The organism is Erythrobacter sp. W36, from assembly GCF_057364935.1.
This window is the reverse complement of sequence record NZ_CP200281.1, coordinates 3191074-3247153: the sequence shown is the minus strand read 5'-3', so window position 1 is coordinate 3247153 and position 56080 is coordinate 3191074. Positions and strand designations below refer to the sequence as shown.

Below are 56080 nucleotides of genomic sequence, written 5' to 3'. Positions count from 1 at the left end.
AGCGGGCTTCACCGGCGCTGCGCAATGACATTTCATCAGCCTGGCTCAAGACCAGATCAATGATGCCCGGCTTGCGCCCTTTTGGCAGGGAAGCGGCATTTTCTGGATCGCTGATACGCAGCCGCGATTTTTGCCAGCTGTGCGCCAAAAGCGGCAAACTTTGATCCAGCAAAGCCGAATGAGCCGCGCTGACTTGCGGATTTATTTCCGTCTGGTTGTCAAAATTCAGTGATGAGCCACTGTCTGAATGCATCATGTTAAGCACCTGTCCCCACGCTGGTGAGGAGGCAATGGCACTGAGGCGTCCAAGATAGAGCAAATTTAAGCCCTAGTATTCATACCTATATCTAAAATTCGGTCGATTGCGCGCTGGCCCTTAAACATCTCAGCGGATGGTCGCTCTTAGCTTCAGCAGCTGCGGAATACTTCGCACTTGCCTGGAATATCAGGAGTTTGAACATGTCAGTAATCAACACCAATATCGGCGCACTTCGCGCACAAAACTCAAGCATGATGGCCAACAAGATGCTCGGCGGCGCAATGGAACGCCTTTCCAGCGGCCAGCGCATTAATGGCGCGAACGACGACGCAGCAGGCCTCGCGATTTCGACCAAATTCTCAGCGGAAATTCGCGGCATCAACCAAGGCATCCGGAACGCGAACGACGGTATCGCGCTTGCCCAAACCGCAGAAGGCGCATTGGACGAAGTTTCCAACATGCTCCAGCGCGTTCGTGAACTGGCCGTGCAGTCAAGCACCGGCACTTATGACGCGGAAAGCCGCGGGTTCATGGACACAGAAGTTGACGAGCTTCGCGCTCAAATCAGCGACATTCTCGCAAACACCGACTTCAACGGCGTGACTTTGTTCTCGACGACCAGCGGCAGCGACGTATCGGTAGACATCGCAGTCGATGCATCACAAACCATCACGCTGAACAGCACCGCAATTGATGGCGACAACATCTCAGCAACCGCACTGGACGTGACCAGCACAACAGCGGCCGCCACCACCATCACCAACGTGGACGCAGCCCTTAGCGATGTGAACGGAACGCGGGCGTCGCTGGGTGCGGGTCAAAACCGACTTGAATCGGCGATCAGCAACTTGACGAGCAACGCCACCAACCTGACCGACGCCCGATCGCGGATCATGGATGCTGATTATGCATCGGAATCCACCGCCTTGGCCAAGGCTCAGATCCTAAGTCAGGCCTCAACAGCCATGCTGGCTCAGGCAAACCAGTCGCAGCAAAACGTATTGTCGCTGCTCCGATAAGATTAAACATAGCCCTTTTCTGGGGGGCATGAGGAAGGCCCGGGGTTCAACACTCCGGGCCTTTTTGCGTTTCAATTCCCGATGCGTGATAGGAGCAAGCCCGCGCGCGCTGGGCCTAAGCCTCGGCAGTGCGATCCTGCCAATCAATGACGGCCAAGTAATTGCGCAGCCGGTTTTCCTCCAAGCTAGCAAGCAGAGGATTGGCATGAAAAGGCAACAGGAATTGCGCTACCTCTTCTGACCAATCCTCGCTCGCATCAAAGATCACACCCAGGCCAAATACGGCGGGCACATGAACATAGTAGAGCGGACGCACATCGCTATCCGCCTCAGCAATGAAATCCTCAACGGCGGTCAACACGCCGTTGCGCGGACCGCCAGCTTCAAGCGCAAAGGCGAATTCTCCATTGCCTTTGAGGCCGCGCTGAAACACCGCTTCATTACCTTCAAGAATGACACCATGATCATAGCTATAATCGTGCCGCTCATCTTCAGGAATTCGGTCAGGAGCGTAATACATGTCCCGCCGCGCGCAGGGCCAAGAGACATCATGCATGAAGGCAATGAGCGGTTTGTTATCCCGCTGGCACACTGCATCAATCGCGCTTAGCTCGCGCAGCACGGTGAAATAATTGTGGTCGCCATCGACAAACCAGGCATCGATGCTCTCAAGTTCGTCGATCTTCTCAAGGCTAGGTGCGGGATGGTGGATCGCAGCCTCACTGCTGGCGACCCATTCGGCAAAGCCTTCGCGCGGCTCAGGATCCACGCAATGCAGTGTGCCCTGCTTGCTCCCGCAATAATCGGCGAGCACTTGCGACATGCCGCCAAATTCGCTGCCAATTTCAGCGATATTGCGGACATTGGCCTTGTCCAGGCTGGGCAGGATAAGCGAGGAAAACTCGCTCATCGAGTGAATGAGAAGGTTCGTCATGCGGCTTGCTCCGTATGGGTCATGGTGTGTTGATCATGCGGTTTGGGCAGCGCTGAATGCTCGCCGCCGCGACGCACCAAAGGCCGAAACACGACTTCGATCATCTCCGGTTCTGTGCTCGGCTTCGCGGCAGGGGAGATCAGGATCAGGCCGGTTTCAGATGTGCATTCGTAAATGCCCGGCGCGTGCTCGCGCAGGCAATCGAATTGAGCCTCAGCGGCCGTGGGCGCAGCATCATTCATCGCGCCGCCGCCAAGCGCGCTGAGCGGCGAGCGGGTTAATTCGGCGATTTCTATCCATTGGCAAACCGCGCCAAGTTGCAATGCAACGGAATAGCCTTTGTCGCCCATTGGAATACGCGCCGTGTAATAGCCGTCATGGGTTGGAACAGCTGACACAGATGACTGCGCTGAACTTTCTGCATTGATATAGATCGCCGGTATCTCAAGCGAACTGGGGGCGTGATCTATATAGGATAGGCCCAATCCAAAGCGGTTTTGGACCATCAGCGACAAGCGCGTGCTCATATCTTCACTCGCCAGCTCAGCGGGCAGATACATCCGGCTTGTGCCTTTCATGTAGAACAGGCCGCGCCGCCGCATTCCGGCCTTGGCATGATCGGTGTCAAACAGCGGCACCATTCGCTCGCTGCCCAAGTTCACGTCATGCTCAAAGCTCTTGACCACCTCCAGCTCGCTCGCTTGCGGCAAGAACATGAACCGCATCAGCGCCGAGCTTGCGCAATTGCGCCAGGCATCTTCGCGGTGAACATCATGCTTACGAATGACCGGCGGATTGAGCGCCTCGCGGCAGAACGCGAGACAGCCCTCTTGTACACGTTCGCGCACAGCGCTTTGACGGCCTTTGACCGCGCTTTCCTTGCGGATTGGTTCGCCGGTCTTTGAGTAGTCCGCGACCGAGCCCATGGCGGTTGTCGCCAATTGTTCGAGCACCGCAACGTTCGCGCACATTGCCTCGAGCAACTCAGCATCAAAGTGGCGCTGATCGATCAGGCCCCGCTTATCAAAACCGCTCGCCGTCATCTCACGCAGTAGCAAATACCGGCCCGCCACTTGCACATCGAAGGCTTCACTCAGCAAGGCGTCGACCCGGTTCTGCGCCGAGCCATTATATCCCAGATCAACCAGCATCAGCGTGTCCCCAGCGGCCGGATTGACGGCCTGGCGGACATGTTCGACCAGCCGGTCGGCATATTCGCGCGAACGCCTGCGGATCAGCTTTTTGCGCTAAGCCGCTGCGCAATTCTGCGAGCAGTTTCGTGCTCGCTTCCGCCATCAATTCTTCAGCGTTCGGTGCCTTTTGATCGACCACGAAAGGAGCGATCTCCTCTTCGGTAAACAGCACCTGCCGAGCGAGCGTTGATGGATTGAGGCCATGTTCGAGCGCTACATGTTCCTCGATCGCCTCGTTGCTGGTGAGCGATGCGGAGACCGCCGCAAACCGGCTGATCTCGACGCATTTTGCGCTCTCCACCGCGCCTCCCTCAGCGTGGACCACGTAAGGCAAATGCCCATCGCGCAGCATAAACAGCCAGTGGATTTGCCCGCCGCGCTCCCGCTCCAGCATCTCGGCTTCCCGGCGCAGCCACTTTTCATAGGCGTGAAAAACTGGGCCGAGCACGCTGAACCCCAGCCTCTGTGCCATATCTGAGATCATTGGTTCTGAGCGGGCCATCAGCGCACGGTGCGGCTGAAGGCCGCGAATGGCCTCTGCCGTTTCGCCGGAGAGCTGCTGACAGGTTCGCTCCAGCCGCAGGCGCTGGCGCACGGTCTCGTCAAACTGCTTCAGATGCAGTGCCGGAATGCCAAGCGCACGGGCGCTGTCATGGTCGGCGGCGCGATTGTCCCCGATATGCAGAATGTCGGAGGGTTTGCACTTCATGGCCTTCATGGCGCGAGCGAGCAGGCCTTGCCCCTTTGAGACGCCGTGGGTTGAGGACGCAAAGACCCGGTCGATCAACGCGGCGACCTCCTCGCCTGCTGATTGCTGGATTAACGACAGCAGTTCGCGCTCGTCCAAATAGGTGTCAGAGACGATGATCACCGTAAGCCCTTGCGCTTTCGCAGCCTTCATCAGCTCGACCGCCGGGGCAAAGGCAAAGCAAGCCTGAGCTTCCGCGCTTAGCTCACTAGCGATTGCCGCGCTGTGGGACGCTGGATCAGCCTTTGGCATGACCTGATCGTAAATCTGAGCCAGGGAAACCTCGCTGCTGCCGCGCCGCGTAATTTGCGCCTTTCGAGCGTTAGCTTCGCCCGCTCCGCGCTGGCGCGGGGTGATGTCAGGCAGCGCGCTAAAGACGTCGCTCGGCGCATGGGTGTCGCGCCAAAGCAAGGTATCAAAGCAATCGAGCGACAAAATCTTCGGCGCATTGGCGCGCTCCAGAGCATTCGAAAGTTCGTGCGGCAGTATCGTCTCGGTCATATTTCGCTCCACCCTGGATGCCGCGCCATATGCAGCGGCTTAATCAGATGGAGTGAACAGCTAAGACCTTATGGTTTATGGAGCCTCGGCCTCAGCCTCAGGGTTTACACCTAAGGGAGCGCGGGCAATTCGGCGCGAGGCGGCGGCCTGATCGTTCAGCAACAAAACCGAGATCCTGCGGTTGCGCGGATCGCCCGGATCAGCCGCATTGAGCGGCTCTCTGTCGGCGACCCCTTCGATCCTCGCAAAGCTATCCTCCGACAGCCCTTGCCGCATCAAAGCCTGGCGAGTTGCCTCAGCACGCCCGGTCGATAGCGACCAATTGTTGGCCGTCACGCCGTCGCGCCAGGGCAGGGAATCGGTATGTCCGCGCACAATCAAAGGCGAGGTGTTTTCCGCCAACGCACCAGAGATGATATCGAGCAATTCGCGCGCTTCGGCAGTGAGCACCGTTGTGCCCAAAGCAAACATCGAAAAATCGGCATCGTCCACCAGATCGATCCGAATGCCTTCAGGCGATCGCAGCACTTTCACTTGCTTGGCCAGATGGCGGATTTTCTGCTTCGCCCTCAGACGCTCCTCGATATCTTCGCGCAGTTTCCGCATCTGCTCGGCTTCCACATCTCGCTTGCCAGAGCCTTCAACCGGCCCGCCCGTTGCATCGCGCGGAATGGTGATCGCTTGGGTGCCCGTTTGGCCCATCGAATTGGGGTAATTGTCGACGTCGGTGATCGAGCTGCCGCCAAGCATGCCGTCGGCGCCCGCGCTTTGCTGGCGCATTTTGACCAGGGTGGGCGTGAAGTAGTCTGCGATGCCTTTGCGCTGGTCTTCCTCCGTAGCGCCAAGCAGCCACAGCAATAGAAAAAACGCCATCATCGCGGTCACGAAATCGGCATAGGCCACTTTCCAAGCGCCGCCATGATGGCCGCCCTCTTCGATCGTGATCTTCTTGACGATGATCGGTGCCGGAATTGCTTCGGCAGCAGACCCATTTGCATCACCATCCGCCATGTTAGCGACCGCGCATCATGTCGAGCAGGTCAGTCAGCTTTGGCCGGTGCGCCGGTGGCAGACCAGACCGCGCTGCTTCCAAAACCATAGGCTGAGGATAGCCATGCAGCGAGGCAACGATCACCTGCTTGATCGAGTAAAAGATCGTCTGGTCGTGGGTGTTCACCTGTTTCAGACGTGATGCCATCGGCCCGGCAAAGCCATAAGCGAGCAACACGCCAAGGAAGGTCCCTACCAAAGCTCCGCCAATCATCTTACCCAGAATTTCAGGCGGCTCATTGATGGAGGCCATGGTTTTGATCACGCCCAGAACCGCCGCAACGATGCCTAGCGCAGGAAACGCATCAGCCAAGGATTGAATGGCATGCTGCGGCTCTTCAAGCTCATGAAGCTGAGTTTTGATCGCATTGTCGATCACATCTTCAACTGCATGGGTATCCAATGTGCCGCTCGACACCACCATCAAAGTGAGCGGGTCACAGATAAGATCGCGCACCGCCGTGTCTTTGAGCAGATTGGGATATTCGGCAAAAATCGCCGAATTTTCAGGGTCTGTCACATGGCTTTCCAGTGCAACCGCACCCTCAGCCCGCAGCATTTTCATCAGCTTGCTGGTCAGCGCTATCGCATCGATATGATCCTGATCAGAATACTTAGGCCCTTTGAAGACCTTGCCAATCCCGCCGCCGAGCAGCTTGAGCTCGTGCATAGTGTTGCCGATCAAGGTTGCCCCGATCGCAGCGCCGCCGATCATCATCATTTCAAGCGGCAAAGCGGCCAGGATCGGGCCCATAGAACCACCCGCCAGCGTGTAGCCGCCAAACACCATGACGATCAGCACAACGATCCCGATTGCAGCAAACACGGTCTATTCTCCTAAAATCGGGTCGGTCAGATTGCGTCGAACAGGCTGAGTGAACTCAGCCGTCCAAAGCTGGCTTGGGTGGCTTCGAGCACTGTCAAAGTCTGCTGCAACTGAGCGATCGCTTCGGTCAGCTCCACGCCGCCCACATCGGCCTGTTCCTCGGCTCGGGTGAGTGAGCGATCCAGCTGGCTTTGCTGCAAAGTCTCGACCCATGCGATCCGTGCACCCAAGATCGTTTGGCCGCGATTGGCGCTTTCCAAAGATGCATCAAAACCGCTGATCGCATCGCGCGCTGCCGCGCCAGGATCGGCGGCTCCGCCCTGCAGGGCCGCTGCCAAGCCAAAGATCAATGCGAAGGCATCGCTCGGCCCGCTGCCATCATCAAACTCCAGAAACTCTGGGCCGGTGATACCGCGCTCCAGCGTTACCCCGTCGGCAATCGTCAGCGAGCCGGTTTGGTTGCTCCCATTGTAGACCACCGCCCCGCTGGCATCGCGAACATAGGCTGCGCCGCCGACTTCGCCGGAAAAGAGGGATTCGCTCGGCCAAGGACACGCCGTTGGCTCTGGTCAGCAACTCCTCGCCAAGCTGCTCAAGCTCGGTCGCAATCGCGCCGTAGTCACTCTCATCCAAGGTGTCATTGCCCGCTGCGATGGCGAGCTCGCGGGCACGCGACAGAAGGTTAGTGATCCCGGAGATTTCATCCGATGCTGCGCCAAGATCGAGCTCCACCCGGTCGGCGTTTTCCGTGCTGATCGCTTGCAAACGGTCGGTGCGTTCCAGCGAGCGCAAGCGCGAGGCAGCCACCGGATCTTGCGAAGACCGTTCGAACCGGCGCCCGGTTGCAACCTGGCCTTGCAGATCCTCCAATTGCGCGCGCAGCCCGCCCAATTGCGAGAGCGAGCGTTGGTAGAAACCGCTAAGAGTGTTGATCGGCGTGCTCATCTTAACGGATCGCTAGAATGCTATCGAAGATCTCATTGGCGACCTGCATCACCCGGCTCGACGCCTGAAAGGCCTGTTGGAAGCGCACCAGATTGGCTGCCTCTGCGTCCAGATCGACGCCGGTTTCTGCCGCCAGCGCGGTCGCGGCGCTTTCAGCAATGGTCGACAGCGCGGTTTGCGTCGTCTCTTGGCCGGAAATCCGGCTCGAGAGGACCAGCAGAATATCGTCAGTGCGCGCCGCCGGGCCATCATTAGCGAGCGCGCCGCGCAGAGCCTCAAGGTTTGAAACATCGCGGCTTTGCGCGGGTGATCCCGCAGGAGCGGTCGCTATGCCAGCGCCAGAGGCCAGGGAAATGGCAATGTCGCCCGCGCCGCTGCCGGAGAAGATTGGCTGACCGCCTGATCCGTCTGGCGCCGTACCATTGGCCTGCGCGCCATTGACGATGGTCATCGTGTAAAGCGCCAGATCATCGAGATCGGTTTGCAAATCGCCATGCGCTTGCAACGCCGCCGAATGCCCCGCGAGCGCTCCGGTGGCCGGGCTCACTGCCGAGCCGCCAATGTCAAAGCTTAGCGTCCCATCGGCTGCCGTCGTCATATTGAGGGTTTCAACCAATGTGCCTTGGACCAGCGAAGGCCCCGAGGCATCGCCCAAGCGGACGCTGGCCGTCCCATTGGTCTGGAGCTCCACAGAGACGCCAAACTGCTCAGAAATCTGCGATAGCGCTGCATCACGCTGATCGAACAGGGCCGCTTGGCCAGCGGTGCCGGGCAGTGCGCGAATGATCGAGGCGTTTATACGGCCAAGCTCTTCGGCCTGCTGGTTGAGCGTGTCGAGGCCAGCGCCCGCGTCGGCTTGAACGGCGCTGCGAAACTGGCCCAAGGATCGGTTAGCGAATTGGAAAGTTTCAGCCACGGCGCGGGCGCTTTCCAGCGCCGCTGCGCGCAAAGACGGATCGAGCGGATCGCCTTGGAGGCGCGCCAAAGACGCCTCGAAGTCAGTCATCACCTCGAATATTTGCGCTTGCTCAACGGCCGTCTCTGCACCGCGCAAACCAGCGATTTCTGCATTGGATCGGGCCAGATCACTCGCGCTGGAGCGGGCCTGGGCTTGCAGCAGGAAATTGTCGGAGCGGCTGATACCATCAAGGCGCACTCCGCTCAGCGCGGTGCTGGTGAACAGGCCGACAGTGGCCGTGCTGACCACCTCGGTTTGGTTCAAAGTGCGGCGCGCGTATGTCGGGTTGCTGGCATTGGCAATATTCTGCGCCGTCAGCTCTAGCGCTGATCGCGCCGCTGAGGCCCCGCTGCGGCCAATATTGATGAGAACGCTCGACATTACTCGCCCCTATTGCCAGCGAGGTGCTGCGAAAGCTGTTCTTCAATACTGCGTGCAATCCCTAGGCCGCCCGACTGTGAGGCGGTCTCGGCGAAATGCTCATCGCGCATGGTTTCAAACTGTTTGAGCCCGCCGCCGGTCAGCGGCGTCTCCTCCGCAAAGCTGCCCGCACGCGCGCTTTCGAGCATGCGTCTCAGCATGATCGCCTCAAAGCCCTCAGCGGCCTTGCGCAAAGCTGCGCGCTCTGCGCTGAGCGGTTCTGGCGCGCTAGGCGCTGCTTTAGCGAGAGGTAGGCCAGGCAATGGCGAGGTGTCAGGCAGAGCGATCATAGCACCACCATTTCCGCCTTCAGTGCGCCAGCTTGCTTGAGCGATTCCAGGATCACCACCAGATCAGCAGCGCCCACACCCAGCAGATTAAGCGCATCCACCAGCTCATTGAGCGAAGCGGTACCAGGCACAGTGCCTATCGTGCTGGATTGCTGCTCAACCTCGATATCCGTTGCGGGCTCGATTGCCGTCTGACCATCGGTAAAGGGCTCTGGCTGGACCACGCGAGGGTCTTCATTGATGCGAATGATCAACTTGCCGTGGCTGATCGCGGCGGGCGCAAGCCGAACAGCCTCGTTGATCACCACGGTCCCGGTGCGGCTGTTGATGATCACTCGCGCGCGCTGCGCCGCAGGGGTCACTTCCAGCATTTCGATATTCGCCAGCATGGCTGAACGCGCATCATTGCCCGCGGGCAAGGTCAGTTCGATGCTGACGCCATCGGTAATCTGAGCAATCCCGGGGAAGACATCGTTGATCGCATCGCGGACGCGCGCTGCGGTGAGGAAATCGGCGCTGTGCAGGTTGAAGCGCATAGTTTGACCATTGGCAAATCCGGTCGAGACCGCGCGCTCAATCGTCGCGCCATCTGGGATGCGGCCAACAGTCGGAACATTGACGATCAGCTGCGAGCCATCCGCGCCAGACACCCCAAGACCGCCCACAGCGATATTGCCCTGAGCCATCGCGTAAATCTGGCCATCCGCGCCATATAGAGGCGTCATGATCAAGGCCCCGCCGCGCAGGCTTTCGGCATTGCCCATGGTCGATACCGTGATGTCGATCCGCTGGCCTGGCTTTGCAAAAACGGGCAGCTCAGCGGTGATGATCACGGCGGCCGCGTTCTCAAGACTGGGGTTCACACCCGGCGGCAATTGCAGGCCCAATCGGCCCGACACGCCGCGCATTGCCTCGGTCAGATATTCCAGATTGCCATCACCTGTTCCAGGCAGGCCAACGACAATGCCATAACCGGTGATCTGGTTCGTGCGCAGGCCTTCGAACGCGCCAATATCGCGGATCCGCTCAGCCGAGGCGCTCGTGCGGCATTAACGCGGCAAGCATCGCCAAACATAGCGCGATCAGACGAGGAAAGTGTGCAAGCATTGCTCTGTCCCTTCCCATCAAAACGGCGTGATCATGCTGAAGAACCGCGACAACCAGCCCGGCTTGCTGGCGCGCTGGACCGAACCCTTGCCCGAATAGATGATCCGGGCATTGGCGACCTGCGAGGAAGAGAGCTGATTTTGTGCATTGATGTCGATCAGGCGAATGCGGCCAGCGAACTGGATCCACTCATCTCCTTGGCTTAGCGACATCTGCTTTTCTCCAACCACTTCGGCGGTTCCATTGGGGTAGATCGCGGCGATTGTGACCGCGACGGCTCCGTTCAACTGGCTCTGCTGCGAGGCATCGCCTTGACCTGAAAACGACCCTTGGCCCGCAGCTTTAAGGGCATCGGGATTGAGAAAATCGAGCGGACCGGCGATCGGTGGGGTTAGTGAGAACCCGCCATCACGCTGTGTATTAGAGGATGCGCTTTTGGTCGTGCGTGTGCTTTCAGTCAGCACAATGGTGACCATATCGCCAAGACTGCGGGCGCGCGTGCCGACATACAGCCCGGCATAGCCCTGCGAGGCTTGGAAGATCGCGCCATTGCTGGCCTGCACATAGCCCGAAGGGATAGGCGAAGGCGCAGCATAGGCAGCCTGCGCCTCCATTGGCGGCGGCGGAGCGGTAAAACCGGGCGCGCGCTGTCCGCCGCCCATGCAGCCAGCCAGCAGCAGCGCGGATCCAGCGGCACACATTAGACGAAAGGTCATAGCTGCGCGCTCCATCACAAGGTCTGGTTGGCGTTGCGCAGCATCTCGTCGACGGCGCTCACCATTTTGGAATTGATCTCATAAGCTCTTTGGGCCTCGATCATCTCGACCAGCTCTTCGACGACATTTACGTTTGATGCCTCAAGCATGCCTTGGCGCACTTGGCCCCGGCCATCCTGGCCTCCGGGCCCAGTTTCCGCCGCTCCGCTGGCAGCGGTTTCGGTAAGGAAGTTATCGCCGCGCGGCGCGAGCCCAGCGGGGTTGATAAAGCTTGCGATGGTCAGCTGACCAATCTGTACGGGCGCTGCATTGTCCGCGACCGTCGCGCTAACGGTGCCATCAGGCGCAACCGAGATCGACTGCGTGCCCTGCGGAACTGACAAGCCCGGCTGCACCGCATAGCCTTGCCCAGTGACAATCTCACCGTCAGCCGACAGCGAGAACGACCCAGAGCGGGTGTAGCCCAATTGTCCGCTGGGCAGTTCAACCTCGAAGAAGCCGGGCCCATCGAGCGCCATATCAAGGCTGTTGCCGGTGGTGTTGAGCGTGCCTTGAGTCTCGATCCGGCTCGTGCCCATTACCTGAACACCTGTCCCGAGATTAAGGCCGATTGCATAGGCAGTGTCACCATTGGATTGCTGACCCGCCACCCGCTGCTGCTGATAGGCAAGGGTCGCAAAATCGGCGCGGTCGCGCTTGAACCCAGTGGTGCCGACATTGGCCAGATTGTTGGCGATAACGCGCATCCGCGCATCTTGAGCCTCTAGCCCGGTGCGGGCGACGTGAAGGGCAGAATTGGGCATGATCTAATCCTTAGGTTTGACTGGTGGTGGCCTACTTCGCGCAGACGCTATCGCATCGACATCAGGCGGGCGCCGGCTTCGTCGAGTTCGCTGGCAGTGGAGATGACCTTCGCGCGCTGCTCAAAGGATCGCTGAGCCTCGATCATCTCAACGAGGGTAGACGCGGTTTCGACATTGGAGGCTTCGAGCGCGCCGGGTGTGATCTCTGCCGTTGGGTCAGCGGGCAAAACGCCGCCCCCGGGGACGCGCAGGAAACTATCGATGCCCTTGGCTATCGCGCTGCCTTCGGGCGAGGCGAGTTTGATCCGGTCGAGCACTTGCGGCTCGCCCGCTGGATCAGCTGGATCGCTGACCAGGACGCTGCCGTCATTGCCAAGCGCGACCTTTGTGCCAGCGGGCACGGTGATCGGTCCCGCTTGCCCGATGACCGGCAGGCCCTCGCCGTTTTCAAGCAGGCCAGAGGGTGCGATCCGCAAATCACCTCGGCGCGAATAGATCTCGCCGCCATCTGGCGCTTGGAAGGCGATAAGCGCGTTGCCGCGAACGGCCATATCGAGCGGTTGGCCCGTCGTAACCACACGGCCCTGCGTCATATCCACCCCGCGCACCACGCCCTGCGCCATAGCGCGCGCCTCCAGTGACCCGTCCCGCAGTGTGGCCGGGGTTACAGCGAAGGCCTCTTGCCGGAAACCAGGCGTGGAGGAATTGGCGAGATTGTTCGCCACAACGCGCTGCCGGTCCATGGCGGCGTTCATGCCGGTTAAGGCGGTGTAGATCAGACGGTCCATTGCAGATTATCCGATTACGAACGCAGGTTGATGATGGTCTGAGTGATCTGCGTCGAGGTATCGATGGCCCGCGCATTCGCCTGGAAATTGCGCTGAGCGGTGATTAAAGCGACCATTTCCTCGGCCAAATCGACATTGGATCGCTCCAGCGCGCCGCTGAGGATGCCGCCGCGATTGCCTGCCTCTGCACTGTCATATTCGGGAGCACCAGAGATACCGGTCGCCTCCCAATTGGTCTGTCCGACCGCGCGCAGGCCGTCAGGTGCGGCAAAGGTGGCAATCGCCAAGCGCCCGACCGGCTCGGTTGAGCCATCAGAATAGGACGCCCTGATCACGCCATTTCCCGCGATCGTCACGCTGGAGAGGGCAAATCCGCCGGCGTTGACTACAGGCGCAACTGCATCGCCGGGCACCGTACTGGTCGGAGCGCCGGTCGCATCAACTGGAAAAGCCTGCACCCGCTGACCCGGCGCATCTTGGATGTTGCCATTGCCATCAATTTGCAGATTGCCGTTGCGGGTAAACTTGGTCTCATTGGTTTCAACATTACGGATGGCAAAGAAGCCATCGCCATCAATCGCCAGGTCCAGGCTGCGCCCGGTTTGCTCGATTGAACCCAATGAAAAATCCTGGTTGATCGCCGAGACTGTTGCGCCAATCCCGACCGAAAGTCTGGGATCAGAGCTGGCGCCGCTGGAGACGATATCGGCAAATTGGGCGGAAGATTTCTTAAATCCAGCCGTTTCCGCATTGGCGATATTGTTGGCGACAACCGCGAGATCGGTCTCAGCGTTTCTAAGGCCGTTCAGAGAGGTGTAAAATGCAGTCATGGGAGAGGTTTCCTAGTGAGAGTTCAGGAGAGTGTGGTGACGGGCGCGGCAGTTTGAGCGGAGGGTGCTGAGTTCGCTGCACTAGCGGCGCTGGCCGCAGCACTTGCGGCTGCTTGAGCCGCCGCATTGGCCGCCTCCAGCGCGGCTTCCTGCGCTTCAATCAGCGCATCGAGCTTGGCAGAGATATCGGTCAGCGTAGCGCTCGATTCCGTGCTCGCAGCAAGGCTGGAAAACTGCGCCATTTGCGCCAGCATTTCTTCGTTGTCCGTTGGCTCCAGCGGGTCTTGCAAAGTGAGCTGGGTGGTCAGCAGGCGCAGAAAATCGCCCTGATCAAGTGATGCCATGGCATTTTGCCTTGGCAGCGCCGACGGCGCATTCAATTGGTCAATCGCGTTCTGGGCTGAGCCTTGGCCCCCGGCGTTGGAAATCGTGTTCATTGTCAATTGCTCCTTAGAGTTTCGAGCATCAGCTGCTTTGCCGTCTGCAGCGCCTGCACCATGTTTTGATATTGGCGGGCGCTCTCCATGATCTCGACCATCTCGGCGGTCTCATCGACGGGGCTTTCCCACACATGGCCTTCATCATCGGCCAGGGGGTGGTTTGGGTCGTATCGCTTGATCGGCGCGCTATCATCACCCACCAGGCCTTCGCTGCGGACGGTTGCGAGACCTGACGCGCGGTCGAGCTCAGTTTGAAACACCGGGCGTAGAGGGCGATAGGCCTCTTCCTCGCTGCGCGCGACGGACCCGGCATTGGCCAGGTTCGATGTGGCGGCATTCATCCGCACCAATTGCGCGGACATCGCGCGCTGCGTCATCGAAAACAGGGTCAGGCGATCACCATCGGCCATGCCTATTCCCCTTTCAACGCGCGAGTGATCGTGTTCACTTTGCCTTGCACGAAGGACAAAGTGGCGCTGTAGGCGACGGCATTCTCGGCAAAGGCGATCTGCTCATTGCCGAGCTCAACCGTATTGCCATCCAGTGACGGCATAACGGATTGGCGAAACAGGGTGTTTGCATTGGCACTGGCATCCGCGCCCATCCCGCCCAGCCGCGCATCAAGCGCAGCGGCAAAATCGAGATCGCGCGCCTTATAGCCCGGCGTCGCTGCGTTCGCGATGTTCGATGCCAGCACTCCCATGCGCTGAGAGCGCAATTCCAGCGCTGCTCCATGGATGCCGAAAATCTGCTCGTTCAAAGCGCTTCTCCTGTGCATTGGCGAGGGAGGTCCTCGAGTGAACACACAAGAATGCAGAGGTCGTGCCAAAAGCCGCGCGCTAGGTATTCACACGTAAAAGCAAGGGGTTTCACAGATGAGCCTGTGATCAGCGGCAAGCCCTTGCCGCTATGCAGGCAGAGCGCTGCACCCACCATGGTTTCCGCATAGTTACACCGTGCCCCTCGGTCTGAGCGTAGCGGCTTAAGCGCGGCGCTTAGCTACCGTTCTCTGTTTCACCCCCGCTGTTTGAGGACGCCGAAGCAAACCATGCTGACCGATATCGCCATGTTGTTTGACCCGGCCGCCTTAGCTCTGGTGGTGGCGGGCACTCTACTTGCGACAGCCGCGCGCAGCGGATGGCATGACGTGCGCGAGACCCTGCGGGCGCTTGGCCGTCTCAATCGCAGCCGCTTTGATCAGGCCGCCAATCGCGCTGTATTGGCGCAGAGTATATTGGCGATCCAGCGCGATGGGCCACTGCGCGCCGAGGTACCAATGCCGCCAGACCCAGCCGTCGCTCGGCTGATTGACACCTATATTCGCCAGCGTTCGCTGTCGGCGGTTCACAGCGTGCAGCGCGGCGCCAAGGCAGCGCGCGACATTGCCCGCATGCAAGCGGTGCGCACGATGGAGCATGCCGGCGAACTCGGTCCAGTGTTCGGACTGGTCGGAACTCTATTTGCCATAACTCAATTGTCACCCGGCGATGCCGGAGCGCTTGAAAACACCATGAACTCTATCGCCGCCGCCGCGGTCTCCACTCTATACGGCGTGCTGACCGCCCATATGATTTTCATCCCGCTTGCCCGCGCGATCGAACGGCAGGGCGAGCGCGAAGAAATGCAGCGCGAGGACCTGCTCGAGTGGTTGGACAGCCAGCTTGCCGATCCTGCGCCGCCGCGCGCTGCTGCGCTTAGGGGGATCGCATGACTATGCGGCATGCTCTGCCATGGCAGCTGATCTTGGCCGACCTCGCTCTGATCCTGTTCCTCGTGGCTTTGTCAGCCCTGGCTGGCCTTAAAAACGAGGCCGGACTGCGACCTGATTTGGTGCCGATGCGTGAACGCGACATCGCCGTCGCCCCGGCGCAGGCTTTGTTCCGGCCGACCCAGGACACCTCTGACATTGGGCAGTGGCTAAGCGAGCTGAACGTTGATCCAAGAGCGACGTTGACTGTCTTCGCCCGATATCGCGGCGATGACCCCTCTGCCAGCTGGCAGGAAGCACAAGATATGGCAGAGGCTGCGCGCAAATTGGATGTGCCCGTGCGAGTGGTCCTGACCCCGGCAGAGCAAGATGACGTCTATGCCAGCCTTGCTTTCGACGAGCTCAGGTAAGCGCTCGTACCCTCTCCGCTTCACTAATTCGCGATAATCTGGTTTCGCCCCTGAGCCTTTGCATCGTACAGTGCTTTATCGGCGCGGGCCAAGGCGCTGCGCGGATCGCTATCCTCGGTCACTTCGGCGATCCCGCCAGAGAAAGTCACCTTGCCAAACGGCTTGCCGGTTTCGCGGTTGAGCAATTGGCGCGCCGCCATCATCCGCCGGACTCCATCGAGCTTGCGCCAAGCTTCGTCTTTGTCTTGGCCATAGAACAACAGCACAAATTCTTCGCCGCCATGGCGGGCAATGAAGCATTCGTCATTGGCGATCTCGCTTAGCGTGTTAGCAATCGCGCACAGGATCCGATCGCCTGCCTCGTGTCCATGCTTGTCGTTGACTTGCTTAAAGTGATCAACATCGCAAAACGCGACGCACAGCTTTTGCTTCGTGCTGCGGGCTTCATCATTGGCGGATTTAAGACGCCTCTCAAACGCGCGGCGATTGGGCAGCCGTGTCAGATGGTCAACATCCGCTTCCTGCCGTGCCTCAGCCAAGGAACTGCGCAGCTCGAGCGTTTCCGCCTGGCTGCGCTCCATCGCCCCCTCAACCTGTTCCAACCGGTCGATCATAGCATTGGATAGCTCGATGACACGGTCGACGCTCGGGCCGGCTTCATCATTAGCCGCGCCGCGTTCAAACTCTTCGATTTGTAGGCCTATCGCCCCGCGCTGTTCGCTGCTTTCGTCCTTTGCTGACTTGGCCGTTTGAGCAAACCGCAGGAGCGAGTACTCCAGCTTGTCCATCAGCTTTTCAAGTTCAGCGATCCGTTCATTGGTGCCCGGATCCAGCCGGGTGATGGTATCAAGCCAGCGCTGATCGATCGGCTCTTGATTGATTTCCCTGCTGGTGAATTCTTCTGCGAGCTGAGGATTGGAGCCGGACAGGGCTTCGCAAACCACAGAGAGATTTTGGCCCGTCACATTGAGATCATGCTTGATCATGAATTGGTTGATATCGCCGAGCAGCTCATGACGAGCCAGCCGCGACGTGGTGAGCGGCAGGGGCTCGTTCCCCGCTTGTGAGGAACTGGCTTTGGGTTTGCTGCTGCTGCGCTTCAACGGGTACGGCATTGTCTCATTCTTTTGCGGTGCAGGCCTGCGAGCGGGCAGCCAGCACATGTCGGTGTGAGCTATGGGACTAGCGCGATGCTCTAAACAGGGACGCCCCGCCGACCCTCGGCAAAACCCCTAAGGCTTTGGCACGCGCCTTGCTTCTGTCTGGGCAGTGCATTCACTTTGGACGAAGGAATTTCAACATGCGCAAGATGACCAATCTATTGTGCTTCTCGCCAGTAGCTGCCTTAATGTTCACACCGCTATTCGCCCCCGCCCTAGGCGCGGGATCAGAACCGCCAGGCTTCACCAATCCGGCCGATATCGACCGTGCGGTGCAGCAGTTTACTGGTGCCAATATTGGCCAGATTGGCGGTGCTCGAACCCCGACCGACAGGCGCCTAAGGCTTGCGCATTGTGCCAGCCCGCTGATGACATCATGGCATGGCCGCGCAGGTCAAACCGTGCGGGTGGAATGCCCGGAGGTGAATGGCTGGCGCATCTTTGTTTCCACCCGGCCTCAGCCCGCTGCCCAACCCGCCCAGCGTGTCGTCAAACGCGGTGATCCGATCACGGTGGCTGTGCGCGGACGCGGGTTCAGCGTTCAGCAGTCAGGCGAAGCACTCGACAGCGGGGCAATTGGTGATTGGATCGCCGTGCGCACCGCGCGCAAAAGCGAGCCGGTGCGGGCCAGAATTGAGCGCCCCGGCTTCGCGATCATACCCGCGAGCTAAAAAATCTGACCCGCCCCCTTAAACGCAGATGGCCCCCGCCGTTCTGGTACATGAAGAAAGCTATCGGGAGCTGAGCAATGCCTTCTTTCGAATTGAGTAAACTACAGGGCGTTACCCCGCCTCGCGCGCTCGGTGAGAGCGAACGGACACAACTCCAGGCGCGGCAAAGCGATTTGCCCACGCCCCCTGCGCCGCGCCCTTCCGCCGAAAAGCCGGGCGTGTCGGTTGAAGTCAGTGAGCCAGCCAGTGCCGGTTCGCCGCCAGTCAACAGCGAGCGTGTCAGCGAGATTCGCGATGCGCTGAAAAATGGCAGCTATCCTCTGGTGCCGACACAAATCGCCGATGCGATGATCGCGGCGCGGGTTAGCTTCACCATTCCTGGCGGCGAAGAGTCGTGAGCGCTGTCTCCGAGCTTGATCCGCGCCGCCCCGGTGAATTGAGCGATGCTCTGCGGCAGATGATTGCCGTTTTGGAGCGCGAGCGGCAAGCGCTTGCCTCGCTTGATCGTGATGAGCTGATCGGTGCAACCCGCGAAAAGGAGGCTCTGTGCGAAGTGCTGGCCCCGGTTGGGCCAGAAATGCTGAACGCGGATACCCGGGCTCTGGCGACCACAGCGAGGCAACTCAACGAGGTAAACCGCCGGGTTCGCAACCTTCTGGCGGCCAATGTCGCCGCGCGCCTTGATGCGTTGGGCGGACCGCGTGCGACCTATCAACCGGCCAATGTGGCCCACGCCTAACCTCGAATAACCTCGCCGCTGCAGCGTTCTGGCACGGCAATTGCTTATCCTTGATTTGAACGGGTGCGTCTTCGCGCATCGACGATCAAAACGAGGGTTAAGTGAACGACATCACTTCCAGTGCAAACGCGGGCGTGCGGCCAGGGACAGAGCGGATCGCCGCCTCTGGCCGCCGAGGCGATGTTGGCGCGGCCATCGCTGGCGCAGCCCAGCGGTCGCAAGTGGATTTCGACTATCTGCTTGCCCAGGCGCAGGTGGAATCCTCGATGAACCCCCGCGCAAAGGCGCGCACTTCCAGCGCCACCGGCCTCTACCAATTTATTGAGAGCACCTGGCTCTCCACCGTCAAAAAGCATGGACCCCGATTTGGTCTTGGCGATGTCGCGGCGCAAATCGGCACCACTCGTAGCGGCGCGGCCTATGTCGCCGACCCGGCCCAGCGCCAATCGATCTTGGCCCTGCGCAACGACCCACAAGTCGCCTCTTACATGGCCGCTGGCCTCGCCGAGGATAACCGCGCGCGCTTGCTGCCGGTGCTGGGCCGCGAGCCCGATCACAACGAGCTCTACATGGCGCATTTCCTCGGTGCGGGCGGCGCATCTCGCTTTCTATCGGCTTTGCAAAGCAATCCCGACCAGTCAGCCGCCAGCATCTTCCCCCGCGCAGCGGCGGCGAACCGCCCCGTCTTTTACGAGCGCGGCGGCGGCGCGCGCAGCCTTGAAGGCGTGATGGATTATGTCCGCGGCCGTATGGAACGCGCGCTCGACGCCGTGCCGGGCGGGATGCGCGATCAATCGCCAATCGCGCCCTACATGATCGCGGACGAAGGTGCCTTTGGCCCGATGAACCCGCCCGCCATCACCATGGCCAACCGCGTGATCAGCCAATCACCTCCGCCAGCAACGCTGCAAGCCGCATCGCTTCCGCCAATCGCGGCAAACCCTGCGCGCGGATCACCAGTCAGCATGTCACAAGTGCTGCAATCCACCTTTGGCGATGGCGCCAGCACGGGCGGTGCCAGCGCGCAGATCAAGCGCGCTTACGAGCAGTTTAAAGTCTTCGGGCTCTGATTGAGGCGGGTATGAACACTTCCAACCCAGCAGCGACCAGCCTTGCGGCCCGCTTTGGCGCGGCGCCAGCGGCCATGGCCTTGCCGGTCGGCATCTTTGCGCTGTTCGTGCTGATGGTGCTGCCGATCCCGACATTGCTGCTCGATATGTTTTTTGTGCTCAACATCGCGATCACAGTCGCCGTGCTGATGGTCGCATTGAACGCGCGCCAACCGCTCGATTTCTCTTCCTTCCCCTCGGTGCTGTTGTTCGCCACCTTGCTACGGCTCGCGCTCAATGTCGCCTCCACCCGCATCGTTTTGGTCAATGGTCACAATGGCGGACCGGCTGCGGGGGAGATCATCCAGAGCTTTGGTGAGTTTCTGGTTGGCGGCAATTTTGCGGTCGGCCTGTTCGTGTTCAGCATCCTGCTGATCATCAATATGATTGTCATTACCAAGGGCGCAGGCCGCGTTTCTGAGGTCTCTGCGCGCTTTGTGCTCGACGCTTTGCCCGGCAAGCAGATGGCGATCGATGCCGACATTGCCGCTGGCCTGGTGACTACGGAAGAGGCAAAGGCGCGCCGCGCTGAGGTGACCATTGAGGCGGATTTCTACGGCTCAATGGATGGTGCATCGAAATTTGTGAAGGGCGATGCCATTGCGGCCCTCTTGATCCTCGGGGTTAATGTCATCGCAGGCTTTGCGCTCGGCATGATCACCCACGGGCTGAGCGCAGCGGAAGCGGGCGAGCTCTATATCACCCTGGCCGTCGGCGATGCTCTGGTTGCTCAGGTTCCCGCTCTACTGCTGTCCATCGCGGCGGCGGCCATCGTCACGCGTGTATCTGACAAGCGCGATCTCACCGGCCAGATTGGCGGGCAGTTTTCTGACCCGCGCGGATGGCTGCCCGTGGCGCTGATCCTCGCGGCGATTGGAACTGTGCCTGCCATGCCTCAGCTGATTTTCATGCCAGCGGCAGGGATCGCCGAGCGCGATCTGGTGGACCCTGCGAGCTCGCGCCAATGCGCCAGTGGTCAAGGAACCCGTGGTGAAAGAAACGCCGCCCGATCACATCGCGCTAGAAGATGTCAGCGACCAGACGCTCGTCACCATCGAGCTTGGATACAGCCTCGTCCACCTGGTCGACAAAGCCAAAGACGCGCCGCTGCTGACCCGGATTACCGGCATTCGCAAACAGCTGAGCCGGGAGCTGGGATTTGTCCTGCCGCAGTTCAGGATTCGGGATTCGCTCGAAATGGGCGCTCAAGACTACGAAGTGTTGCTGGGCGGGGTCAGTCTCGCTCGCGGCAGAGTTCGCCCCGACCGATTGCTGGCGATTGACGCCGGCGATGTTCGTCAAGGGCACGGCCTAACCGGCGAAGCGACACGCGATCCCAGCTTTGATTGCCCGGCGATCTGGATTGAGCCGCGCGAGCGTGACCACGCCATTGCGGAAGGCTTCCTGACGGTCGATCCAAGCACAGTCATCGCCACCCACGCCAATCAAGCGCTGCTCGCGCAGGCGCAAGAACTCCTGGGGCCAGAGGAAGTGCGCGAATTGCTCGATGCGCTCAAGGAAAGTTCCCCCAGCCTGGTTGAAACCGTCCATCCAGAGCCATTGTCGCTAGCCGCGATCACCCGCATTTTCCGAGCCTTGATCGCCGATGGCATTGGTCTGGGCCATCCGCAGGCGGTCCTCACGAGCCTCGCTCTCGCTCTGCAACGCACTCAGGAATTTGACCTTCTGGTGGATGCCGTGCGCGCTGATATGGGGGCAAAACTGATCGCGCGCATTTGCGAACCTGGTGCGCGGCTGAGAGTGGCCACTCTAGATGCCAACCTTGAGGCCGCGATCCTCAGCAGTGTGCCAGATCCGGCGACGGGCCAGCCGCTGATCGAACCGGAATGCGGCAGTATGATCGCTGAAACGCTGACTCAGATATTGGAGGCAGAGGGCGAGCCGATTGCGCTGATTGTTCAGCCGCCCGTGCGCCGTTCGATTGCCACTCTGCTCAGTCAGCGGGTTCCGCGCTGTCTGGTGCTTTCGATCAATGAATTGCCTGCAACCCAGCCGGTCGAGGTGGTTGGCGTGATTGGCGCGGAGGCTGAACCTCAGCCGCCTGCCGCCGCCTTATCAGATGAAACAGCGGCGACGGCCGCCCAAGACGAGCCAGGAGCAATGGCCGCATGAAACACGACCCCAGCAGCTTTGCGAGAACCGCGCCAACCGGGGCGGCGGGCTATGGCGCTTCAAACCGGGCAGAGATAGACGACCGCGTTCGCCGCTTCATGCCGCTCGTTCGCAGCACCGCCTGGCATGTCTATGGAATGGGCCGCGAGGGCCTCGAGGTTGAAGACCTGATGCAGGTCGGCGTTATCGCGCTGACTGAGTGCTCTATGCGGCATTCCGGCCCCACCGAAGATGGCTTTGCCGCCTATGCGAAAATCCGCGTGCGCGGGGCCATGCTCGATCAGATCCGCAAGCTGATGAATGACAGCCGCACGGCGCGAAAGAAACGCGCCCAATACGAGGCTGCACTCAGCGATTTGCGCGCAGCGCTGGGACGCGAACCCAGCCGCGCGGAAATCGGTCAGCGCCTGAAAATATCCGATGCCGAATTGCTAGAAATTGAGGCCTCCGGCGTCACGGTAACCTCAATCTCGGAGGAATATGACGAGACCAGCACCGCCTTTGCCAGCGACGATCCCGACCCGTTCGAAGTCCTGTCAGACATGGAAGACCGCGAACGGCTGATCCGAGCGATGGCCGAACTGCCAGACCGCCTAAAACTGGTGCTGCAATTGTTCTTCGTTGAGGAAATGAACCTCACCGAGATTGCCGAGATTCTGGAGGTCAGCGTCCCGCGCGTGCACCAACTCAGAGCCAAGGCTCTGAAGGATTTGCGCGCTCTGATCGAGGCCGACTAGGCCTTATTGGCTGCCTCCGTCACCATCGCCGTGACTGTGGCCGCCGCCCGCATGGGTTGCCGCCTCTGATCCGCGCGGCATTGCCGCCTTGGCCGCTTTCCCACCAATAGGCGCGGCGTCCGCCAGTGCCGGTGGCGACTTCCTGCATGGTCGCGGTGTCGTACATCCGGCCACCAATCATCACGCTTTCGATTTTATCGGTGTCGCGGATATTGGCGGTTGGATCAGCGCTCAGCACCAGCAAATCAGCCAGCTTGCCGACTTCCAGACTGCCCACGTCCTTTTGCATGCCGAGCGATTCCGCAGGCCAGATGGTCGCGGTCTTCAGCGCTTCAACCGGGCTCATCCCGCCGCGCGCAAAGGTCCAGATTTCCCAGTGCGCGCCAATGCCGGGTTGCTGACCGTGCGCGCCGATAGAGACCTTCACGCCGCGATCGGCAATTTTCTTCGCCTCGCGCGCTGCATTGTCGTCAACAAACGCCCACTCAGGCGCTTTCGTGCGCCGCGCCGTAGCCGCAAGCAGCACCTTTGGCGGGGTGTGGATCATCAGCGGATGGTCGAACACATCGGTCGCCTGACGCCAATACGGATCGCCAGCAAGCCCGCCATAAGTCACATTGAGCGTCGGGGTGTAATTCGAGTTCGATTGGCCGAAGAATTGCAGCACGTCCTCGTAAAAGACATCGCCCGGTACATTGTGCTCAATGGTGGAATTGCCATCCGCGATGAGGTTCATATCCATCCCGAACAGCGAGCCGCCCTCAGCGACGTTGAGCATATTCTCTTCGGCCGCCGCGCGCGCCACCATCTGGCGTTGGTCGCGCCGGGGCTGGTTGTAGTTCTTTACCGAAATGCCGCCCTGCGCCTTGATACGGCGGACATGTGCCAGCGCATCTTCATAAGAGTCGATCCGCGCGTACACGCTCGGAGCCTTCGCGCCGTAAATGATCTCCCCGGTCGAAAAGATGCGCGGGGCGAGCAAAATGCCCGCCATCTGCCGCTCAGCTGAGGCAAAGATCAGGCTGGAATTGCTCGAGGGGTTGTGTGTGGTTGTGGTGCCGAGCGCCAAATCCTGCACCAAGCTCCAGTTCTGCTGCGGCACAAGATCGCCCGTGCCATGCGGCCCATGATGGTGCGCATCGACAAAGCCGGGCATCACCACCTTGCCGCTGGCGTCGACCATTGTCGCGCCGCTCGGGATAGTGACATCACCTGCCGCGCCAATCGCCGCGATCCGGTCGCCTTCGATCACGATCACGCCGTCTTCGATCATGCCTGCGTCCCCGGCATCGAGCCCGGCGGCCATGGTCAGCACTTTCGCGCCAGTGATTACGACCGTGCCACTGGGTTTTTGGGCAGTTACGGTGACCGCCATCGAAATGCCGCTATCCGGCTCTTCATAGCCATCCGCATCATCATCTCCTTTCGGAGCGTTGCGGAAGAAGTCGCTGACCTGCGCTTGCTTCAGCTCCGGTCCGATCGACCAGAACAGGGTTTCTCCCCCGCGCGCCCAGCCGAGGTAGTCCGCCCCGCCGCTAGACACTTTGGTGACCGGAACGGGTCCCTTGGTCTCGTTCACATCGACCGGCTTGCCGCCCGGAATAACCGGCATGGCGAACACTTCGTAATTCTGGCGAAAAGCGATAGTTTTGCCATCCGGCGAAACCTGAAAATCGTTTACCAGGGTGCCGGTTGCATGGGTGCGCTTTTTCTCGCCATCAAAATCGGCCGACATCAAAGCCAGCTTGTCGCCATCGCGGCCGATCATGAAGATGCGGCTATTGTCTGCGCCAAATTGCGGGCGCGAGCCAGAGCGGGCGACCATTTTGGGTGCGCCGCCGCCAACCGGCTGCAGATAGATACCGGTGTTCTCGGAAAATTCCGGCGCGGTGAGATAGCCGCCGCTGCGTTTTTCATAGGCGACCATGGCGCCATCGGGTGAAAAGGCGAGATTGGCGTAATGCCCCGGCTGTTCGGAAATGACCCGCGCGCCCGAACCGTCAGCATTGGCGACAAGGATCTGACCCAGCCCCTCATCTGTCCAACGGACAAAGGCGATGCGCGATCCATCGCGGCTGTAAGCGGGATAGGCCTCGACAGCATCGCCGCCGCCGATCAAAGGACGAGCCGCGTCGCGGCCTCGAGCGGATTTTGTGTAGAGCTTGCCAAGGCTCTCAAACACCAGGCGGCTGCCGTCAGGAGACAGCGTGCCGAACTTCGCCATTTTGGTGGCGAAGCGATCAGGCGAGACCTCAATCTCAGGATGCGGCGCATCGGCAATGCCGCGCGTGTCGCTAATGCTGAACGGGATCACCGCATGGCCAGACCCATCGCGGTTCACGCGGTTCAATTTGCCGCCCGCCCAGAACACGATTGATCGGCTATCCGGCGTCCAATCCATATTGGGATAGACCCCGGTCACCGCCCAGGTTTCCTGCACGTCGAGATCAAGCGCGTCGTAAATCATCCGCTCCTTGCCGCTCGTGATCTCTTTAACCCATAGCTGCGAGGTGTCCTTATCCCGCCGCACGAACGCGATCTCTGTGCCATCCGGCGAAGGGGCAGGGCGCACCGCCCCTCCATAGCCATCGACCGCTGTGGTCACCTCACCCGTTTCCAGATCGTGCCGTTCAATCGCGAAGATCCCAGCATTGGAATCCTGTGCGTAGACAAAGGTGTTCCCGGGCGTCGTATTGCGAGTGTAATAAATCGCGCTGCCATCGGGCGCGAAGACCGGCTCGCCCAGCTCCTTCTGCAAGGCCTCATTGGCGCGCTTCACGACCTGCACACCGCCGCCGCCGGAAATGTGGTACATCCAGATCTCACCCGTGCCGAGCGAACGCTGAGTGGTGAAGTGCTTTTTCGCGGCGATAAAGCGCCCGTCCGGCGACCAGGTCGGCTGATTGAGCAGACGGAAGCTTTCCTTGGTCAACTGACGCTTGTCAGAGCCATCGGCATTCATCAGCCAGATATTGTTGCCCCCGCCCCGATCAGAGGTGAAGGCGATGCGCGTGCCATCGGGCGAGAAGCGCGGATGCACTTCCCAGCTCAGCCCCTCGGCAATGCGCTTAGGCGTGCCGCCAGTGATCGGCAGGGTGTAGATATCGCCAAGCATGGTGAAGGCAATGGTGCGGCCATCAGGCGAGACATCGACATCCATCCACGTGCCCTCGTCGGTCTCGATCGGCACTTGTTCGACGGTCGCACCCTTGGGCGCTTCAACGTCCCAACCTTCGTCGTCCTGCGCGAACGCCGCGCTTGGAATGGCAAGCATAGAGCCTGCGAGGAGGGTGGCGGTGAAGTGAGGTGCGAAGCGGCGCATGATGAGTCTCTCCCTGTGTTGGGGCCGAGACTAACGCCGCGTAAGGATATTGCTAGAGCTTGATAGAAGTCGTTAGTCGAATTGCCCGCGCTTCGGCCCCAGATAGCCAAACAGATAGGCCGCCACTTTGCGCATCTGGATTTCTTCTGCGCCTTCGGTGATGCGATAGCGGCGGTGGTGGCGATAGATATGCTCGAACGGTTTGTGGCGTGAATAGCCGATCCCGCCGTGCACCTGCATCGCGCGGTCTGCTGCCTCGCACACCAGCCGGTTCGCCCAATAATTGCACATCGATACCTTGTCAGAGATCGTCCGCTCAATCTCCTTGTGCGGCATATTGTCCATCTGCCAAGCGGTCTTGTAGATCAGCATCCTCAGCATTTCACATTGCGTCGCCAGCTCAACCAAGGGGAACTGGATTGCCTGATTTTTCGCGAGCTCTTCGCCAAAGGGTTTGCGCTCCCGCGCGTATTTGACGCTTTCCTCCACGCAATAGGTCGCCGCGCCCAGCGAAGACGCCGCCTGACGGATGCGGTTCTGGTGAACGAAGCTCTGCGCCAGCGCGAGTCCGCGCCCCTCCTCGCCCAGCATTGCGCTTTCCGGCACCCAAACATTGCTGAGCGAGAGGCGCGGATGGTCGGTCGGCATGTTGAACGTCCACATCCATTCCTCGATCTTGAAGCCGTCCGTGGGGTTCGGCACGAGCAGACAGGTGATGCCGCGTGCGTCCCCCGCCTCGCCATCGGTCCGCGCAAACACCGCGCAATGCGTGGCGACATGCATGCCGGTGATCCACATCTTCTCACCGTCGATCCGGTATCCCGGCACGCCATCGCGCGTTTCCTTGACCGCGCGGGTTTCCATATGGGTCGCGTCGGAGCCGTGCTCCGCTTCGGTCAGGCCAAAAGCGACGCGCCTTGTGCGTTCAAAGCCGCCGGTGATGAATTCCTGTTTTTGCGCCTCGGTACCAAAGGTGTCGAACATCGCGACGAAGGGGAAATTGCCGACGATGCTGTGTTCGTTTTGCAGATCATTGTGGAGGCCAAGGCCGCGCTGAGCGAAGTGATCGCGGATCACCGCCATCCAGAGGTTGGAGCCATCCTTGCCGCCATATTGCGCAGGCGCGGAGAAGCGCCAATGGTAGGCTTTGTCAGCGCGCGCGGTGGCCTCTTGAAGCAACTTTTCCCAATCGTGATCGGGCAGGCCTTCACGTTCCCAGTCGGTGCGCGCATCCTCACGGCGGTGGTCAAAGAACCGGATGTTATCGTCTTGCCGCTCGAGAGGCTTGATCTCAGCCTCGATAAAGGCGTCGAGTTCTAGCAAGTAGGCCTGAAGGTCGGCGGGAATTGCGAAATCCATTTAGCCTAAGTCCTCTTCTTTTGGTGACCACTTCTTCAGCGCCATCGCCAAAGCGGGGTATTTTGGAACGTCCGCCATTGCCTTTTGAAGCGCTTGCTCCCTCAGAGATTGAAGCTGCCCTGGCTCATATAAGGATAGCACGCCTGACAAAACCGCCTGAGCCGTTTCCTGATCAGTACCAAGCGGAAAGTACTCCCGCTCCCGCTGGATCATACCCAAGGCGTTGCGGGCGACCGCAAGTTGAAAGCGATCATGGCCGCTAAGTTGCCCCTTGATGGTCGCGAGCCATTCCGACACCGCCTCCGCGATCTCACCCATATCGGCTTCACCACCAAGGCATTCCAATGAGCTTGGCGGATATACATGGCGTAGCTTCTCGACGCTTGGCGCATCCTCCTCCAGCAGCATCAGCAGGTCGAGCTCCTGCTCGCTCGTGCGGCGCGAGATCACCACGCGCTCCAGCATCCGGTCCTCGCCGCTGCGCCAGATTTGCGCCATTTTCAGGCAGCCGAGCGCCCACCAGACGGTGCGGTGGATCAGCCAGTAGCGGAAGCGGGCCGGGTCAACCGTGCAGCCACTCTCCGCCTCATAGGCAGCGAAATAGTCCTCAAGGCTCCCAAGCCCGAGCGCAGGTCGATCATACCGCGCAAACCGCCACACCGCCATGCAACCGAACGCTAGGTCCTCGTGCCGGTCGCCGAAATGCGCCAGTTCCCAATCGAGCACTCCTGTGAGATGCCCCTCTTCCGTCAGCAGATTGCCGAGCCTGTAGTCACCGTGGTTGAGCACAGGCTCGCATGCCTCAGGACAGTTGTCCTCCATCCATTTGAGGCCGAGCGCGATGATCGGGCGGTCGCCGCCCGCCTCCTCGAATTGCGCCCGCAGATCAGCAATGGCCGCTCGGTAGTCCATGACCGGCACGGCAGCGGGCACATCATCGCGGGTGAGCGAGTGAATGCGGGCCAAGTCCTGCGCCGCCTCGCGCAGCAGCGCGTCCGCCTCGTCAAACTGCAGGATCACCTTGGGGTCAGCAGTGCCCGGCAGTGCGCGCATCACGAAGCCGCTGCCGATGCCATCCTCAGGCTGTAGCTCGGCGATCACCTCGGGCGCAGTCACACCGGCGGCTTTCGCGGCGCGGATCACTGCCGCCTCGGTATCATGGCCGAATGGGCGGTCCGCCATGAACTCCAGGCTGGGCGCGCGGCGCAGCACGAACGCCTCGCCGCCGCTGGAAAACCGCCAGCTTTCCATGGTCGCGCCGCCGGTCAGCCGCTCCAGCTCGGCCGGAGCCTCCATGCCAACGCGCGCCAAAACCCGGCTCAGTCCCTCTGTCAGATCATCGGCGCTCAATGTCATCACTTCCCCTCGCGTCCATTCGCTGTAAGAAGTGCACGCAGATATGAGCGACGGCAAGCTCTCGCTTACTCGCAATGGAAAGACGACGGCTCGCAATGAAGAAACGATACGTAGCGCTGAGCGCTCTCGCCCTGCTTGGAATTGGAGCAGGCACCGCGGCCTATGTCGCCAGCCCGACCGTACATGAGGGTATGGATGGCGAGACCCCGGAGCTCGGGCGCTATGGCGAGTATCAGGTCGGCACGCAGGAGATGCTGATGGGCATCCCTGATCGGATCAGCTTCACCAAAGTGGGCATGGCAACCGGCCAGCTCTCTGAGGATGAGGAGATGCCGATGCTCCAAGTGCGCATGTTCTACCCTGCCGAGGTGGCCGCAGGCGCAGCGCCGATCACTTACACACACACCATGACCCCGCCCGCGATGGAGCCGGTGCCGCTGGAGTACACCGGGCGCGCCTTCGCCGATGCCGCCCCGCTGTCAGAGGGCTCATTCCCGCTCGTCATCATGAGCCACGGCTTCAATGGCTGGAGCACGCAGTTCAGCAATCTGGCGGAACACATCGCCTCGCGCGGCTATGTCGTCGCCTCGATTGACCATGCCGACATGACAATCGAGGGGGTCACAGACTTCATCCATTCGTTCAATCTGGTGCTGGCCAACCGTACGATCGACCAGCGGCAAGTGCTTGCTGAGATCAAGGGGCGGCAGCAGTCAGACCAGACAGGACTGTTTGGACTGATTGATCCTGAGCAGATTGCGGTCATTGGCTATTCTATGGGCGGTTACGGCGCGCTGGCAACGGCGGGCGGCGACTATGACTATGACAGCGAGACCTTCGGCCAAGTGCCCGAGCTGGCCCTGGCGCAGCTGCGTGAGACGGTGAGCGACGACGCAGGCGTGGATGCGGTCGTCGCCTTTGCCCCATGGGGCGGGCAACCAGATAACCGCGTATGGAGCGCCGAGACGCTTGGCCAGATCACCGCGCCTGTGCTGTTGGTGGCTGGCAGCGAGGATGACGTTTCCAATTACGCAGACGGGATCAGCTGGATTTTCGACCAATTGACCGGGACGGCTCGGCACATGCTGGTCTTTCGCGAGGCCCGTCACAACACCGTGGGCAATGACTTCGCTGTGCCGGATGATGCGCCATTCCGCGTCGCAGAGTTCCTGGCCGAACCGGTCTGGCGGCAAGACCGCATCAACGGCATCAACCAGCATTTCGTCGCCGCTTTCCTCGACCTGCATTTGAAGGGCGACGCGGACAAGGCGAGCTATCTCGATGTGCCAGCGCCCAACTCCAATGACAGCAGCTGGGAGACCAGTTTTGGCGAACAGCTCAATGGCAAGTTTGCCGGACCGGACGAGACGGAGCATTGGCGCGGGTTCCAGCGCCGCTGGGCCGTGGGCCTGGAGTTGCTCAGCAAACCAGCGGGCGAATAGCGGGCATAGGCTCCAGACAGCAGTGTTTGGTCTGAACTCACCGAATTCCATACATCGGCGTTTGGTCGGCGCTTGGAACACGTTTCGCGTTTTCAAAAGTGTGACTTTTGGCGGAAAGCCTCACACTTTCAGAACTTTAGATCAGATCGCGCGGCGCAAAGTGTGACTTTTGAGAGATTCGACGCAAATGCGCGCCTTTGCCGAGTGAAAACACACAGGCACGCGTGGGGGATAGACGGTTCAAAGAGCCTCACCACACCTACTCGCAAGCCCGCGAGTAGGAAAACCACGCAGCCTTACGCGCAACTGCACACACCAGCGCAAAAGCAAACGGCCGCCCAGTCTCCTGAGCGGCCGCTGCAAATGTCTTGAAAAGCCTAAGCGAGCTTAGCTCAGCTTTTTACGCATCCGCTTCGCGCGCGATTGCGGGCTTGGGTGCGTCTTCAGCAGATCAATTCCGCCGCCAGAACTCATCGTGCCCAGCTTTTCCATCGCCGTGATGCACGCCTCAGCGTTGTAATTGTTGGCCTTCATGAACTCGAGCGCATAGTCGTCCGAGTTGCGCTCTGCCTTTTGCGAGTGCTGAGCTGTGATGACATTGCCGAACATCTTGCCAAGCTCTGAATTGGCCAGGCGGCGAACATCACTGCTCGCGGTGCTGGCCACGCTCATCGCGGCGTCTTGTTGCAAAGTGCGCTTCATGCGCTTCTTGCCATGCTCCAGCTTCACGTGGCCAATCTCGTGACCGATCACGCAGCGCAGCTCGTCATCTTCAAACTTGTCCATCAGGCCAGCGAAGACACGCACGGTGCCATCACCCATGGCAAAGGCGTTCACGTCCTTCACCAGATAGGCTTTGATATCGAGGTCGAGGCCATCATAGCTGTCGAGCCCTTCAGTAAGCGCAGCAAGGCGCTGACCATAGGGATCGTCCATCGTGGCAACCGGGTTCTGGCTGTCCATTTCCTCAGACATCTGGCTGAAGAAACTGACGATTTCCTCATCAGAATAGCTCGCCGCCTCAGCAACCTTCTTGGCCGATTTCACGGCATTGCCGATGTTGAACTGCGCCTGCAAAGGCATTGCTGCGCCCAGCCCAGCAACAGCAGCCACAGCTGCCAGCATGATGCCGCGCGACTTAGAAAATTTGAGTGCCATGGTTTAAGGGCCCCTCCTAATAATCAAACTTCAGACATTCCGTTTATGCCGGAACATTGTCCTTCTTTACAGTAATTACTTGCGGATAGGTGAATTCCTTCAGGCCTTCCTTGCCGTATTCCGCGCCGAAGCCAGACTGCTTGTGCCCGCCAAACGGAGCAAACGGCGACAGATGCATGAATTCATTGACCCACACCGTGCCGGTTTCCAGCTGCTCAGCAATCTCAACGCCCTTTTCAGCGTCAGCCGTCCAGACCGCGCCAGCGAGGCCATATTCTGAATTGTTCGCGCGCTCGATCACTTCTTCTTCGGATGAGAATTTCATCAGCGGCATAACCGGGCCAAACTGCTCCTCGGCCACGATCCGCGCGTCTTCTGGCGGATTGTCGAGAATGGTGATCGGCACGTAATAGCCAGAGCCCGATGGATCGGTTTCCCCGCCGACCAGGAATTTATAGCCATTGTCTTTGGCGTCCTCGATCAGCTCAACAACGCGGTCAAACTGCTTCTTGTTCTGGATCGGCCCAACGCCGGTGCCTTGCTGAGCGCCGTCGCCGACCTTCACTTGGCTCGCATATTCAGCGATCGCAGCGGACAGCTCGTCATAGATATCTTCGTGGATATAGATGCGCTTGGCCGCGATGCAGACTTGGCCAGCGTTCTGGAAACTGGACCAGAACAATTGCTCTGCCACCTTCTTAGGGTCGGCGTCTGGCATGACGATGCTCGCATCATTGCCGCCCAGCTCCAACGTGATCCGTTTAAGGTCGGCGCTCGCGCCCTCCATGATCTTCTTGCCGGTCGCGGTCGACCCGGTGAAGGTGATCTTGTCGATGTCTGGGTGCGAAGTGATCATCGGACCCAAATCATCATTGCCGGTGATGATGTTAACGACGCCCGCTGGCACCTTGTCCGCGATCAGCTCTGCAATGCGCAGGGTGGTGAGCGGGGTGAACGGCGAGGTCTTGAGCACAATCGTGCAGCCGGAAAGCATCGCAGGCACAATCTTCTGGATCGCCATCATCACTGGGAAGTTCCACGGCACAATGCCGCCGACCACGCCGACAGGTACGCGGCGCGTGCGGCTCAGCCGGGCATCGCTGTCTTCATTGATCTCATCTTCCAGCTCAAGCGTGGATTGCGCCGCAGAAATGGCAGCCGCGCCGTAAATCTCGCCTTTGGCTTGCTGGTGCGGCTTGCCTTGCTCACTGGTCAACAGACGGAACAGCTCATCAGCGTTTTCCTTGATCGCGCCAGAGATCGCCATGATCGCCGCGCGGCGTTCCTCCAACGGAGTTTTCTTCCAGGTCTTGAAGGCGGCGCGGGCTGCGGCGACTGCTTGGTCAAGCTCCACCTGGCCGCAGGCTGGCACCTGGCCGATGACTTCTTCATTGGCTGGATTGACCACATCGAGCATGTCGGTGGTGGAAATCATCTCGCCATTGATGAGATTTTTGTACTGGGTGACCATGGGAATGCCTCTCTCGAATCTTTTTGGATTACTCTCGCCGATCTAGGTGGACCTTTGACCAGCAAAGTTCAATCGCATTTGCGCCGTTCACGATAATGCTTGCGCTCGCCAGCGACCGCGATCAATTGCGCAGTGCAACTGAAATTTCGGCCCCGGCCTGCATGAGGAACACGAATATGTCCGACGCTACAAACGACCTTGTCATCTATGGCAGCCCCGTCTCTCCATTCGTGCGCAAGGTCGCCGCGGTGTGCCTGGAAAAAGGCGTGGGTTTCGATGTCGAGCCGGTCAATGTGTTCGACCCGCCGCAATGGTTCAAAGACATCTCACCGATGAAGCGCATTCCCGTGCTGCGCGACCGCTCAATCGCGGCCGAAGGCGTTGATGGCACCATCGCCGATCTCGTCGGCAATCTGCGGCTACATCGAGGCCAAGCATCCCGCGCCTGCGCTCTACCCCGATGAAGCCTTTTGCCGTGGGCGCGCGCTATGCCTTGAGGAATATGCCGACACGACCCTAGCGCTCGCCGGAGGGCTCGGCATCTTTCGCCCGATCTTCTTCTCGATCACCAAAGGCGAGGCACCTGATCTGGAGACCGCGCGCGAGACCTGGGCCACCAAACTGCCGCCCGTGTTTGACTATCTGGAAGGCGCGCTGGGCGAGAATGAGTTTTTCGTAGGCGACGCTCTGTCGATAGCAGATATTTCGATCACCTGCTGCTTGATGCAAGTCTCGCTCGTGGCCGAAACGCCGCTCGACAAATGGCCCCGCTTTGCCGCGCATTTTGAGCGGATGCAGGCGCGCCCTTCCATCGCCGGACCATTCGCTCAGGCCGACAAGGCTGTTCGCAAAGGCTTGCCGGAACGCATTGATCTGACTTAACGCTTTCTTGGCGGTTCAGCCCGCATCGGGCATGCTCTTTCGCGCAATATTCAAAGGATGACACGCATGGCTAAGCCCATGGACAATCGGGATCATCGGAGGCTCTGGCCTCTACAATATCGAAGGGCTGAAAGAGCAGCAGTGGATTGCGGTTGAAACCCCTTGGGGCGAGCCATCGGACGAAATTTTGTGCGGGCGGATCGGCGATGTGCGCGTGCGCTTTCTGCCGCGCCACGGCCGGGGCCATCCGATCAGCCCGAGCGAGGTTAATGCGCGGGCCAATATCGACGCGCTGAAACGCGCTGGCTGCACCGACATTCTGGCCATTTCCGCCGTTGGCTCACTTCGCGAAGAGCTGCCTCCGGGCCATTTCGTGGTGGTCGACCAGTTCATCGATCAGACCAAAGGGCGCCCCTCCACCTATTACGGTTCAGGCTTTGTGACCCACGTCTCCATGGCCGATCCAGTTTGCGAGCGGCTGTCGCAAATGGCCGCCGATGCGATCACAGAGGCGAAGGGCAAATTCACCGCCGGGGCGACCTATCTGGCGATGGAAGGTCCGCAATTCTCCACCCGCGCGGAAAGCCGGATGTACCGCGAATGGGGCGCGGATGTGATCGGGATGACCGCCATGCCAGAGGCGAAGCTCGCCCGCGAGGCAGAGCTGCCCTATGCGCTGGTCGGCATGGTCACGGACTATGATTGCTGGCGCGAAGGCGAAGCGGTCGACGTGGCGCAGGTCGTCACCCAGATGCAGGCCAATGGCGATCTGGCGCGCGAGATGATTGTCCGCCTGATCAATGCGCTGCCGGATGGGCGAAAACCCTCACCGATTGACACTGCGCTGGATGATGCGGTGATTACCGCACCTGATGAGCATGATCCGGAATTGCTCACTCGTCTGGATGCGGTTGCAGGGCGTTTGATCGGGCCGCTCTAACTGGCGCTCGTATTGGCCCGTGTCACAAGGGCTTGCGCGGCGATCCATCCGGGTTCAGATCACTGGCCTAGTGCAATTACAGAAGTGCGAATCGCCAGCCGTGACGAACCTTCAACCGCTCGACCGATCTGATCTGCGCCGCGCCTATCGCGCCGAGGAAAACGCCTGCATTGCAGAGCGCATTGAGCAGGCAGCCCCCGCCTCGCGCATGCACGCAGCCTCGGCTGAACTGGCGACCCAATTGATCGAAGGCGCGCGCGCGAAAAAGGCGAGCGGGATCGACGCATTCCTGCAGCAATTCGGGCTCGACACTGAAGAGGGCATTGCCCTGATGTGCATGGCCGAGGCGCTGCTGCGCGTGCCCGATGCGAGCACAGCGGACGCGCTGATCAAGGACAAGATCGGCGCGATCGATTGGTCGGAGCATTTGGGCGAGAGCGCCTCCACCTTCGTCAACGCGGCGACATTCTCGCTGATGCTGACCGGCGAAGTGATCGACCCGCCAGAGGCGCATCAGCGCGGCATGGGCTCCAGCCTGAAACGCGCGGTCAACCGCCTCGGCGAACCCGTGGTGCGCAAGGCGACCTTGCAAGCGATGAAGATCCTCGGCGGGCAATTCGTCTTTGGCCGCGACATTGACGAGGCGCTGGACCGGGCCAAGCCTGAACGCGCGCGTGGCCTAACGCACAGCTTCGACATGCTGGGCGAGGCGGCGATGACTTTCGCCGATGCGGCGCGCTACCGCGAGGCCTATGAGGGCGCGCTCGATCGGCTAGCCAAAGAAGCCAAGGGCGGGGTTGGCCCCTCACCGGGCATCTCAGTCAAACTGTCCGCGCTGCATCCCAAGTACGACTTTCTGCACGCCGACCAGGCCCGCACTGATCTGGTGCCCATCGTCCGAAGCCTCGCCGAACAGGCGCGCGATGCCGATATTCACTTCACCATAGATGCCGAAGAGGCCGAACGCCTCGAACTCTCACTCGACATTATCGAGGCGCTGATGGCCGATGATGGCCTGTTCGTGCGCGCCGATGGATCGCGCTGGGAGGGGTTTGGCCTCGCCCTGCAAGCCTATCAAAAACGCGGGCTGCCACTGTGCGATTGGGCCGCCAAGCTGGCGCGCCGCCACGGCCGCAAGCTGTTCGTGCGCCTCGTCAAAGGCGCCTATTGGGACAGCGAGGTCAAGCTCGCTCAGGTTGGCGGCCTCAGCGATTATCCGGTCTTCACCCGCAAGCTGGCAACCGATGTCAGCTACCTCGCCTGCGCCGCGCGATTGTTTGAGCACGCCGATGTGATCCGCCCCGCCTTTGCGACCCACAACGCCTACACCATCGCGGCGATCAAAAGCCTGGGCGCGGCCACGGCCTCAAGTAGCGAAGCGGTAGGCCAACAAAAACACTATGAGTTTCAACGCCTGCACGGCATGGGCGAGGAAGTGTATGATGCACTCGGCGCTCTGGAAGGCAACAACCGCACGCCGGTGCGCATTTACGCGCCGGTTGGCGGGCACAAGGAATTGCTCGCCTATCTCGTGCGCCGCCTGCTCGAAAACGGGGCCAACACCAGTTTCGTAAACCGCATGGGCGATGCCGATATTCCCGCCGCAGAGCTGGTCGGAGACCCGGTTGCGCAGCTCGCCGAATGCTCACCCTTCCGCAATCCGAACATTCCTTTGCCCGCCGACATCTTTGAAAACCGCGCAAACAGCGCCGGGATCGACCTGTCGGACCCGCTTGTGCGCGGCCCGCTGGAGCTTCGCCTCAATGAGCTGGCGGAGCAGCAATGGAACGCCAGCCCAACCTTTGTCAGCGAAGAGCCGGGCGAGATCGCGCCAATCACCATGCCGCATAATCTTAGCAGCCAGGTGGGCACGCGCCGCGACGCCACGGCGGAGGAGGTCGATTATGCCATCACAACCGCGCTCGCGATCCAGCCCGGCTGGGATACGCTAGGCGGGGAAAGCCGGGCCGCGCTGCTCGATGAGGCCGCCAATCTGTTTGAGGCGCATTCGGCGGAGTTTCTCTCCCTGTGCCAGCGTGAGGCGGGCAAGACCCTGCCGGATGCGGTGTTGGAGCTGCGCGAAGCGGTCGATTTCCTGCGCTATTACGCGCGCGAGGCGCGCCGCCAATTTGCTGAGCCGACCGTTCTTCCCGGCCCTACGGGCGAGGAAAACCTGCTCTCGCTGCATGGACGCGGCGTCTTCGCCACGATCAGCCCGTGGAACTTCCCGCTCGCCATTTTCATCGGCATGGCATCCGCCGCGCTGGCCGCTGGCAACAGCGTGATCGCCAAACCTGCCGAGCAGACCCCGCTGATCGCAGCGCTGGCGGTGAAATTGTGCCACGAGGCGGGCATCCCGGCAGAGGCGCTGCAATTGCTCCCCGGCGCGGGCGACGTTGGGCAAATGATCACCTCTGATCCGCGTATTGCCGGGGTGGCCTTCACTGGCTCAACAGAGACCGCGCGCGCCATCAACCTGGCACTCGCAGGCCGCGATGGCCCGATTGCCACCTTGATTGCGGAAACTGGCGGGCAAAACGCGATGATCGTCGATTCCTCCGCCCTGCCAGAGCAGGTAGTGCGCGATGTGCTGGCCAGCGCTTTTCAAAGCGCCGGGCAGCGCTGCTCCGCGCTGCGCGTGCTTTACTTGCAAGAAGACGTTGCCGACGAAATGCTGGCCATGATCCGGGGCGGGTTCGATGCGCTCAGCATTGGCGATCCGCGCCAGCTTTCCACCGATGTTGGCCCCGTGATCGATCCCGATGCGCAGGCCGCGCTGGAACGCCATGTGGCCCGGCGAGAGCAGCTGGGCGGCACCGTCTGGCGCAGCGAGCTGCCCAATGGCACAGAGCATGGCTGCTTCGTCGCGCCGACCATCATTGAGATCGATTCCATCCTCGATCTGAAGCGCGAGAACTTTGGCCCCGTCCTGCATGTCGCGCGGTTCGCCGCGAGCGGGCTCGACCAAGTTGTCGCCGACATCAGCGCCACCGGATTTGGCCTGACCTTGGGGCTGCATAGCCGGATCGAGAACACCCGCAAGCGCGTGCAAACCGCCGCGCGGGTCGGCAATTTCTACGTCAATCGCAATCAGATCGGCGCGGTGGTGGAAAGCCAGCCGTTCGGCGGTGAAGGCCTGTCAGGCACCGGACCAAAGGCGGGCGGGCCGCACTACCTCGCCCGCTTCGCCACCGAACGCGTCAGTTGCACAGACACAACGGCGGCGGGCGGCAATGCCAGTCTTTTGGGGCAGCCCGCCGCGCCAACCCTTGCAAGCTAAGCGGGCTTCGATTTATCACGCCGCCCATGAAACGGATCGCAACCCTCATCGTCACTTTGCTCGCTCTCGTCTGGAGCGGACCCGCCTTTGCGGCGGTGACCATGCATTTTCACAGCTTCAACGGATCGGTGCTGTTTGGGCGCTATCCCCACACCTTCATCGTGCTGGAGGGGACGCTGGGATCGGGCAAGGTGGTGAACGAGAATTACGGCTTCACCGCGAAGAAGGTCTCGCCCGCGATTTTGAACGGGCCGGTGGTGCACGACATCCTGGTTGAGAAACCAAAGTACATCAAGAAAACCAACCGCCATTTCAGCGTCCGGCTGACCGATGCGCAATATGAGCGGATAAAGGCCGAGGTCAGCAAATGGCGCAATGCACCGGGCAAATATTACGACCTCGACACGCGCAATTGCATCCACTTTGTCGGCGCAATGGCGCAGATCGCCGGGCTAAAGGTGAACTACCCGGAGAATATGCTGAGACGCCCGAAGAAATGGCTGAACCATGTGACGGGGCTTAATCCGGCGCTGCGGGCGAGGGCGATTAAGTGAGGTGAATGTCGCATTTTTGGGGGATGGAAGCGGACGTTAGATCTTTTCGTCAAATCTCTCGCACTTCACTGTAATATTATCGGTATCAAGGTAACCAGGATCACTTGGGCTAAGATTTGTCCGACGCGTGAATCTAGAGCTTCGATACTCTATCCGGAATACCTGGCTTGGGTCGTTTTGATCAATATCATTTACGTCAAATGATGGGCAGGAGGTTTCTATGATCAGTAGAATTGGATCTTCGCCTCGATCTAGAGGTCGGACTTCGTAAACGCCTCCTTCGGCCCCCATCAATTCCCCTGTAGATGCTCGAATATGAGATAGAGCAATTGTCCCAATAACAGTCTTGTTTGGTGCGTTGGCCGGACTGATGCACGAAAAAAGCAAAAGCAGGGGGAACGCAGCCAAGGCACGAACTGTAACTGGCATGAAGTTTCCTCTCAAAAGACACGATCCGATTGGCCCTTGAGGCAGTAGCAAAGTCCAAATGCCTTGTCCTCACTAGGTCTCCAAGTGGATCGCTAGCGGACACACCTTCTTAGCGTATCGCGCCCTCGCTCAATTCCTCCCACACCTAAAACCTTGGCCGCGCTTGCCCCCGAGCGCTGGTTCGGGAATCAATCACGCATGGCGATTCTTTCAGACAAGTGGATTAGGTCCAAGGCGCAAGATGAGGGCATGATTGAGCCCTTTGTTGAGGCTCAGCGGCGCGAGGGCGTCATCTCTTATGGCCTCTCATCCTATGGCTATGACGCGCGGGTTGCGGATGAGTTCAAGATCTTCACCAATGTGAATTCAGCCACGGTCGATCCTAAAAGCTTTGATGCGGGCAGCCTGGTCGACCGCAAGACCGACGTCTGTATCATCCCGCCCAATTCCTTTGCTCTGGCGCGCACAGTCGAATATTTCCGCGTGCCCGAAGACGTGCTGGTAATCTGCCTGGGCAAGAGCACCTATGCGCGCTGCGGCATCATCGTGAATGTCACCCCGCTAGAACCGGGCTGGGAGGGGCATGTGACGCTGGAATTTTCCAACACCACGCCGCTGCCTGCGAAAATCTACGCCAATGAGGGCGCGTGCCAGTTCCTGTTCCTAAAGGGCAATGAGCGCTGCGAGACGAGCTATAAAGACCGCGCGGGCAAATATATGGGCCAGCGCGGCGTGACCTTGCCTCGGCTTTGATTGGGGTGCGGCCAGCCCATCCAGGCTGACCTTGCCTCACCGCCCCGCGCCCTCCACCCTTCCACCCGGATTGTCACACCGGGTTAGGATCCGGGTGGAAGGGTGGAGGGCGCGGGGTGATCCCGGTATCTCAAAGAAAAGGAAACGCGCACCCATGACCATCGCCAAATTTCCATTCTGGCGGGTCGTGCCGTCTGAAAGCGGGCGCGAGGGCGAGTATGTCCTGCCCATCACCCGGCCCGCGACGGTTGGCCCGCCCGGCAATCCGCACATCATGGGCGGTGCCTGCCTGGGCGCGGCGGTGGACGCGTTGGAGCTGTCCAGCCAGCAACCCCCGCTATGGGCGACCATCCAGTTTCGCACCCCCAGCCAAGGCGCAGAGGAGCTCACCATCCGCTGTGAGCAGGTGGGCGGCGGGCGCAGCATTGGCCAATGGCAGGCGGACGTCATCCTAAACGGGCGAGTGATCCAGATGGTCACCGCCGCCGTCGGTGCGCGCGAGCCGAGCGAGCAGGTGCTGTTTGCGAAAATGCCCGACGTCCCGCAACCAGATGATTGCCCGGAGAAGCCAAAGGATGCCAATGGTTTTGATGACAATCTGCCCGGTCAGCTTGAGCGGCGCACCGCACTGGAGGACAATGAGCGCGGGATCGAGGCCGTGTGGTCACGCTCCAAAGCGGGCTTCGCCAATGATGCTGGCCTGCTGGCGGTGATCTCAGACTTCTTCCTTGGTGCGCACCCGCGCGCGCACGGCGGATCGAGCTTGGATGCAACCTTCCGCTTCATCCAATCGGCGCCGCCGGGGTGGGTGCTGTCCGTGACCCAAATGTCCGCCTTTGATCGCGGCGTTGCTCAGGGGCAGGCGCAGCATTTCGGCGAGGATGGCACCTTGCTGGCAATCTCCAGCCAGACCGGCGTCGTGCCGCGCGTTCCGCTTTCGGGCCTCGCTTAGGAACCACCTGCGCGGTAACGGCTTTGACTCTGTGATCATGCGCGCGCATCAAGCGAACGCAAAAGGAGAGTTTTCGTATGGCTAAGACCGAATTCGACATCATCATCTATGGCGCCACCGGGTTCACCGGGCGGCTTGTTGCTGAGCATCTGAGCAATCACTATGGCAGCCGCGATGATGGCCCCAGCTGGGCGATGGCCGGGCGCAGCCTGGAAAAGCTGGAGGCGGTGCGCGACGAGATTGGCGCGCTTACCAGCACACCATTGGTTGTGGCTGATGCCGATGACATGGCCAGCCTGGAGGCGATGTGCGCGCGCACCAAAGTCGTGCTGACCACGGTTGGACCATACCAGCTTTACGGCGACAATCTGGTCGAGGCCTGCGTCAAAACCGGCACGGATTACACCGACCTGTGCGGCGAGCCGACTTGGATGCGTGAGAAGATCGACCAGTTCGGCGATGCGGCCAAGGCCAGCGGCGCGCGCATCTGTTTCTCCAGCGGGTTCGATTCCATCCCCTTCGACCTCGGCGTGTTGATGGCTCAGAAAGAAGCGAAGAAGCGTTTTGGCAAGCCAGCGCCGCGCATTCGCGGACGCGTGCGCGCAATGGCGGGCGGCGCATCAGGCGGAACGGTGGCCAGCATGACCGAGACGATGAAGGCGGTGGCCAAGAACCCGTCGCTCATCAACGTCCTGCGCAGCTCCTTCGGTCTGACCCCAGGCTTTGAGGGACCAAGTCAGCCCTCCGGCATGGTCCCGACCTATGAGAAAGACCTCGACAAATGGGCCGCCCCGTTTGTGATGGCCGCGATCAACACCAAGAACGTGCACCGCACCAACTTCCTACTCGGCCACCCCTACGGCGAAGACTTCGTCTATGATGAAATGGTGCTGACCAGCCCAGGCGATGCGGGCAAGAAGATGGCCAATGCGGCGGCGGAAATGATGAAGAACCCGTTCGGCGCAAAGCCGCCTAAGCCAGGTGAAGGCCCCAGCAAGGAAGAGCGCGAGAACGGGCATTACGATGTCTTGTTCGTCGCAGACATGCCGGATGGTGAGAGCCTGCATTACGGCGTCAACGGCAAGTATGATCCAGGCTATGGCTCAACCAGCCGGATGATCGCCGAAACCGCAATTGGCCTGCTCAGCTGCAAGGCGGAAGGCGGCATTGGCACACCGGGTTCCTTCATGGGCGAGGATTTGGTCAAGCGGCTCGAGGAGCATGCTGACCTGACGTTTGCCTTAGAGAATTAATCCGCAGGCAAAGCTGAATATAAACGCGCAAAAAGGGCAGGCCTGGCATTCGCCGGACCTGCCCTTTTTATTGCGTTCCCGCTTAAGCGGCGGAGTTAGAAGCTGAAGCGGACGTTCGCTTTCAGATTGCGCCCGGCGAGCGGCACGAAATCCTTGGTAAAGCTCGCGTGGCGGCGGCCAACAACATCAAACAGATTGTCGACGCCGACCACCAGGGTCACGTTCTCGCGGCTCGGCAGAGGGCGCCAGGCGACCGACAGGTTCACAAACGCAAACGCATCGGTTTCTGTTTCAAAGGCGTCGACTTCGTCTTGCTCGCCAAACCATTGCACTTCTGCGCGCGCGTCAAATGCATCGGTTTGCAGCTCCAGCGCGCCGAGCAATTCAATCGGCGGAATGCGCGGTACGGCGGTGCCATCGTCGAGCTCTGCCTGAATGTAAGAACCGCGCAGGTCGGCCAGCAATTCCATTCCGCCGTTTTTGAACAATGGGAATTGAACCTCGCCCTCGATGCCGAAGTAATCCGCATCATCCTGAAGGAAAACGAACACTGGCAGGCCATCCTCTTCCTCGCCATTGCCGGAGAGGAAGATGTAGTCGTCGAACCATTGGTTGTAGACCGCGAGGCTGAATGTCGCCGGACCCACTTGGCCGCGCGCGAAGGCTTCGACGCCCCATGCGCTTTCGGTTGCCAGTGTGGTGTCGCCAATTTCAAATTGCTGGGTCGCAATATGCGGTCCATTGGCGAACAATTCTTCCGCCGCCGGAGCGCGTTCGACGCGCGAGACATTTACGCCGGCACGGAAGGCATCGTCAGCTTCGTAGACGAGGCCGAGCGCGCCTGAGAAATTGGTGAAATCACGCGAGACGCCCAGTTCCTGCGAGGAGACATCGGTGAATTCCACGCGGCCAGCGGCTTCCAATTGGATAGGACCGGGCCCGAATTCTTGCAGCGCAAACAGCGCAAATTGATCGGTGATGTTGGGGGCGACAAAGGCCTCTTCACCAATCGCCTGAAAATCGCGGTAGGTGTATTGCAGGCCAATCGAACCGCGCGACGGCCCGGTTTCGCTTTGCGAGAGCTCGACCCGCGCCTCAAGGCTTTCGACATCGAATACGGTGCCGACTTCATCGCCTTCAAATTCGGTGTGGGTGTAATCGGAATAGCCAAAGCGGATTTTCAGCCGCTCGAAAAATCCATCGCCGAGATCGAGGTCGGCCAGGAAGTCTGCGCGGAATTGCTCCAGGCCAATGGTGACGATTTCCTCACCCTCTTCCTCGCCTTCTTCCTCTTCACCTTCTTCGCCATGCGCGTGCTCAGTGCCGGGGCGGCCGGGGACGCCGTAATCGGTGTCGTAAAAGCCAATTGAGGCGCCAAAGACGTTGTTGCCGGAAATGAAGCTGAGGCCAGCATTGGCCGTCCAGGTTTCGGTCGCGGAGTTCGGAATGACGCCGCGCGCTTCGGCTGCTTCGCGCAGTTCCGCTGCCTCTTCAACCTCGCCCTCGGCTTCTTCTTCGTCCGCCAGTTCGAGGATTTCAGCGCGCAGTTCCGGCGCGATTTGGAAACCGCCGATCTCCAGATCATTGGTGTTGCGATAGCTGCCATCGACGTGGAACACGAAGCTGTTGCCCAGCGGCAGATCAAGCGACGCGCCCAGATTGCGCAGATCGCTCGCGGTATCCGCCGCCACGATCGCATCGAAATGCAGCGCTTCATCTGGCATCCGGCGCGGGATACGCTTGTCGATGACGTTGACAGCGCCGCCGATGGCCTGGCTGCCGAACAGCAGCACAGCTGGGCCGCGCAGCACTTCGATCCGCTCAGTCGTCAGCGGCTCAATCGTGGTCGCATGGTCAGCCGAGGTGTTGGAGACGTCTGCTGTACCCAGCCCGTCAACCAGAATGCGCACGCGCTCACCTTGGAAGCCGCGCAGAACCGGGCGCGATGCACCGGGAGAGAAGCTGGTCGCGGACACGCCGGGCAATTTGGCGAGGACTTCGCCGATCTGCCCGTTCAGGTTCTTCTGAATGTCTTCAATATCGAGCACCGAGGTACCGGCGAGCACGTCCAATTGCTCCAGGCCAGCGGCGCTGACGATGATATTGCCTTCCGCATCGACCTGGCGATTGTGCAGGTCGTCGGCGAGGCGTTCCTCGGCCTGATCACTGTCTGGCTCCGCTTGCGCCTGTGCGGCGGCGGGGGTCGTAATCAGCCCAAGCGAAAGAGCTGTGGCAAGCGCCAAATGAGAGGTTGTCGGTTTCATGATCGTCCCTGATCGAGAGTAGCTGGATGTAATAACGTATCACGCCACTAGCAGAGGCGCTCACGCTTGCAAGCTTGTTCTTTGATGGTTCGACGAATCGCTGTGAATGACCGATGAGCGGCACGGTGAGCTGCACTGCGCCCGCCAGGAACCGAGCGCGCGAGGGAATATGCCGCGCTTATCAGACGCGCTTCCCCAAAAGGGGAATACATTCGCAAATTGGAAGAAATGGAGCGGGCGAGGCGATTCGAACGCCCGACCCCAACCTTGGCAAGGTTGTGCTCTACCCCTGAGCTACGCCCGCTCACTGACGCTCTGCGTGGATGCGATAGATTCGCTATTCCTCGCCGGGGAGGTGGGCAGCTAGCAGCGAGCACGCAGGCCTGCAAGCCTAAAAGTCATTTGCCGCAAAAAGTCTCATGTTTTGGCAACTCATCGATTGCCAAACGCGCCCGCGCCAGCAAAACTCAGACCTTCACATTCCACCCCCCGCGCCCCACATTGCGTGATATCACAGCAATTGCGCGCAAACGCGCGGTATAAACAGGAGCAAACCCTTGGCCAGCATGGGTCTCAATCTCGAAGAGCAAAAAGCGGTTGATCGGTTCCGCACCGAAGTGGTCGAGCCATCACAGACGAAACTGGTGATCCTCGACTTTTGGGCGGAATGGTGCGGGCCGTGCAAGGCGCTGGCCCCGATGCTGGAAAAGGTCGCCGCTGAATACGCCGACAAGGGCGTGGTGCTGGCCAAGCTCAATGTCGATGAAGAGAAATTCATCGCCGGGCAGTTTCAAGTCAAATCCATCCCGACCGTCTATGCGATGTTCCAGGGGCAACCGGTGGCTGACCTAACCGGCGCGCGCAGCGAATCGGAGCTGAAGGGCGCGCTTGACCAGCTGCTGTCGCAATTGCCGATCCAGGCAGGCGCGGCTGATGGCGAGCCGCAAGGGCCCACGCCGGAAGAGATTGAGCAAGCCATCGGCATGGCCGAGCAATCGCTGATGGAAGGCGATGCCGACCGCGCAGCCGGTATGTTTGCGCAGATCACCGAATTCGCCCCTAACCATGCGATTGCGCATTCCGGCCTGGTCCGGGCGCTGATCCAATTGGGCAAGACCGAGGAAGCGGGCCAGGTTCTGGCCGCGATCGAGGAAGACGAGAACCTAGCCAAAGATCCGGCGATTGCTGCGGCCAGAAGCGCGCTGGACCTTGCTAGGCACACAAGTGGACGACAGCGAGCTGGCAGGATTGCAAAACGCCGCCAAGGCCGCCCCTGAGGATATGGACGCGCAGCTCGCCTATGCCGAGGCCGCCTTTGCGGGCGGAGAGCGCGACGCGGCGGCGAACACGCTGCTTTCCATGGTCACCGCTGACCGGGAATGGAACGACGGCGCGGCGAAAGCGAAGCTGCTGCAAATCTTTGAGGCCACTGGCCTAGAAGACGAATGGGTTGTCGCCACGCGCCGCCGCCTGTCAAAGATCCTGTTCGGCTAAGCCCAGCATGACCCGCCTCTCCATCTTCCCTTTGCCCGGCGCGATCCTCTTTCCAGGATTGCAATTGCCGCTGCATATCTTTGAGCCGCGCTATCGCTCGCTGGTGGGAGATGCCTTGGTGCGGGACCGTAAGATCGCTCTGATCCAACCGCAGCGTTCCATTGACGGCGCGCCGCTTTATACGATCGGCTGTGTCGGGCGCATTGGTGAGGTCGAGGCGATGGAAGATGGCCGCTACAACCTCATCCTTGAGGGCGAGGCGCGCTTTAAACTGATCCGCGAGCTGGATGTCGCCACCGCCTTTCGCCAGGTCGAAGGCCAGCTGATCGAGGATGACGAGAACGACGTGCTGAGCGCGATTGAGCGCGCAGGCTTTGAACAAGAGGCCCGCCGGTTCGCGAGCGCTCAGGGCTATAGCGTTGATTGGGATTCCGTCGAGCGGCTCGACGATTTCTCGCTCATCAACGGCGTCTCGCAAATCGCGCCGTTTGATCCTGCATCAAAGCAAGCATTGTTGGAGGCGGAGAACATCCATGCCCGCTGCGAATTGCTGATCCAGCTGATGCAATTCTTTGGCCGCGGCGATGGCGGCGAAGAGATTATGACGCTGCAGTAGGTTTGGGTCTAACTTGGCCTTGCGGCGCGCATCGCGCCGACCGGGCCGAGTGGCGGCTATTTCTCCTCAGGAACCGGCAGGCTCTTTAGCAAAGCGGTGAGGGCCATAAACGCCCGGCGCTCAGCATTGCTCTTGTTGTAATTCTCGGTCTGCACAACCAGCACAGCGTCCATATTCGGCACGACCGCGACGATATTGCCGCCATTGCCCTTCATCATCCACGCCGCTTCAAATCCCCGCGACGAACGCAGCGGCATCGCCCACCACAACCGGCCATAATAGACATGCTCGCCCAGCTGATGGCGCGGGGTCAGCATGGATTTGATCCATTCGCGCGGGACAATCCGCTCGCCCTCCCAAACCCCCATGTTCAGCACCATCCTACCGATCTTGAGCAAGGCGGTATCGCTGATCGTCAGCTGGCCGCCCGATTGCACCTCGCCGCTGCGCGATCGCCGCCAATCTGCACCATCTATACCCAGCGGATCAAACAGCCGCCGCTGGACATACAGATCAAACCGCTCGCCGACGGCCTTCTCAACCACCTGGCCAAGCAGGAACACGCCCGCCGTGCAGTAGGAAAATGGTCCGTCGCCGTCCGCATCACGAGTGTAGTCGCGCGCGGGCAGGCCAAGCGCAAAATCGCGCCAAATGCGCGTGCGATACATCTTTTCTTCCTGACCCGGCGAACGGCGCTCCCAATCGTTGCAATCAAGCGCGGATGACATCGATAGCAGATCGCCAATGGTTATCGCGCTGTGCACCCCTTCGCGCGGCGAGTCGAGAAAGGGCCAGACTTTCACATCAACCCCAGCGAGCTTTCCATCAGCAATCGCGGCGCCCACGGCGAGCGCGGTGATCGATTTGCCAGCCGATTTGATATCAACCCGGTCGCCCAGTTCGCCTTTGCCAAAGCGCTTGCGATAGACAATTTCGCCATGCTGCTCCGCAGAGAGCGCCCTGATCTTACCAAGATCGCCCGTTTCAATTTGCGCCTCGATCTGCTCAAGGCTCAGCTGCGCCAAGGGTTCGTTGCGGGATTGAGCGGCGACGGGCGATGGCATGAAACACGCTAGTGCCAAAGCAATTGGCCAGACGTGAGCGAACCCTGCCCGCAAACATTTTTCGAAATGGATCACACGCCCTCTCACACAACTCGATGATAAGACTGCCGCCAAAAGCATGAATACGAGCGGAATGAGCGCGCGCAATCGCCAAAGCGCGGCGGTTGGCCCCGGGACCTGAGCGCTTCTGCAACCCAACGTCGCAGCTCAAGGCTGGCGGCCCGCCACAAACCTAACTAAACGGTTACTTATGAACGTACAGGTCTTTGCCACCCGCGGTGAGCGTACCCGCGCCCACATCATCTCTGTTGCCGCTGGACTGTTCTGGCGCCGCAATTTTCACGGGGTTGCCGTTGACGAGGTGGCCAGCGCTGCGGAGGTGAACAAGGCGACCATTTATCGCTATTTCGCCGACAAGCGCGATCTGGCTCTGGCGGTAGTGAAGCAGCACGGCATTGCGACCTTGGACATGATCTTTCGCTCAAAAACGGCCGAGGACACCGCGCCAGAGGCCCGCCTCGCAGGCATCTATCACCATATTTACAGCGTGCATGCCGAGCTGTGCGAAGAAGAGGGCGATGTCCATGGCTGCCCGATTGTCGGCCTCGCGCTGGAGCTGGGCCAGGACATGCCAGAAGTGCGCGTGGAGGCCGCGCGCATCTTCGACGCGATGGAGGCGCATATGTCCGAGATTGCCTTTGACGCCATCGCAGCTGGCCGGGCTGAGGGCGATGCAAATGTGTTGGGGCGCACCCTCACTCAATTGCTCCACGGCGCATTTGCCTCCGCCCGCGTTTCATCAGAGCCGACGCGCATTTTGGACGCAGGCCTCGCCTCGCTTAGCCTGATTGGCTATCCGGAAACCAACATTCTTGACCAGAAGGCGAATTGATCATGAACGTGCCGCTCTATTCCGCGATCCTGGGTGCCTTTCTCGTGATGTTGCAAGCCGGTCTGATGCTTAATGTTGGTCTGCACCGGTCAAAGGGTCAGTTCATTGGCAATTGCGAAGATCCAAATCTGGAACGCAAAGTTCGCAGGCATGGCAACCTAGCGGAAAACGCAGGGTTGTTCTTGGTGGTGATTGCGCTGCTCGAGATCCTAGTTGGCCAAACGACTTACGTCTTTGCTCTGTGCATTCTGTTTGCCGCCGCCCGACTGCTCCATGCGCTCGGATTTTCCTCGTTGGCGGGATCGCATGGTGAAGATCTGTCTGGCGGCCGCAAAGCTTTTGCAGGAATGCGGGCTATGGGAGCGATGGGCACGTTGCTGACGGCGGTAGGCCTAGCCTATGGAATCTTTTCAAACCTGCTAGGCAGCCGCCTGGATCAGGAAATTGCTGGGCCGCCCAAGGCGAATGCGCCGCGTAGGCCATCGATCACATATTGCGCCGCGAGCGCTGCGAGCAGCACACCAAGCAGGCGGGTAATCACCGCTTCCACCTTATCGCCAAACACGCGCATCAGCGGGCCAGCCGCGACAAGCGCGATGGCGGTAATCGCGAGCACCAGTCCGAGCGCGGCGAACACTTCGATGGTTTGAGCGGTTCCATCCGCCTCATTCATCAGCAGCATGACCGCCGCGATTGCGCCTGGTCCGGCGAGCATCGGCATCGCCATTGGGAAGACGGACACGTCCTCAATTTCTGGATCAGCACTGATCTTGTCGGCGCGTTCATTGCGGCGCTGGGTGCGCTTTTCGAACACCATCTCAAACGCGATCCAGAATAGCATCAGCCCGCCCGCAATGCGGAACGAGTTGAGCTCGATATGCAAGGCGGAGAGCAGGTCTTCGCCAAAGAAGGCAAAGATCACGAGAATAACGGCGGCAATCCCGCTCGCCCGCAGCGCCATATTGCGCGCCTGGTAGAGCGTCGCGCCCTTGGTCAGGCCAGCATAAATCGGCGCGCAGCCGGGCGGATCGATCACCACAAACAGGGTGATAAAGGCCGAGACGAAAAGTTCAGGCAGCATGTTTCCGCCATCAGCTCTCCGGCGGAGAAGTCAAGCTTTCTTCAATCGCCGTGCGCCATTCACCCTGATAGAAATACTCAGCAGCGAAGTATTTAATCCCATCTGGGCGATGTTCCCAGCGCCATCGCAAGGTGCCATCACCCGAGAGGGTTGAACCCTGCGGATGGTCGCTGGCGAGTGAGAGCGCTGGCGGCGGAGGGGCGGCGTTCCCGCGGCGTTGAGGGCAATCCGCAATCAGACCTTCGACCGCATCAATCGCAGTGACAACAATATCGCCGTCTTCAAATTCTGGGCGCGGCGGTGGCTGCGGATTGTCACGCCCAGCGACATCATAAACCCAGCGATATTGAAGATCTGGTTGACGCTGCCAGACAGTCACATAATTGCCAACTTGCGCTTCCTGATCGCGGAAGCGCCCCAGACTAATCGCGACCGCACCGTCACAACTCATCATAATGGTGCGCGGACCCCATGCAACGCTCGTCTTTGGGTTGCTAAGGCGCGTGTACAAGGCAATCCCATCCACGGTTCCGTTGCGACCGTGTAGCAAAGCCCCCGACGCGGCATAGGCAAGTCCAGCGGTGTATTGTCCTTCGGATTGTGCGGCACGGGCATAGGCGAGTTCTGTCGCAACGATTGTGCTTGGCTGAGCCTCGCCCGGCACGCCAACAAGAACGCGGTTGATGACTTCGTTGGACGGGCCGCGCTGCGGGGCAGCGCAGGCTGATAGGGCGGCAAGGCTCGCCAACACCAATGTGCGATTGATTGCGCGGATCATCAACTACTCCGTTCGTGCTGAGCCTGTCGAAGCACTGTCCATATATTTACACCAATGCTCTTGGAAGAAGAGCAGCCCTCGGGCAAGCTCAGGGCGAACGGGAATTTTGGGTCGCGCTAAAGCCCCTCCGGCACAGCGAGCCCTGCATTGCGATGCGCAGCAACCAGAGTGTTGCGCAGCAGCACGGCGATCGTCATCGGGCCAACTCCTCCAGGCACGGGCGTGATCGCGGCGGCCACTTCGCTGGCCTCGTCAAAGGCGACATCACCCACAAGCCGCCCTTTGTCTGCGCCGGGTTCTGGCGGCAGCCGGTTAATGCCCACATCAATCACAGTCGCGCCATCCTTCAGCCAGTCCTTGCCGATCATCTCTGGACGACCCACTGCGGCAACGACGATGTCCGCGCGCTTAACGACCCCGGCGAGATCTTTGGTCCGGCTGTGCGCGATGGTGACCGTGGCATTGGCATCGAGCAGCAGCTGAGCCATCGGTTTGCCAACGATGTTGGAGCGGCCAATCACCACCGCCTCAAGGCCAGAAAGATCGCCGAGCCGATCCGCCAGCAGCATCATGCAGCCCAACGGCGTGCACGGGACAAATCCCGATTGGCCGACCGAAAGACGCCCAGCATTGATCACGTGAAAGCCATCGACGTCCTTATCCGGGCTGATCGAGGCGATGATCGATTGTTCGTCGAGATGGCCCGGCAGCGGCAGCTGAACCAATATGCCATCGACCGCATCATCATTGTTGAGCCGGTCCACCAGCGCGAGCAAATCCGCCTCGCTCGTGTCTGCGGGCAGGCGGTGCTCAAAGCTCTCCATATTGGCAGCGACGGTCGCCTTGCCTTTGGAGCGGACATAGACATTGCTCGCCGGATCCTCTCCCACCAGCACCACGGCGAGGCCCGGCTTTCGTCCGGCTGCCTCGGCAAATGCCGCCGCCGATGCGCCAACCCGCTCGCGCAATTTGGCCGCAAAGGCTTTTCCGTCAATTCGTGTGGCGGTCATTCTGGCAGGCTTCCCATTGAGTTGAGTAAGGTCAGACGCTTTTAATCACTGCGCCCAGGATGATGAGGATGATTTGCAGCGTGATGATCAGCACCAAGGGCGAGAAATCAATCGCGCCGGTTGCGGGCATGATGTTGCGGATTGGGCGCAGCACCGGGTCCAGCAGGCTGTTGATCGAATTGTAGAACGACATCAGAAACTGGTTCGATGGGCTCACCACGTTAAAGGCGAACAGCAGGCCAATCACAAATTGAATGATGATGAGCATGATCAGCGCGCTCGTGAGCAGCGAGACAATGTCGTAAACGGCGTATAATCCTTGCATCGTTTGGTCTTTTCATTGGTGGGTGGGGCAATTGCTGCACCACTCGGTTGAAGTCCCTAAGGCCGTATTACCCGACTAATACGCTTCATTCCAGCATTAACAGTGGTTTCACGCGCGCACCAGCGTGCCAGCGCCGCGTGCTGTGAAGAATTCAAGCAGCATTGCGTGCGCCACCCGGCCATCCAGCACAACCGCCGCTTCGCAGCCGGATTCGACTGCCGTTACGCAGGTCTCCAGCTTCGGCACCATGCCGCCTTTGATCACACCGCTATCGCGTAAGGTCCTGATTTGCTCCGGGTTGAGATCGGTCAAAAGTTCGCCGTCTGCATCGAGTACGCCCGCCACATCGGTGAGCAGGAACAGGCGCGCCGCCCCCAGCGCCGCCGCAATCGCGCCCGCCATCGTGTCGGCGTTGATATTGTAAGTCGCGCCGTCTTCTCCCGCCGCGATCGGCGCGATCACGGGGATCATTCCAGCAGCAACCGCGGTGTCGATCACGCTGGTATCGACCTCTGCCGGTTCGCCGACAAAGCCGAGATCCACGACTTGTTCAATGTGGCTTTCCGGATCGCGCGTCGTCCGCTCCACCTTGCGCGCGCGCACCAGTCCGCCATCCTTGCCAGAGATGCCCAGCGCCTTACCGCCCGCCTCAGCCAGCCAGCCGACCAGCTGTTTATTGATCGCGCCGGACAGGACCATCTCCGCAACCTTCGCAGTCGCTTCATCGGTGACGCGCAGGCCATCGACAAAGGTGGTCTCAACGCCCAGCTTCTCCAACATCTCGCCAATTTGCGGACCGCCGCCATGCACCACAACCGGGTTAATCCCGACCGCCCTGAGCAGCACAATATCCTCGGCAAAATCGCGCGCGGCCTGAGGATTGCCCATTGCGTGCCCGCCATATTTCACCACGAAAGTGCGACCGGCATAACGCTGAAAATAAGGCAGTGCCTCGATCAAGACCTGCGCTTTGGCGATCTCTTGGGCTTGCGGCTCGCTGGATGCGGTCATGGATAGCGCTCTTCTTTGCTCAAACTTCGCTGGCGCGCCTGAGGCTTTGTTAGCCCGGACGCTGAGCGCAGCGCTTAGCGGCTAACGCGCTGTCTGGAAAGCGCTGTGCAGAGCTACGCTCACGCCAAATCGCACCTTCAGGGTTGCAATTGAATTGCATCGCCGCGTAACCTCTAAGGCGCGGATTGCGAACTGCCCAATAGGCGGTGCATGCGTTACCCCCGCCGACTTGGATTTTTTGGAGGACAATATGATCACTACTCGCACTAAAGGTTCTTTCACTCTCGCGATCGCTGCTGGCCTTGCGGCTGCGTGTTCAGGTGGCGGCTCAGCCCCAGCTGAAGACGGTGCAGCAGGCAGCGAAGCAGAAGCTCTGGCAGCGGCCGGTGGCGGCGAGAAAGAGAAGTGCTTCGGCGTTTCACTCGCTGGCAAGAACGACTGTGCAGCGGGCCCAGGCACGAGCTGTGCTGGCACCAGCACTGAAGACTATCAAGGCAACGCCTGGACCTATGTTGACGCTGGCACATGCGTCGACATCGAAACGCCAAACGGCAAAGGTTCACTGACCGAAATCACCGCCTAAGCTGGCGGATATCCGGGTGCTGACCCGGATTCAAAACGTATAAGGGCCGCTGGGAGCAATCCTGAGCGGCCCTTTGCTTTGCCGCTTTAGAGCCTGCTAAATGCCCACCATGTTCAAACGACGATCCCGTAAGCGGCGCAAAAGCTGGTGGGCATCGGCGCGCGTGATTGCGCTGGCCGCCGCCGTCACGGCGCTGTGGTGGTTCGTCTATCGCCCGCTCACAGCGGAGGGCGAATGGATCGCAGTCGAGAAGGACTACGGATTGTGCGCCGTGCGCAGCGACAGCCCTGTCCAGGGCTGCGTGATTGATGGCGATACGCTGGCCATCGGCTTTGGCGAGCAGGCCCGCCGCATCCGCTTTATCGGGTTCGACGCGCCAGAGCTGGACGGAGCCTGCGAGGCGGAGCGGGCGCGCGCCATCCAGTCTCGCGATTTCCTTCATGGGTGGCTCGGCGAGGGAGCGTTTGAGTGGAGCGGCGCGGACGAGCCGCCGTTCGACCAATATGGCCGCGAACTGCGTGAAGTGCGGCGCAAGCAGTCCGGCAATCGCTATGAGTATTTGGCCGATACGATGATCGAACGCGATCTCGCCGCCGCATCCGGCTGGGGCACTACCCCGCGCGATTGGTGCGAGTGAGCGCGCGGGCGCGGGGCCGTGCTGTGGATGGGCGCAGTTGCACAACACGCACGGTACGTTACGTAGGGACACGTAAACGCATCTCATGGGGGATCATGCAATGAACGACACCAAGACCAACATCCCAGAGCCAAGCTCTGGCAATCGTCAGCCCGCACCGCACGGCGGCGGCTTTGACGCCAACCGTCCGACCATCATCAGCCTGCTCTATCTCGCCAGCTTTGTGACCGGGATCACCGGACTTGTCGGCATCGTGCTTGCCCATGTGTGGCAGGGCGAGGATCAAGAGCCGTGGATGGCCTCGCACTACACCTATCTCATCCGCACTTTCTGGATTGGCCTCGTCGCATCGATCGTAGCGAGCTTGTTGATCTTCGTGCTGATCGGCTTTCTGTTGCTGCCAGTCATCGCCGTCTGGGTTGGCGTGCGCAGCGTGATGAGCCTTCTCAAAGCGCAGAAGCAAGAGCCTATGCCGGACCCAGAGACGCTGGCATTCTAAGGCCCGCCTGACACCGCGCTGCTTGCAGCGCTTGACCCACGATCGGGGCTGGCCACGCGCTGGCCCCGTTTCGTATCGGGGTGCTGGGCTGTGATGCCGCTCACTGATCCCGCCTTCCCGTAGCGCTTCGATAGGTAGCAACCCTCGGGGTTCTACCGAATGATGCCTTGAGTCCTGCTGGGCCATTGCCGGGGGATGACCCATCGCACCTACTCCCTTCGCCTGCCCCTCATCTGCGCAGCTTTGGCTCTGCTCTTCAGCGCCGCTTCCATCCCGCCCGGCACCCAAGCCCAAGCGAGCGAAGCCGCCGACACCGAACGCGCCCGCTTCCCGGTCTGTACCGGCTCCGGACGGATCACCTGCATCGTTGATGGCGACACGATCTGGTACCAGGGGACCAAGATCCGCATCGCCGATATCGACACGCCAGAGGTCTCCCGCCCCGCCTGCCCGCGCGAGGCGCGGCTGGGCGATCAGGCAACCGCGCGCATGCAGGCGCTGCTGGATGCCGGACCGTTCAGCCTTCAGCCGAGCGCCGATGGCCGCACCGCTGACCGCTATGGCCGCGCGCTCCGGGTTGTGACACGCGGCGGGCAGAGCCTTGGCATGACGCTCGTTCGCGAGGGCCTTGCTGAGGAGTGGGGCGGGCCGCGCATCAACTGGTGCTGAGCGGGTGGCGCGAAGCAAGCCGCGCTGATACCAAGCGGCATGATCACAAGCCTCAGATTCGCCGCCACCGGCCTCGCCGCCCTCTCGCTCACCGCCGCTTGCACCCAGCCAGCCGATGGCGACGCCGCATCGCCCGCGGCGGGCGCTGACACGCAAGCCGAGTTCTGGGCCGCACTCTCCACCCACTGCGGCAAGGCCTATGCCGGCCAGCTCACCAGCGAAGACGAAGCGGATGCAGACTTCGTCGGCAAGGCCATGGTCATGCAGGTCCGCGAATGCAGCGACACGCGCATCGCCATCCCCTTTCACATCGAGACCGAGCCCGGCGTGTGGGACCGATCGCGCACCTGGCTGATCACCAAGACCGACGCTGGCCTGCGCCTCAAGCATGACCACCGCCATGAGGACGGCGAGGAGGACGCGGTCACCATGTACGGCGGCGACACCGCGAATGCCGGCACCGCGTCGCGTCAGGAGTTCCCCGTCGACGCAGAGAGCATCGCCCTGTTCGAACGCCCTGAGTTCGAGGGCGCCTATTGCGCCTCCATCGTCAACACGTGGAGCGTTGAGGTTGACCCAGCGGGCAGCGAGACGCCCACCTTCGCCTACACCCTCACCCGCCCGATCCGCATGGCGCGCGACAAGGGCGATGATGGCTCCTGCGAGGCCCGCCACATGGGCCGCACCTTCCGGGTCGAGTTCGACCTCGCCAATGAGGTGGAGGCCCCGCCCGCAGCCTGGGGCCAGGTGTAGTCGCTCCGCCGCACCCGCACTCGGCTCGTCGCAGCTGAGCCACGCTTGGAACGCCTGGAACACAGTCTTAGCGCTTAAATCCAATCGATCACAAAGCGCGGTATTGATCGCTTTTTCCGATTGAAGCTGCGCGTGGTCCATCCGCGCCGTGTACTCGCGCATGCACCCTGTAGGAAAATCGAATACGCCCGCCGCCCGGCGCACCGCTTGCAATTCGATCCGCTGCGATCTAATTGCCCGCTCCCGCACGAAAGTGACAGATGCCAACACAAGGAGGCAGTTATGTTTATATTTTTCCTGCCCTCCAAAGGGCATTCATAGACAGCCCACTGGGCGTCCATAATTCGGCAGAACCCCACGCGCCGCGCGTCTGATTAAGGCGTTCGCAGCCAGTTCTGCTGCTCTGTCCTCTCGTCAGGAAATTCTCATGTATCTGCGCTTTACCGTCCCCGGGGCGGTCACCCGTGCGCGCGTTGCGCCCGGGCCATTTTACTTAGCCAGCGAGCTCTATTGGAGCGGCGACCACGACGGCGACCCTGTCTTGGTCGCGATCCGAGCAGAGCTCGACTGGTTCAACAAGCAATTGCCTGTGCCAAAGCGCTTTAGCGTTAGGGCAAAGGGCGTGTGGTGGGACGATGGCATTTGCTGGTTCCGCGACAGCGCCCGCGATGCGCTCACCCATATGGAGGCGCTCGTGGCACTGATGGAGGAATGCGATGTGCCGGTGGAGCGGGTGTGGACCCGCGATCCCGGACAGCT

At 60.5% G+C, this 56080-nt stretch carries 56 protein-coding genes, 1 tRNA gene and 3 pseudogenes (2 of these 60 running past the window's edge); 28 read left to right on the top strand and 32 right to left on the bottom strand.

All coding sequences use genetic code 11. The features are described 5' to 3' along the window. Positions 1-157, bottom strand: the start of a protein-coding gene (locus AC0V6U_RS16005) for a sigma-54 interaction domain-containing protein (RefSeq protein ID WP_486169523.1). It extends 1151 nt beyond the left edge of the window; the window shows 157 of its 1308 coding nt (coding positions 1-157); it begins with the start codon at positions 155-157; its stop codon lies beyond the left edge, outside the window. Positions 158-459: 302 nt separating this feature from the next. Between AC0V6U_RS16005 and AC0V6U_RS16000 the strand changes: the two genes are divergently transcribed. After that, entirely contained in the window at positions 460-1278 is an 819-nt protein-coding gene (locus AC0V6U_RS16000; protein ID WP_472644116.1) for a flagellin N-terminal helical domain-containing protein, read from the top strand. A 115-nt stretch (positions 1279-1393) separates the two neighbouring features. Here AC0V6U_RS16000 and AC0V6U_RS15995 read toward each other — a convergent pair whose 3' ends face one another. From AC0V6U_RS15995 to flgB, 17 genes are all read right to left on the bottom strand, one after another. After that, positions 1394-2212 (bottom strand): class I SAM-dependent methyltransferase, encoded by an 819-nt coding sequence (locus AC0V6U_RS15995; RefSeq protein ID WP_472644115.1) that lies wholly within the window; start codon positions 2210-2212, stop codon positions 1394-1396. Then, positions 2209-3363: a hypothetical protein gene (locus AC0V6U_RS15990; protein ID WP_472644114.1), complete on the bottom strand. Its 1155-nt coding sequence runs from the start codon at positions 3361-3363 to the stop codon at positions 2209-2211. The genes AC0V6U_RS15995 and AC0V6U_RS15990 overlap by 4 nt, the downstream gene beginning before the upstream one ends. Continuing rightward, complete coding sequence (locus tag AC0V6U_RS15985; protein WP_472644113.1) at positions 3353-4654, bottom strand: HAD family hydrolase; 1302 nt, start codon at positions 4652-4654, stop codon at positions 3353-3355. Before AC0V6U_RS15985 ends, AC0V6U_RS15990 begins: the two co-directional genes overlap by 11 nt. 75 nt (positions 4655-4729) lie before the next feature. After that, entirely contained in the window at positions 4730-5665 is a 936-nt protein-coding gene (locus AC0V6U_RS15980) for a flagellar motor protein MotB (RefSeq protein WP_472644112.1), read from the bottom strand. Position 5666: 1 nt separating this feature from the next. Beyond that, on the bottom strand, positions 5667-6530 hold the full coding sequence (motA, locus tag AC0V6U_RS15975; RefSeq protein WP_472644111.1) for a flagellar motor stator protein MotA: 864 nt from the start codon (positions 6528-6530) through the stop codon (positions 5667-5669). Positions 6531-6556: 26 nt separating this feature from the next. Beyond that, positions 6557-7009, bottom strand: coding sequence for a hypothetical protein (locus AC0V6U_RS15970; RefSeq protein WP_486169522.1), 453 nt, complete (start codon positions 7007-7009; stop codon positions 6557-6559). Continuing rightward, positions 6912-7475 carry a flagellin N-terminal helical domain-containing protein gene (locus AC0V6U_RS15965; protein WP_472644109.1) on the bottom strand — a complete coding sequence of 188 codons (564 nt, stop codon included), beginning with the start codon at positions 7473-7475 and terminating at the stop codon, positions 6912-6914. Before AC0V6U_RS15965 ends, AC0V6U_RS15970 begins: the two co-directional genes overlap by 98 nt. A 1-nt stretch (position 7476) precedes the next feature. Next, a complete protein-coding gene (gene flgK, locus AC0V6U_RS15960; RefSeq protein ID WP_472644108.1) occupies positions 7477-8814 on the bottom strand; it encodes a flagellar hook-associated protein FlgK in 1338 nt (445 codons plus the stop codon). Next, positions 8814-9143 carry a rod-binding protein gene (locus AC0V6U_RS15955; RefSeq protein ID WP_472644107.1) on the bottom strand — a complete coding sequence of 110 codons (330 nt, stop codon included), beginning with the start codon at positions 9141-9143 and terminating at the stop codon, positions 8814-8816. Before AC0V6U_RS15955 ends, flgK begins: the two co-directional genes overlap by 1 nt. Further along, positions 9140-10165 (bottom strand): flagellar basal body P-ring protein FlgI, encoded by a 1026-nt coding sequence (locus AC0V6U_RS15950; RefSeq protein ID WP_472645791.1) that lies wholly within the window; start codon positions 10163-10165, stop codon positions 9140-9142. Before AC0V6U_RS15950 ends, AC0V6U_RS15955 begins: the two co-directional genes overlap by 4 nt. Before the next feature lie 102 nt (positions 10166-10267). Further along, positions 10268-10966 carry a flagellar basal body L-ring protein FlgH gene (locus AC0V6U_RS15945; RefSeq protein ID WP_472644106.1) on the bottom strand — a complete coding sequence of 233 codons (699 nt, stop codon included), beginning with the start codon at positions 10964-10966 and terminating at the stop codon, positions 10268-10270. 14 nt (positions 10967-10980) lie between these two features. Then, positions 10981-11769: a flagellar basal-body rod protein FlgG gene (flgG, locus tag AC0V6U_RS15940; RefSeq protein ID WP_472644105.1), complete on the bottom strand. Its 789-nt coding sequence runs from the start codon at positions 11767-11769 to the stop codon at positions 10981-10983. 47 nt (positions 11770-11816) lie between these two features. Continuing rightward, positions 11817-12557, bottom strand: coding sequence for a flagellar basal body rod protein FlgF (locus AC0V6U_RS15935; protein ID WP_472644104.1), 741 nt, complete (start codon positions 12555-12557; stop codon positions 11817-11819). Positions 12558-12571: 14 nt separating this feature from the next. Beyond that, complete coding sequence (locus AC0V6U_RS15930) at positions 12572-13387, bottom strand: flagellar hook-basal body protein (RefSeq protein ID WP_472644103.1); 816 nt, start codon at positions 13385-13387, stop codon at positions 12572-12574. 23 nt (positions 13388-13410) lie between these two features. Further along, complete coding sequence (locus tag AC0V6U_RS15925) at positions 13411-13824, bottom strand: flagellar hook capping FlgD N-terminal domain-containing protein (protein ID WP_472644102.1); 414 nt, start codon at positions 13822-13824, stop codon at positions 13411-13413. Between the two features lie 2 nt (positions 13825-13826). Beyond that, on the bottom strand, positions 13827-14237 hold the full coding sequence (flgC, locus tag AC0V6U_RS15920; RefSeq protein WP_472644101.1) for a flagellar basal body rod protein FlgC: 411 nt from the start codon (positions 14235-14237) through the stop codon (positions 13827-13829). 2 nt (positions 14238-14239) lie between these two features. Further along, entirely contained in the window at positions 14240-14587 is a 348-nt protein-coding gene (gene flgB, locus AC0V6U_RS15915) for a flagellar basal body rod protein FlgB (RefSeq protein WP_472644100.1), read from the bottom strand. Positions 14588-14875: 288 nt separating this feature from the next. Here flgB and AC0V6U_RS15910 point away from each other — a divergent pair, with 288 nt between their 5' ends. Continuing rightward, a complete protein-coding gene (locus AC0V6U_RS15910) occupies positions 14876-15538 on the top strand; it encodes a MotA/TolQ/ExbB proton channel family protein (protein ID WP_472644099.1) in 663 nt (220 codons plus the stop codon). After that, positions 15535-15945, top strand: coding sequence for a hypothetical protein (locus AC0V6U_RS15905; RefSeq protein ID WP_472644098.1), 411 nt, complete (start codon positions 15535-15537; stop codon positions 15943-15945). The genes AC0V6U_RS15910 and AC0V6U_RS15905 overlap by 4 nt, the downstream gene beginning before the upstream one ends. A gap of 23 nt (positions 15946-15968) precedes the next feature. Here the strand turns inward: AC0V6U_RS15905 and AC0V6U_RS15900 are convergent, their stop codons facing one another. Beyond that, entirely contained in the window at positions 15969-17060 is a 1092-nt protein-coding gene (locus AC0V6U_RS15900; RefSeq protein ID WP_472644097.1) for a GGDEF domain-containing protein, read from the bottom strand. Between the two features lie 185 nt (positions 17061-17245). Between AC0V6U_RS15900 and AC0V6U_RS15895 the strand changes: the two genes are divergently transcribed. The 6 genes and pseudogenes from AC0V6U_RS15895 (at position 17246) to AC0V6U_RS15870 (ending at position 22494) form a co-directional block, all read left to right on the top strand. Then, on the top strand, positions 17246-17776 hold the full coding sequence (locus AC0V6U_RS15895; RefSeq protein ID WP_472644096.1) for a flagella basal body P-ring formation protein FlgA: 531 nt from the start codon (positions 17246-17248) through the stop codon (positions 17774-17776). A gap of 92 nt (positions 17777-17868) precedes the next feature. Then, positions 17869-18174, top strand: a complete 306-nt coding sequence (locus AC0V6U_RS15890; RefSeq protein ID WP_472644095.1) for a flagellar biosynthesis anti-sigma factor FlgM — start codon at positions 17869-17871, stop codon at positions 18172-18174. Further along, positions 18171-18515: a flagellar protein FlgN gene (locus AC0V6U_RS15885; protein WP_472644094.1), complete on the top strand. Its 345-nt coding sequence runs from the start codon at positions 18171-18173 to the stop codon at positions 18513-18515. The genes AC0V6U_RS15890 and AC0V6U_RS15885 overlap by 4 nt, the downstream gene beginning before the upstream one ends. A gap of 101 nt (positions 18516-18616) precedes the next feature. Beyond that, entirely contained in the window at positions 18617-19585 is a 969-nt protein-coding gene (locus AC0V6U_RS15880; RefSeq protein ID WP_472644093.1) for a transglycosylase SLT domain-containing protein, read from the top strand. Positions 19586-19659: 74 nt separating this feature from the next. Beyond that, positions 19660-21757, top strand: a pseudogene (locus AC0V6U_RS15875) (flagellar biosynthesis protein FlhA). Next, on the top strand, positions 21754-22494 hold the full coding sequence (locus tag AC0V6U_RS15870; RefSeq protein WP_472644092.1) for a sigma-70 family RNA polymerase sigma factor: 741 nt from the start codon (positions 21754-21756) through the stop codon (positions 22492-22494). Before AC0V6U_RS15875 ends, AC0V6U_RS15870 begins: the two are co-directional and overlap by 4 nt. Positions 22495-22513: 19 nt before the next feature. On the opposite strand, the gene AC0V6U_RS15865 is transcribed toward AC0V6U_RS15870, so the two are convergent. From AC0V6U_RS15865 to AC0V6U_RS15855, 3 genes are all read right to left on the bottom strand, one after another. After that, positions 22514-25816 (bottom strand): amidohydrolase family protein, encoded by a 3303-nt coding sequence (locus tag AC0V6U_RS15865; RefSeq protein WP_472644091.1) that lies wholly within the window; start codon positions 25814-25816, stop codon positions 22514-22516. Positions 25817-25888: 72 nt separating this feature from the next. Next, entirely contained in the window at positions 25889-27175 is a 1287-nt protein-coding gene (locus AC0V6U_RS15860; protein ID WP_472644090.1) for an acyl-CoA dehydrogenase family protein, read from the bottom strand. After that, complete coding sequence (locus tag AC0V6U_RS15855; RefSeq protein WP_472644089.1) at positions 27176-28531, bottom strand: phosphotransferase; 1356 nt, start codon at positions 28529-28531, stop codon at positions 27176-27178. Between the two features lie 95 nt (positions 28532-28626). Here AC0V6U_RS15855 and AC0V6U_RS15850 point away from each other — a divergent pair, with 95 nt between their 5' ends. Continuing rightward, complete coding sequence (locus AC0V6U_RS15850) at positions 28627-29973, top strand: alpha/beta hydrolase family protein (protein WP_472644088.1); 1347 nt, start codon at positions 28627-28629, stop codon at positions 29971-29973. Between the two features lie 387 nt (positions 29974-30360). Here AC0V6U_RS15850 and AC0V6U_RS15845 read toward each other — a convergent pair whose 3' ends face one another. Beyond that, positions 30361-31131 (bottom strand): M48 family metallopeptidase, encoded by a 771-nt coding sequence (locus AC0V6U_RS15845; RefSeq protein ID WP_472644087.1) that lies wholly within the window; start codon positions 31129-31131, stop codon positions 30361-30363. Positions 31132-31174: 43 nt separating this feature from the next. Further along, positions 31175-32602, bottom strand: coding sequence for an aldehyde dehydrogenase family protein (locus AC0V6U_RS15840; protein WP_472644086.1), 1428 nt, complete (start codon positions 32600-32602; stop codon positions 31175-31177). Between the two features lie 176 nt (positions 32603-32778). Between AC0V6U_RS15840 and AC0V6U_RS15835 the strand changes: the two genes are divergently transcribed. The 8 genes from AC0V6U_RS15835 (at position 32779) to AC0V6U_RS15800 (ending at position 41645) form a co-directional block, all read left to right on the top strand. Continuing rightward, the gene (locus AC0V6U_RS15835; protein ID WP_472644085.1) at positions 32779-33066 is read left to right on the top strand and encodes a glutathione S-transferase N-terminal domain-containing protein; all 288 of its coding nucleotides are present in this window, start codon (positions 32779-32781) and stop codon (positions 33064-33066) included. After that, entirely contained in the window at positions 32987-33484 is a 498-nt protein-coding gene (locus tag AC0V6U_RS15830; RefSeq protein WP_472644084.1) for a glutathione S-transferase family protein, read from the top strand. The genes AC0V6U_RS15835 and AC0V6U_RS15830 overlap by 80 nt, the downstream gene beginning before the upstream one ends. 85 nt (positions 33485-33569) lie before the next feature. After that, on the top strand, positions 33570-34424 hold the full coding sequence (gene mtnP, locus AC0V6U_RS15825; RefSeq protein ID WP_472645790.1) for an S-methyl-5'-thioadenosine phosphorylase: 855 nt from the start codon (positions 33570-33572) through the stop codon (positions 34422-34424). 100 nt (positions 34425-34524) lie between these two features. Continuing rightward, positions 34525-37704 (top strand): bifunctional proline dehydrogenase/L-glutamate gamma-semialdehyde dehydrogenase PutA, encoded by a 3180-nt coding sequence (gene putA, locus AC0V6U_RS15820; protein WP_472644083.1) that lies wholly within the window; start codon positions 34525-34527, stop codon positions 37702-37704. 26 nt (positions 37705-37730) lie between these two features. After that, the gene (locus AC0V6U_RS15815; protein WP_472644082.1) at positions 37731-38258 is read left to right on the top strand and encodes a hypothetical protein; all 528 of its coding nucleotides are present in this window, start codon (positions 37731-37733) and stop codon (positions 38256-38258) included. Positions 38259-38885: 627 nt separating this feature from the next. Beyond that, entirely contained in the window at positions 38886-39440 is a 555-nt protein-coding gene (gene dcd / locus AC0V6U_RS15810) for a dCTP deaminase (protein ID WP_472644081.1), read from the top strand. Positions 39441-39594: 154 nt separating this feature from the next. Beyond that, positions 39595-40392 carry a thioesterase family protein gene (locus tag AC0V6U_RS15805; RefSeq protein ID WP_472644080.1) on the top strand — a complete coding sequence of 266 codons (798 nt, stop codon included), beginning with the start codon at positions 39595-39597 and terminating at the stop codon, positions 40390-40392. A gap of 77 nt (positions 40393-40469) precedes the next feature. Beyond that, a complete protein-coding gene (locus AC0V6U_RS15800) occupies positions 40470-41645 on the top strand; it encodes a saccharopine dehydrogenase family protein (RefSeq protein ID WP_472644079.1) in 1176 nt (391 codons plus the stop codon). Positions 41646-41740: 95 nt separating this feature from the next. On the opposite strand, the gene AC0V6U_RS15795 is transcribed toward AC0V6U_RS15800, so the two are convergent. Beyond that, positions 41741-43909: a TonB-dependent receptor gene (locus AC0V6U_RS15795; RefSeq protein ID WP_472644078.1), complete on the bottom strand. Its 2169-nt coding sequence runs from the start codon at positions 43907-43909 to the stop codon at positions 41741-41743. A gap of 229 nt (positions 43910-44138) precedes the next feature. Further along, a tRNA-Gly gene (locus AC0V6U_RS15790) sits at positions 44139-44213 on the bottom strand. Between the two features lie 262 nt (positions 44214-44475). On the opposite strand from AC0V6U_RS15790, the pseudogene AC0V6U_RS15785 reads away from it, so the two are divergent. Both AC0V6U_RS15785 and AC0V6U_RS15780 read left to right on the top strand, forming a co-directional pair. Next, positions 44476-45403, top strand: a pseudogene (locus AC0V6U_RS15785) (tetratricopeptide repeat protein). A gap of 7 nt (positions 45404-45410) precedes the next feature. Next, positions 45411-46019 (top strand): LON peptidase substrate-binding domain-containing protein, encoded by a 609-nt coding sequence (locus tag AC0V6U_RS15780; protein WP_472644077.1) that lies wholly within the window; start codon positions 45411-45413, stop codon positions 46017-46019. Between the two features lie 56 nt (positions 46020-46075). Here the strand turns inward: AC0V6U_RS15780 and AC0V6U_RS15775 are convergent, their stop codons facing one another. Beyond that, positions 46076-47083 (bottom strand): serine hydrolase domain-containing protein, encoded by a 1008-nt coding sequence (locus AC0V6U_RS15775; protein WP_472644076.1) that lies wholly within the window; start codon positions 47081-47083, stop codon positions 46076-46078. Between the two features lie 250 nt (positions 47084-47333). Here AC0V6U_RS15775 and AC0V6U_RS15770 point away from each other — a divergent pair, with 250 nt between their 5' ends. Then, positions 47334-47975 carry a TetR/AcrR family transcriptional regulator gene (locus AC0V6U_RS15770; protein ID WP_472644075.1) on the top strand — a complete coding sequence of 214 codons (642 nt, stop codon included), beginning with the start codon at positions 47334-47336 and terminating at the stop codon, positions 47973-47975. Between the two features lie 2 nt (positions 47976-47977). Next, positions 47978-48361: pseudogene (locus AC0V6U_RS15765) on the top strand (MAPEG family protein); the annotation flags it as partial. A 50-nt stretch (positions 48362-48411) separates the two neighbouring features. On the opposite strand, the gene AC0V6U_RS15760 reads toward AC0V6U_RS15765, so the two are convergent. From AC0V6U_RS15760 to argB, 5 genes are all read right to left on the bottom strand, one after another. Beyond that, positions 48412-49053 carry a MarC family protein gene (locus AC0V6U_RS15760; RefSeq protein ID WP_472645789.1) on the bottom strand — a complete coding sequence of 214 codons (642 nt, stop codon included), beginning with the start codon at positions 49051-49053 and terminating at the stop codon, positions 48412-48414. A gap of 13 nt (positions 49054-49066) precedes the next feature. After that, positions 49067-49834: a hypothetical protein gene (locus AC0V6U_RS15755; protein WP_472644074.1), complete on the bottom strand. Its 768-nt coding sequence runs from the start codon at positions 49832-49834 to the stop codon at positions 49067-49069. Positions 49835-49950: 116 nt separating this feature from the next. Continuing rightward, entirely contained in the window at positions 49951-50844 is an 894-nt protein-coding gene (folD, locus tag AC0V6U_RS15750) for a bifunctional methylenetetrahydrofolate dehydrogenase/methenyltetrahydrofolate cyclohydrolase FolD (protein WP_472644073.1), read from the bottom strand. A 31-nt stretch (positions 50845-50875) separates the two neighbouring features. Further along, positions 50876-51169, bottom strand: coding sequence for a YggT family protein (locus AC0V6U_RS15745; protein ID WP_472644072.1), 294 nt, complete (start codon positions 51167-51169; stop codon positions 50876-50878). 108 nt (positions 51170-51277) lie between these two features. Then, positions 51278-52180, bottom strand: coding sequence for an acetylglutamate kinase (gene argB, locus AC0V6U_RS15740; protein WP_472644071.1), 903 nt, complete (start codon positions 52178-52180; stop codon positions 51278-51280). 253 nt (positions 52181-52433) lie between these two features. Here argB and AC0V6U_RS15735 point away from each other — a divergent pair, with 253 nt between their 5' ends. The 6 genes from AC0V6U_RS15735 to AC0V6U_RS15710 form a co-directional block, all read left to right on the top strand. Continuing rightward, positions 52434-52763, top strand: a complete 330-nt coding sequence (locus AC0V6U_RS15735; protein ID WP_472645788.1) for a BufA1 family periplasmic bufferin-type metallophore — start codon at positions 52434-52436, stop codon at positions 52761-52763. 100 nt (positions 52764-52863) lie between these two features. Continuing rightward, positions 52864-53400 carry a thermonuclease family protein gene (locus AC0V6U_RS15730; protein ID WP_486169521.1) on the top strand — a complete coding sequence of 179 codons (537 nt, stop codon included), beginning with the start codon at positions 52864-52866 and terminating at the stop codon, positions 53398-53400. Between the two features lie 100 nt (positions 53401-53500). Then, positions 53501-53899: a DUF4870 family protein gene (locus AC0V6U_RS15725; RefSeq protein WP_472644069.1), complete on the top strand. Its 399-nt coding sequence runs from the start codon at positions 53501-53503 to the stop codon at positions 53897-53899. Between the two features lie 195 nt (positions 53900-54094). Then, complete coding sequence (locus AC0V6U_RS15720) at positions 54095-54568, top strand: thermonuclease family protein (RefSeq protein WP_472644068.1); 474 nt, start codon at positions 54095-54097, stop codon at positions 54566-54568. Between the two features lie 39 nt (positions 54569-54607). After that, on the top strand, positions 54608-55321 hold the full coding sequence (locus AC0V6U_RS15715; protein WP_472644067.1) for a hypothetical protein: 714 nt from the start codon (positions 54608-54610) through the stop codon (positions 55319-55321). Between the two features lie 427 nt (positions 55322-55748). After that, positions 55749-56080: the 5' portion of a hypothetical protein gene (locus tag AC0V6U_RS15710; RefSeq protein WP_472644066.1), read on the top strand. The gene runs 58 nt beyond the window's last position; 332 of the gene's 390 nt are visible here — the first part of the coding sequence; its start codon is at positions 55749-55751; its stop codon lies beyond the right edge, outside the window.

Excerpts from the sequence above, each read along its gene's own strand:
- AC0V6U_RS16000 (WP_472644116.1), top strand. The coding sequence starts at position 460 with ATGTCAGTAATCAACACCAATATCGGCGCACTTCGCGCACAAAACTCA.
- AC0V6U_RS15995 (WP_472644115.1), bottom strand. The coding sequence starts at position 2,212 with ATGACGAACCTTCTCATTCACTCGATGAGCGAGTTTTCCTCGCTTATC.
- AC0V6U_RS15990 (WP_472644114.1), bottom strand. The coding sequence starts at position 3,363 with ATGCTGGTTGATCTGGGATATAATGGCTCGGCGCAGAACCGGGTCGAC.
- AC0V6U_RS15985 (WP_472644113.1), bottom strand. The coding sequence starts at position 4,654 with ATGACCGAGACGATACTGCCGCACGAACTTTCGAATGCTCTGGAGCGC.
- AC0V6U_RS15980 (WP_472644112.1), bottom strand. The coding sequence starts at position 5,665 with ATGGCGGATGGTGATGCAAATGGGTCTGCTGCCGAAGCAATTCCGGCA.
- AC0V6U_RS15965 (WP_472644109.1), bottom strand. The coding sequence starts at position 7,475 with ATGAGCACGCCGATCAACACTCTTAGCGGTTTCTACCAACGCTCGCTC.
- flgK (WP_472644108.1), bottom strand. The coding sequence starts at position 8,814 with ATGTCGAGCGTTCTCATCAATATTGGCCGCAGCGGGGCCTCAGCGGCG.
- AC0V6U_RS15955 (WP_472644107.1), bottom strand. The coding sequence starts at position 9,143 with ATGATCGCTCTGCCTGACACCTCGCCATTGCCTGGCCTACCTCTCGCT.
- AC0V6U_RS15945 (WP_472644106.1), bottom strand. The coding sequence starts at position 10,966 with ATGACCTTTCGTCTAATGTGTGCCGCTGGATCCGCGCTGCTGCTGGCT.
- flgG (WP_472644105.1), bottom strand. The coding sequence starts at position 11,769 with ATGCCCAATTCTGCCCTTCACGTCGCCCGCACCGGGCTAGAGGCTCAA.
- AC0V6U_RS15935 (WP_472644104.1), bottom strand. The coding sequence starts at position 12,557 with ATGGACCGTCTGATCTACACCGCCTTAACCGGCATGAACGCCGCCATG.
- AC0V6U_RS15930 (WP_472644103.1), bottom strand. The coding sequence starts at position 13,387 with ATGACTGCATTTTACACCTCTCTGAACGGCCTTAGAAACGCTGAGACC.
- AC0V6U_RS15925 (WP_472644102.1), bottom strand. The coding sequence starts at position 13,824 with ATGAACACGATTTCCAACGCCGGGGGCCAAGGCTCAGCCCAGAACGCG.
- flgC (WP_472644101.1), bottom strand. The coding sequence starts at position 14,237 with ATGGCCGATGGTGATCGCCTGACCCTGTTTTCGATGACGCAGCGCGCG.
- AC0V6U_RS15910 (WP_472644099.1), top strand. The coding sequence starts at position 14,876 with ATGCTGACCGATATCGCCATGTTGTTTGACCCGGCCGCCTTAGCTCTG.
- AC0V6U_RS15905 (WP_472644098.1), top strand. The coding sequence starts at position 15,535 with ATGACTATGCGGCATGCTCTGCCATGGCAGCTGATCTTGGCCGACCTC.
- AC0V6U_RS15900 (WP_472644097.1), bottom strand. The coding sequence starts at position 17,060 with ATGCCGTACCCGTTGAAGCGCAGCAGCAGCAAACCCAAAGCCAGTTCC.
- AC0V6U_RS15895 (WP_472644096.1), top strand. The coding sequence starts at position 17,246 with ATGCGCAAGATGACCAATCTATTGTGCTTCTCGCCAGTAGCTGCCTTA.
- AC0V6U_RS15870 (WP_472644092.1), top strand. The coding sequence starts at position 21,754 with ATGAAACACGACCCCAGCAGCTTTGCGAGAACCGCGCCAACCGGGGCG.
- AC0V6U_RS15865 (WP_472644091.1), bottom strand. The coding sequence starts at position 25,816 with ATGCGCCGCTTCGCACCTCACTTCACCGCCACCCTCCTCGCAGGCTCT.
- AC0V6U_RS15860 (WP_472644090.1), bottom strand. The coding sequence starts at position 27,175 with ATGGATTTCGCAATTCCCGCCGACCTTCAGGCCTACTTGCTAGAACTC.
- AC0V6U_RS15855 (WP_472644089.1), bottom strand. The coding sequence starts at position 28,531 with ATGACATTGAGCGCCGATGATCTGACAGAGGGACTGAGCCGGGTTTTG.
- AC0V6U_RS15850 (WP_472644088.1), top strand. The coding sequence starts at position 28,627 with ATGAAGAAACGATACGTAGCGCTGAGCGCTCTCGCCCTGCTTGGAATT.
- AC0V6U_RS15845 (WP_472644087.1), bottom strand. The coding sequence starts at position 31,131 with ATGGCACTCAAATTTTCTAAGTCGCGCGGCATCATGCTGGCAGCTGTG.
- AC0V6U_RS15840 (WP_472644086.1), bottom strand. The coding sequence starts at position 32,602 with ATGGTCACCCAGTACAAAAATCTCATCAATGGCGAGATGATTTCCACC.
- AC0V6U_RS15835 (WP_472644085.1), top strand. The coding sequence starts at position 32,779 with ATGTCCGACGCTACAAACGACCTTGTCATCTATGGCAGCCCCGTCTCT.
- AC0V6U_RS15830 (WP_472644084.1), top strand. The coding sequence starts at position 32,987 with ATGGCACCATCGCCGATCTCGTCGGCAATCTGCGGCTACATCGAGGCC.
- AC0V6U_RS15815 (WP_472644082.1), top strand. The coding sequence starts at position 37,731 with ATGAAACGGATCGCAACCCTCATCGTCACTTTGCTCGCTCTCGTCTGG.
- dcd (WP_472644081.1), top strand. The coding sequence starts at position 38,886 with ATGGCGATTCTTTCAGACAAGTGGATTAGGTCCAAGGCGCAAGATGAG.
- AC0V6U_RS15805 (WP_472644080.1), top strand. The coding sequence starts at position 39,595 with ATGACCATCGCCAAATTTCCATTCTGGCGGGTCGTGCCGTCTGAAAGC.
- AC0V6U_RS15800 (WP_472644079.1), top strand. The coding sequence starts at position 40,470 with ATGGCTAAGACCGAATTCGACATCATCATCTATGGCGCCACCGGGTTC.
- AC0V6U_RS15795 (WP_472644078.1), bottom strand. The coding sequence starts at position 43,909 with ATGAAACCGACAACCTCTCATTTGGCGCTTGCCACAGCTCTTTCGCTT.
- AC0V6U_RS15780 (WP_472644077.1), top strand. The coding sequence starts at position 45,411 with ATGACCCGCCTCTCCATCTTCCCTTTGCCCGGCGCGATCCTCTTTCCA.
- AC0V6U_RS15775 (WP_472644076.1), bottom strand. The coding sequence starts at position 47,083 with ATGCCATCGCCCGTCGCCGCTCAATCCCGCAACGAACCCTTGGCGCAG.
- AC0V6U_RS15770 (WP_472644075.1), top strand. The coding sequence starts at position 47,334 with ATGAACGTACAGGTCTTTGCCACCCGCGGTGAGCGTACCCGCGCCCAC.
- AC0V6U_RS15755 (WP_472644074.1), bottom strand. The coding sequence starts at position 49,834 with ATGATCCGCGCAATCAATCGCACATTGGTGTTGGCGAGCCTTGCCGCC.
- folD (WP_472644073.1), bottom strand. The coding sequence starts at position 50,844 with ATGACCGCCACACGAATTGACGGAAAAGCCTTTGCGGCCAAATTGCGC.
- AC0V6U_RS15745 (WP_472644072.1), bottom strand. The coding sequence starts at position 51,169 with ATGCAAGGATTATACGCCGTTTACGACATTGTCTCGCTGCTCACGAGC.
- argB (WP_472644071.1), bottom strand. The coding sequence starts at position 52,180 with ATGACCGCATCCAGCGAGCCGCAAGCCCAAGAGATCGCCAAAGCGCAG.
- AC0V6U_RS15730 (WP_486169521.1), top strand. The coding sequence starts at position 52,864 with ATGCCCACCATGTTCAAACGACGATCCCGTAAGCGGCGCAAAAGCTGG.
- AC0V6U_RS15725 (WP_472644069.1), top strand. The coding sequence starts at position 53,501 with ATGAACGACACCAAGACCAACATCCCAGAGCCAAGCTCTGGCAATCGT.
- AC0V6U_RS15720 (WP_472644068.1), top strand. The coding sequence starts at position 54,095 with ATGACCCATCGCACCTACTCCCTTCGCCTGCCCCTCATCTGCGCAGCT.
- AC0V6U_RS15715 (WP_472644067.1), top strand. The coding sequence starts at position 54,608 with ATGATCACAAGCCTCAGATTCGCCGCCACCGGCCTCGCCGCCCTCTCG.